The 52,914-nt window shown below is 66.1% G+C and carries 57 protein-coding genes; 19 read left to right on the forward strand and 38 right to left on the reverse strand.

The features are described from left to right. The 4 genes from SPR01S_RS09890 to SPR01S_RS09905 form a co-directional block, all read right to left on the reverse strand. The coding region (locus tag SPR01S_RS09890) for a hypothetical protein (protein ID WP_218016739.1) at window positions 1–834 on the reverse strand (834 nt) is incomplete at its 3' end. Window positions 835–1,341: 507 nt separating this feature from the next. After that, the gene (locus tag SPR01S_RS09895) at window positions 1,342–2,406 is read right to left on the reverse strand and encodes a S1C family serine protease (RefSeq protein ID WP_066588752.1); all 1,065 of its coding nucleotides are present in this window, start codon (window positions 2,404–2,406) and stop codon (window positions 1,342–1,344) included. After that, a complete protein-coding gene (locus tag SPR01S_RS09900; protein ID WP_066588756.1) occupies window positions 2,403–4,151 on the reverse strand; it encodes a chloride channel protein in 1,749 nt (582 codons plus the stop codon). Before SPR01S_RS09900 ends, SPR01S_RS09895 begins: the two co-directional genes overlap by 4 nt. 56 nt (window positions 4,152–4,207) lie before the next feature. Beyond that, window positions 4,208–5,326 carry a CaiB/BaiF CoA transferase family protein gene (locus tag SPR01S_RS09905; RefSeq protein ID WP_066588757.1) on the reverse strand — a complete coding sequence of 373 codons (1,119 nt, stop codon included), beginning with the start codon at window positions 5,324–5,326 and terminating at the stop codon, window positions 4,208–4,210. Between the two features lie 146 nt (window positions 5,327–5,472). Here SPR01S_RS09905 and SPR01S_RS09910 point away from each other — a divergent pair, with 146 nt between their 5' ends. Continuing rightward, window positions 5,473–6,216, forward strand: coding sequence for a potassium channel family protein (locus tag SPR01S_RS09910; protein WP_066588759.1), 744 nt, complete (start codon window positions 5,473–5,475; stop codon window positions 6,214–6,216). Between the two features lie 30 nt (window positions 6,217–6,246). Here SPR01S_RS09910 and SPR01S_RS09915 read toward each other — a convergent pair whose 3' ends face one another. Next, entirely contained in the window at window positions 6,247–8,514 is a 2,268-nt protein-coding gene (locus SPR01S_RS09915) for a transferrin receptor-like dimerization domain-containing protein (protein ID WP_245661938.1), read from the reverse strand. Between the two features lie 254 nt (window positions 8,515–8,768). Continuing rightward, window positions 8,769–9,818 carry a LacI family DNA-binding transcriptional regulator gene (locus tag SPR01S_RS09920; protein ID WP_066588764.1) on the reverse strand — a complete coding sequence of 350 codons (1,050 nt, stop codon included), beginning with the start codon at window positions 9,816–9,818 and terminating at the stop codon, window positions 8,769–8,771. A 231-nt stretch (window positions 9,819–10,049) separates the two neighbouring features. Here SPR01S_RS09920 and SPR01S_RS09925 point away from each other — a divergent pair, with 231 nt between their 5' ends. The 8 genes from SPR01S_RS09925 (at window position 10,050) to SPR01S_RS09960 (ending at window position 18,107) form a co-directional block, all read left to right on the forward strand. Further along, window positions 10,050–11,291 carry an MFS transporter gene (locus tag SPR01S_RS09925; RefSeq protein ID WP_084251087.1) on the forward strand — a complete coding sequence of 414 codons (1,242 nt, stop codon included), beginning with the start codon at window positions 10,050–10,052 and terminating at the stop codon, window positions 11,289–11,291. Window positions 11,292–11,449: 158 nt separating this feature from the next. Continuing rightward, window positions 11,450–12,160: a DUF4129 domain-containing protein gene (locus tag SPR01S_RS09930; RefSeq protein WP_066588767.1), complete on the forward strand. Its 711-nt coding sequence runs from the start codon at window positions 11,450–11,452 to the stop codon at window positions 12,158–12,160. After that, window positions 12,157–13,377, forward strand: coding sequence for a DUF4350 domain-containing protein (locus SPR01S_RS09935; protein ID WP_066588771.1), 1,221 nt, complete (start codon window positions 12,157–12,159; stop codon window positions 13,375–13,377). Before SPR01S_RS09930 ends, SPR01S_RS09935 begins: the two co-directional genes overlap by 4 nt. Continuing rightward, complete coding sequence (locus tag SPR01S_RS09940; RefSeq protein ID WP_066588775.1) at window positions 13,374–14,330, forward strand: AAA family ATPase; 957 nt, start codon at window positions 13,374–13,376, stop codon at window positions 14,328–14,330. Before SPR01S_RS09935 ends, SPR01S_RS09940 begins: the two co-directional genes overlap by 4 nt. A gap of 151 nt (window positions 14,331–14,481) precedes the next feature. Next, window positions 14,482–15,798, forward strand: a complete 1,317-nt coding sequence (locus SPR01S_RS09945) for a DUF58 domain-containing protein (RefSeq protein ID WP_066588785.1) — start codon at window positions 14,482–14,484, stop codon at window positions 15,796–15,798. After that, window positions 15,795–16,826 (forward strand): stage II sporulation protein M, encoded by a 1,032-nt coding sequence (locus tag SPR01S_RS09950; RefSeq protein ID WP_066588787.1) that lies wholly within the window; start codon window positions 15,795–15,797, stop codon window positions 16,824–16,826. Before SPR01S_RS09945 ends, SPR01S_RS09950 begins: the two co-directional genes overlap by 4 nt. Beyond that, window positions 16,810–17,694 (forward strand): RDD family protein, encoded by an 885-nt coding sequence (locus tag SPR01S_RS09955; RefSeq protein ID WP_066588790.1) that lies wholly within the window; start codon window positions 16,810–16,812, stop codon window positions 17,692–17,694. Before SPR01S_RS09950 ends, SPR01S_RS09955 begins: the two co-directional genes overlap by 17 nt. 101 nt (window positions 17,695–17,795) lie before the next feature. Then, complete coding sequence (locus SPR01S_RS09960) at window positions 17,796–18,107, forward strand: hypothetical protein (RefSeq protein ID WP_066588793.1); 312 nt, start codon at window positions 17,796–17,798, stop codon at window positions 18,105–18,107. Between the two features lie 75 nt (window positions 18,108–18,182). Here SPR01S_RS09960 and SPR01S_RS09965 read toward each other — a convergent pair whose 3' ends face one another. Next, entirely contained in the window at window positions 18,183–18,863 is a 681-nt protein-coding gene (locus SPR01S_RS09965; protein WP_066588796.1) for a PilZ domain-containing protein, read from the reverse strand. Window positions 18,864–19,020: 157 nt separating this feature from the next. After that, entirely contained in the window at window positions 19,021–19,623 is a 603-nt protein-coding gene (locus SPR01S_RS09970) for a TlpA family protein disulfide reductase (RefSeq protein ID WP_245661939.1), read from the reverse strand. Between the two features lie 16 nt (window positions 19,624–19,639). On the opposite strand from SPR01S_RS09970, the gene argH reads away from it, so the two are divergent. From argH to SPR01S_RS09995, 5 genes are read left to right on the forward strand one after another with little or no spacing between them, the layout of a single operon-like run. After that, window positions 19,640–21,052, forward strand: a complete 1,413-nt coding sequence (gene argH / locus SPR01S_RS09975; protein WP_066588798.1) for an argininosuccinate lyase — start codon at window positions 19,640–19,642, stop codon at window positions 21,050–21,052. After that, on the forward strand, window positions 21,049–21,288 hold the full coding sequence (locus SPR01S_RS09980; protein ID WP_066588800.1) for a hypothetical protein: 240 nt from the start codon (window positions 21,049–21,051) through the stop codon (window positions 21,286–21,288). Before argH ends, SPR01S_RS09980 begins: the two co-directional genes overlap by 4 nt. Before the next feature lie 6 nt (window positions 21,289–21,294). Next, window positions 21,295–22,566, forward strand: coding sequence for a diaminopimelate decarboxylase (gene lysA, locus SPR01S_RS09985; RefSeq protein WP_066588802.1), 1,272 nt, complete (start codon window positions 21,295–21,297; stop codon window positions 22,564–22,566). Continuing rightward, window positions 22,563–23,348, forward strand: coding sequence for a precorrin-2 dehydrogenase/sirohydrochlorin ferrochelatase family protein (locus SPR01S_RS09990; RefSeq protein ID WP_174531884.1), 786 nt, complete (start codon window positions 22,563–22,565; stop codon window positions 23,346–23,348). The genes lysA and SPR01S_RS09990 overlap by 4 nt, the downstream gene beginning before the upstream one ends. Then, complete coding sequence (locus tag SPR01S_RS09995) at window positions 23,345–24,301, forward strand: zinc transporter ZntB (RefSeq protein ID WP_066588804.1); 957 nt, start codon at window positions 23,345–23,347, stop codon at window positions 24,299–24,301. The genes SPR01S_RS09990 and SPR01S_RS09995 overlap by 4 nt, the downstream gene beginning before the upstream one ends. A 23-nt stretch (window positions 24,302–24,324) precedes the next feature. On the opposite strand, the gene SPR01S_RS10000 is transcribed toward SPR01S_RS09995, so the two are convergent. The 22 genes from SPR01S_RS10000 to SPR01S_RS10105 form a co-directional block, all read right to left on the reverse strand. After that, window positions 24,325–24,726, reverse strand: a complete 402-nt coding sequence (locus SPR01S_RS10000) for a DUF6481 family protein (RefSeq protein ID WP_066588807.1) — start codon at window positions 24,724–24,726, stop codon at window positions 24,325–24,327. A gap of 151 nt (window positions 24,727–24,877) precedes the next feature. Beyond that, window positions 24,878–25,171: a hypothetical protein gene (locus SPR01S_RS10005; protein WP_157082137.1), complete on the reverse strand. Its 294-nt coding sequence runs from the start codon at window positions 25,169–25,171 to the stop codon at window positions 24,878–24,880. A 143-nt stretch (window positions 25,172–25,314) separates the two neighbouring features. Next, window positions 25,315–25,521, reverse strand: coding sequence for a cold-shock protein (locus tag SPR01S_RS10010; protein WP_066588810.1), 207 nt, complete (start codon window positions 25,519–25,521; stop codon window positions 25,315–25,317). Between the two features lie 234 nt (window positions 25,522–25,755). Continuing rightward, window positions 25,756–26,316, reverse strand: a complete 561-nt coding sequence (locus SPR01S_RS10015) for a response regulator (protein WP_066588813.1) — start codon at window positions 26,314–26,316, stop codon at window positions 25,756–25,758. A 122-nt stretch (window positions 26,317–26,438) separates the two neighbouring features. Further along, window positions 26,439–26,840 carry a flagellar export chaperone FliS gene (locus SPR01S_RS10020; protein WP_066588816.1) on the reverse strand — a complete coding sequence of 134 codons (402 nt, stop codon included), beginning with the start codon at window positions 26,838–26,840 and terminating at the stop codon, window positions 26,439–26,441. Further along, entirely contained in the window at window positions 26,840–28,357 is a 1,518-nt protein-coding gene (fliD, locus tag SPR01S_RS10025; RefSeq protein WP_066588819.1) for a flagellar filament capping protein FliD, read from the reverse strand. Before fliD ends, SPR01S_RS10020 begins: the two co-directional genes overlap by 1 nt. A gap of 64 nt (window positions 28,358–28,421) precedes the next feature. Continuing rightward, window positions 28,422–29,549 carry an EscU/YscU/HrcU family type III secretion system export apparatus switch protein gene (locus SPR01S_RS10030; RefSeq protein WP_066588822.1) on the reverse strand — a complete coding sequence of 376 codons (1,128 nt, stop codon included), beginning with the start codon at window positions 29,547–29,549 and terminating at the stop codon, window positions 28,422–28,424. Next, window positions 29,549–30,322, reverse strand: coding sequence for a flagellar biosynthetic protein FliR (gene fliR, locus SPR01S_RS10035; RefSeq protein ID WP_066588828.1), 774 nt, complete (start codon window positions 30,320–30,322; stop codon window positions 29,549–29,551). The genes SPR01S_RS10030 and fliR overlap by 1 nt, the downstream gene beginning before the upstream one ends. 4 nt (window positions 30,323–30,326) lie before the next feature. After that, the gene (gene fliQ / locus SPR01S_RS10040) at window positions 30,327–30,596 is read right to left on the reverse strand and encodes a flagellar biosynthesis protein FliQ (protein WP_066588830.1); all 270 of its coding nucleotides are present in this window, start codon (window positions 30,594–30,596) and stop codon (window positions 30,327–30,329) included. A 190-nt stretch (window positions 30,597–30,786) separates the two neighbouring features. Continuing rightward, on the reverse strand, window positions 30,787–31,632 hold the full coding sequence (gene fliP / locus SPR01S_RS10045) for a flagellar type III secretion system pore protein FliP (RefSeq protein ID WP_084250271.1): 846 nt from the start codon (window positions 31,630–31,632) through the stop codon (window positions 30,787–30,789). A gap of 86 nt (window positions 31,633–31,718) precedes the next feature. Next, the gene (locus tag SPR01S_RS10050; RefSeq protein ID WP_066588835.1) at window positions 31,719–31,982 is read right to left on the reverse strand and encodes a flagellar biosynthetic protein FliO; all 264 of its coding nucleotides are present in this window, start codon (window positions 31,980–31,982) and stop codon (window positions 31,719–31,721) included. Beyond that, complete coding sequence (gene fliN, locus SPR01S_RS10055; RefSeq protein WP_066588837.1) at window positions 31,982–32,272, reverse strand: flagellar motor switch protein FliN; 291 nt, start codon at window positions 32,270–32,272, stop codon at window positions 31,982–31,984. Before fliN ends, SPR01S_RS10050 begins: the two co-directional genes overlap by 1 nt. Then, window positions 32,269–33,210, reverse strand: coding sequence for a flagellar motor switch protein FliM (locus SPR01S_RS10060; protein WP_066588840.1), 942 nt, complete (start codon window positions 33,208–33,210; stop codon window positions 32,269–32,271). Before SPR01S_RS10060 ends, fliN begins: the two co-directional genes overlap by 4 nt. Before the next feature lie 6 nt (window positions 33,211–33,216). Further along, window positions 33,217–33,807 (reverse strand): flagellar basal body-associated FliL family protein, encoded by a 591-nt coding sequence (locus tag SPR01S_RS10065; protein ID WP_066588842.1) that lies wholly within the window; start codon window positions 33,805–33,807, stop codon window positions 33,217–33,219. 15 nt (window positions 33,808–33,822) lie between these two features. Beyond that, window positions 33,823–35,097, reverse strand: a complete 1,275-nt coding sequence (locus tag SPR01S_RS10070) for a flagellar hook-length control protein FliK (protein ID WP_084251086.1) — start codon at window positions 35,095–35,097, stop codon at window positions 33,823–33,825. A gap of 42 nt (window positions 35,098–35,139) precedes the next feature. After that, window positions 35,140–35,568, reverse strand: coding sequence for a hypothetical protein (locus SPR01S_RS10075; protein ID WP_066588845.1), 429 nt, complete (start codon window positions 35,566–35,568; stop codon window positions 35,140–35,142). Window positions 35,569–35,571: 3 nt separating this feature from the next. Beyond that, the gene (locus tag SPR01S_RS10080; protein ID WP_066588847.1) at window positions 35,572–36,909 is read right to left on the reverse strand and encodes a FliI/YscN family ATPase; all 1,338 of its coding nucleotides are present in this window, start codon (window positions 36,907–36,909) and stop codon (window positions 35,572–35,574) included. 175 nt (window positions 36,910–37,084) lie between these two features. Beyond that, window positions 37,085–37,807 (reverse strand): FliH/SctL family protein, encoded by a 723-nt coding sequence (locus tag SPR01S_RS10085; protein WP_245661940.1) that lies wholly within the window; start codon window positions 37,805–37,807, stop codon window positions 37,085–37,087. Next, window positions 37,800–38,810, reverse strand: coding sequence for a flagellar motor switch protein FliG (gene fliG, locus SPR01S_RS10090; RefSeq protein WP_066588852.1), 1,011 nt, complete (start codon window positions 38,808–38,810; stop codon window positions 37,800–37,802). The genes SPR01S_RS10085 and fliG overlap by 8 nt, the downstream gene beginning before the upstream one ends. Then, window positions 38,810–40,534, reverse strand: coding sequence for a flagellar basal-body MS-ring/collar protein FliF (gene fliF / locus SPR01S_RS10095; protein WP_066588854.1), 1,725 nt, complete (start codon window positions 40,532–40,534; stop codon window positions 38,810–38,812). Before fliF ends, fliG begins: the two co-directional genes overlap by 1 nt. 8 nt (window positions 40,535–40,542) lie before the next feature. After that, a complete protein-coding gene (gene fliE, locus SPR01S_RS10100) occupies window positions 40,543–40,911 on the reverse strand; it encodes a flagellar hook-basal body complex protein FliE (protein WP_066588857.1) in 369 nt (122 codons plus the stop codon). Further along, a complete protein-coding gene (locus SPR01S_RS10105) occupies window positions 40,908–42,161 on the reverse strand; it encodes a sigma-54 interaction domain-containing protein (RefSeq protein WP_066588866.1) in 1,254 nt (417 codons plus the stop codon). The genes fliE and SPR01S_RS10105 overlap by 4 nt, the downstream gene beginning before the upstream one ends. 240 nt (window positions 42,162–42,401) lie before the next feature. On the opposite strand from SPR01S_RS10105, the gene SPR01S_RS10110 reads away from it, so the two are divergent. Both SPR01S_RS10110 and SPR01S_RS10115 read left to right on the forward strand, forming a co-directional pair. Then, complete coding sequence (locus tag SPR01S_RS10110) at window positions 42,402–43,223, forward strand: flagellin N-terminal helical domain-containing protein (protein WP_066588868.1); 822 nt, start codon at window positions 42,402–42,404, stop codon at window positions 43,221–43,223. Between the two features lie 214 nt (window positions 43,224–43,437). Next, entirely contained in the window at window positions 43,438–44,262 is an 825-nt protein-coding gene (locus tag SPR01S_RS10115; RefSeq protein WP_066588870.1) for a flagellin N-terminal helical domain-containing protein, read from the forward strand. A 151-nt stretch (window positions 44,263–44,413) separates the two neighbouring features. On the opposite strand, the gene SPR01S_RS10120 is transcribed toward SPR01S_RS10115, so the two are convergent. The 3 genes from SPR01S_RS10120 to SPR01S_RS10130 form a co-directional block, all read right to left on the reverse strand. Further along, window positions 44,414–45,064 (reverse strand): hypothetical protein, encoded by a 651-nt coding sequence (locus tag SPR01S_RS10120; RefSeq protein ID WP_066588877.1) that lies wholly within the window; start codon window positions 45,062–45,064, stop codon window positions 44,414–44,416. Between the two features lie 239 nt (window positions 45,065–45,303). After that, window positions 45,304–45,492: a DUF6471 domain-containing protein gene (locus tag SPR01S_RS22190; protein WP_066588879.1), complete on the reverse strand. Its 189-nt coding sequence runs from the start codon at window positions 45,490–45,492 to the stop codon at window positions 45,304–45,306. 48 nt (window positions 45,493–45,540) lie between these two features. Beyond that, entirely contained in the window at window positions 45,541–46,509 is a 969-nt protein-coding gene (locus SPR01S_RS10130; protein WP_066588882.1) for an NADPH:quinone oxidoreductase family protein, read from the reverse strand. A gap of 94 nt (window positions 46,510–46,603) precedes the next feature. Here SPR01S_RS10130 and SPR01S_RS10135 point away from each other — a divergent pair, with 94 nt between their 5' ends. Together SPR01S_RS10135 and SPR01S_RS10140 are read left to right on the forward strand one after the other, a co-directional pair. Next, window positions 46,604–47,626, forward strand: a complete 1,023-nt coding sequence (locus SPR01S_RS10135; RefSeq protein ID WP_066588884.1) for an NAD-dependent epimerase/dehydratase family protein — start codon at window positions 46,604–46,606, stop codon at window positions 47,624–47,626. Window positions 47,627–47,682: 56 nt separating this feature from the next. Beyond that, entirely contained in the window at window positions 47,683–47,964 is a 282-nt protein-coding gene (locus SPR01S_RS10140) for a hypothetical protein (protein WP_066588893.1), read from the forward strand. A 19-nt stretch (window positions 47,965–47,983) separates the two neighbouring features. Here the strand turns inward: SPR01S_RS10140 and SPR01S_RS10145 are convergent, their stop codons facing one another. From SPR01S_RS10145 to SPR01S_RS10165, 5 genes are all read right to left on the reverse strand, one after another. Further along, window positions 47,984–48,673, reverse strand: a complete 690-nt coding sequence (locus SPR01S_RS10145; protein ID WP_066588931.1) for a glutathione S-transferase family protein — start codon at window positions 48,671–48,673, stop codon at window positions 47,984–47,986. Next, window positions 48,673–49,131, reverse strand: coding sequence for an SRPBCC family protein (locus SPR01S_RS10150; protein ID WP_066588903.1), 459 nt, complete (start codon window positions 49,129–49,131; stop codon window positions 48,673–48,675). Before SPR01S_RS10150 ends, SPR01S_RS10145 begins: the two co-directional genes overlap by 1 nt. After that, entirely contained in the window at window positions 49,128–49,445 is a 318-nt protein-coding gene (locus tag SPR01S_RS10155) for an ArsR/SmtB family transcription factor (RefSeq protein WP_066588909.1), read from the reverse strand. Before SPR01S_RS10155 ends, SPR01S_RS10150 begins: the two co-directional genes overlap by 4 nt. Window positions 49,446–49,501: 56 nt before the next feature. Beyond that, window positions 49,502–50,059: a sugar O-acetyltransferase gene (locus SPR01S_RS10160; RefSeq protein ID WP_066588911.1), complete on the reverse strand. Its 558-nt coding sequence runs from the start codon at window positions 50,057–50,059 to the stop codon at window positions 49,502–49,504. 98 nt (window positions 50,060–50,157) lie between these two features. Further along, complete coding sequence (locus SPR01S_RS10165; RefSeq protein ID WP_066588914.1) at window positions 50,158–52,197, reverse strand: M13 family metallopeptidase; 2,040 nt, start codon at window positions 52,195–52,197, stop codon at window positions 50,158–50,160. Between the two features lie 100 nt (window positions 52,198–52,297). Between SPR01S_RS10165 and SPR01S_RS10170 the strand changes: the two genes are divergently transcribed. Further along, a complete protein-coding gene (locus tag SPR01S_RS10170) occupies window positions 52,298–52,768 on the forward strand; it encodes a lasso peptide biosynthesis B2 protein (protein ID WP_169803416.1) in 471 nt (156 codons plus the stop codon). Window positions 52,769–52,914: the final 146 nt, after the last annotated feature.

The raw sequence follows: 52,914 nt of genomic DNA on the forward strand, positions 1-52,914 counted from the left end.
GTTGCCGCCGGTGGTCAGTGCGAAAATGCCGTTGCCCGTGGTCACGTTGACCGGGCCGACAGTCGTGACAGAGGTGTTGCCCGTGCCGAAATTTTCGGCATCGACCCCGAACCGCGCATTGATCGCGCCATTGGCAGTGACATCGATATTGCCCGAGCCGCCCGCGTTGAGGATCGCCCCGACGATACCGGCATTGCCCGCATTGACGTCGCCATTGGCTACGATCGCGACATTGCCAGTCAGCGACTGGCTCTGCGCGTCGATGCCGTCCTTGCCCGCCGTCAGCGCGGTGACCGTGCCGTTGGTCGTGACGCTGATGCCGGTGCTGGTGGCGACATCACGGACGGTAATGCCCTCGCCAGTCGCGGCGAAGATGTTGCCCGCAGTGATGCTGACCGAGCCGACTCCGCCAGTCTGGACGGCATCGAACGCATTGCCATTGCCGTTGTTGATGATGTCGCCACCGGTATAGACGATGGGGCCGCCGGTTGCCGAGAGAGACAGCGCAGCCGTACCGCCAGCGGTCGGGGTATTGCCCGCATCGACGCTGATCGTGCCGTTATTGGTGACGGTGATACCGCCATTGCCGGCGTTGGACGTCGCGATGCCGTTTCCGCTGATCGTCGCTCCCGAATTGATCGTGACCACCACGGGGACTGGCAAGTTACCCTGGTAATTGCGGTCGACCGGGGTATTCGCCGGGAAAGTCGTGTCGGTCGTCGAGGTCGTGTCGCACGTTACCGTGGTCCCACCGACGACGCACTGCGCCCATGCCTCCGTCGGCAGGAGCAGGCCGATGCCCGCGACGGTCGCAGCCGCAACGGTCGAACGCAATGTCAGGCGACTCGCTTGTGCATACAAACCGCGCCGCCGCGCGGCCATTGGGGATGACACCTTAGAGTCGAAAGGAAGACGGCCTGACGAATACGGCGTGCGTGTCATGTTATTCCCCTCTGTTGCGCGGACTTAGCGCACGACTCGAAAGCCGCCCGACTTACTTAAATCGTCCGTCAATTAGGGGTTGATACTTGAGTGTTGACCGCAACTATTGGTTAAATGCGACATTTTGCGCACTTATCCAACACAGCGACTCTCAAGCCACTGTCGCAGCGATTTCCCAGTAAGATATTGTTTTTGCGAAAAAGCTCGGCCGTTTCGGGCAGATTGGTCCCAACCCATCGGACAGGTTGCGCGACGGCCATTGCGACGCCGTCCTGAAATTGCGGAAACCTGGGACAGGGACATCGAATGAACAGGCCGCGACGGGCATCAAACGCCACGCAGATCAGCCGTTTTTTGCTACCCTTGATGAAGCAGTGGCTGCCTTGAGCGACTGCCCGATCAGGACTTCAAGGTCAGTTCCTGGTGCTCGCCGCGCCTGACGATCTCGAGGTCGATCGACGTCGCAGTTGGGTCGAGCGCGCGCCCGAGTTCGGAGGCCCCCGAGATCGGCGACTCATCCGCGGTCAGCACGACGTCGCCCGCCTTCAGGCCGGCGGTATCGGCAGGCGATCCGGGCTTGACCATCACCACCACCGCGCCGCGCTGACGATCGGCGCCGAGCCGCTTCGCCAGCACAGGTCCCAAATCCTCGGCGAGGATCCCGAACGGTGCCGCTGGCGGCGCGCCGCTGCGCAACATCTCGCTGACGATTCGCGCGGCGACATCGCCGGGAACCAGCAACCCCAGATCGCCGGCGCTCTCGTCATCGGGGAAAGCCGACAGACCAAGCACCCGGCCATCGCTGCCGATAAAGGGTACACCTTCGACATTTTCGGTAAGCGCGGGGCCGATCGATACCGACGATCGCTGCGCTTCGCCGCCGGCGGCGAAATCGCGGGCGATCACTCCGGTCTGTACCGCGCATCCGCTTCCCTCGGGCGACGTCAGGCTGAATCCCCACTGGCCGGTCCGCGGTAAGTCCGTGTCGGCGAATTGCAGCGCCGCTAAATTCCGCCCGTCGACCTTGAGCAGCGCGAGCCCCGACAACGGGTCGCTCGCCACCATCTTGGCGTCGAGCTCGCGGCCGTCATTGAACTGGACCGGCAGCGTGTCGCGGCCGGCCAGCATCCGGCCGCTGGTGACGATATAGCCATCGGACGAAACGACGATGCCGGCGAGTCCGCGCGATGCCAGCAGGTCCGGCTTGGCGGTCGAGGCGGGCGGTACGCCAAGCCCGATCCTGACCACTGCCGGGCACGCGGTATCGACCAGATCAGGCAACATTTCGGAGGGAGATGCGCGATTGGTCACGCGCTGGATCGGCGCCACCACATGGCGCTCGACTGTCGCCATGGGGCGCCACAGCTGCGACCCGGTCACCACACCAATGACGATCAGCAGCAGAACGACGGCTGCCGTGATCGCCAGTTTCCTGAGCGGCATTGCGGGCGGAGTCGCGCTCATTCGCCGAACAACTCGCGCTGCGCTTTTTCGATTTCCTCGGTGTAGCGCCGCCGGACGTAGCGCTCGCTGACCACGCCCAGCACCGTACCATCGACTTCGGTGACGACGAATTCGTTGACCTCGCGCTCCTCGAACGCGCGCATGATCGCTGCGGCATCCTGATCGGGCGACAAGGTGAAATCGGTCAGGATCGCCACCTCGGTCACCGGCGCATCCTCGGCCAGCCCAGGCGCATGCGCGGCGACGGTGGGGATCAATCCCGCATAGGCGCCGGTCGGGCCGAGGGCCACGACCTGTGTGATCGAGCCGAGCGGGAAGCGCCGGCGGAATTCGCCGATCGAGGTACTACCCTCTATTTCGGGAATGCCGCGCCGCATCATCCGGCCCGCCGTTAGAGACTTGATCCAGCCCACATCGCGCGCGCTGCGGATCGTCTCGCCGCGCGTGTGCAGGCGCCAGGTCGAGAAGGAGAAGCCGAACGTCTCGCGCACCAGGGTACTGGCGCAAAGCGAGGCGGTGATCGTGACCGCGGTGAGCGCGAAATCGTGAGTCGATTCGAGTACCAGCAACGACATGGTCATCGGACCGCCGACCACGGCAACCGCCATCGCCGCCATTCCGACCAATGCAGCGTCGTTCGCGCTGACATGCGCCGCGCCGGGGATCAGATTGACCAGCCCCGCGAACAGCTGACCGACCAGCGACCCGAGAAATAATGACGCGAAGAACAAACCCCCGCGAAACCCGAACCCCAGGGAGATCGCCGACGCCGCGACCTTGAGCACGAAGATGGTCGCCAGGAACGCAAGGCCGACCTTCATCGTCAGATCGAGATGCAAGGCGCCATGCCCGGCCGACAGAGCCTGGGGCGACAAGGCGGCGATCGGGATCAGCAACAATCCGCCGAACACCGGCCGATAGATGTCGGGGATCGGCAGGCGCCGCGTTCCGATCTCGACCAGGGTCACCGCGCGCATCAACACGATCCCGACGACCGCGCAGACCAGCCCGAGCGAGGCGAACAGGAAATAGTCCCAGGTGCCGATCGCCTCCGCGGCGGGCAGGACGATCAGATAGGCCGGGACGCCGGAGATCCGCATCGTCACCACCGCCGCCAGCGCAGCCACAGCGACCGGGGCGATCGCGGCGGGCGTATAGGCGCCGAGCACGATCTCGAAAGCGTAAAAAGCCCCGGTCAGCGGCGCTCCGAACGCCGCGCCCACCGCCGCGCCGGCCCCTGCCCCGACCAGGACGCGAAGATCGGCGCGGCGCAACCGGAGCCATTGCCCGACGACCGACGCGACTCCGCCGCCCATCTGGGCATAAGCCGCCTCGAGTCCGACCGACGCGCCCATGCCGTTCGACAGCAAGGTCTGGGCAGCCACGGTCAGGCTGTCTCGCATCGGGATCACGCCGCCATGCAGCGCATTGGCCTCGACCACGTCGACCGGGGCACGGCCCCGACGCAACAGGCGGCCGAGCCCCGCCAGCAGCAATCCGCCGAACGGCAGTGCGAGCAATCGAAGCGGCTCGATCGCCGTTTGCGCGCTCAACCGCTCGTCGCCCGAAACGCCATAGAAGAGCGACTGCATGAAATGCGCGATCCCGCTCTGGACCAGGGTCAGCAAACCCGCCGACAGACCGATGCCGAGCGCGAGCACGATCAGCGCCGCTTCGCTGGTACGGAAGCGACGGCGCAATCCGATCAGCAGACCCGCGGGTCGAAAAGCGGGAAGAGACGCCATCGCGATCCGCCTAGTCGCCCAAGCCAGAGATGTCACCCGCCACGCCGGGGGCAAGTTCAGTCCGAGCGCCGTTCGCCAAGCCGCGGTGCGGGCCGGCCGAGCGCGAGGTCTGCGTCGGAGAAGCGAATCGGGGTGCGAAGCCCATCGATCCGCTCGCCCGGGACCACCATTCCGCGCGCCCGGACCTGGGGATCGTTGAGTGCCTGTTCGACCGTGTTGATGGGCCCGACCGGCACGCCGACGGCTTCCAGCTTGGCCAGCAGATCGTCCCGTGTGAAACGACGCGTCGCCGCCTCGATCGCCGCGAACAAGGGGGCGCGATGCTCGATCCGCCCGGCATTGGTCGCCCAGCGCTCTTCGGGCTCGATCCCGACTACGCCGCAAAACCGTTGAAACTGGCCGTCATTTCCGACCGCCAGGATGAACCAGCCGTCGCTGGTCGGGAAAACCGCATAGGGCGAGACGTTGAGGTGCGCGTTGCCGACGCGCGGCGGCGTGACGCCGCTGGCGAAGTAATTCGCCGCCTGGTTGGCGAGGACGCCGGTCATCGTGTCGAGCAGCGCCATGTCGATATGCTGGCCGCGTCCGGTCTTTTCGCGCTGGATCAGCGCCGCCTGGATGCCGATCACCGAATAGAGGCCGGTGGCGATATCGGCCATCGCCACGCCGATCTTCTGCGGCGCGCCATCGGGATCGCCGGTCAGGTCCATCATCCCGCTCATCCCCTGGATGATGAAATCATAGCCGGGCCGCGGCGCATATGGCCCGTCCTGCCCGAAGCCGGTGATCGAGCAATAGATCAGCCGCGGGTTGACCGCCGACAGGCTGGCATAATCGAGCCCGTATTTGACGAGGCCGCCGACCTTGAAATTCTCGATCAGGACGTCGCTGTCCGCCGCCAGCCGCCGCACTTCGGCCTGTCCTTCGGGCGTAGTGAAGTCGATCACCACCGACGACTTTCCGCGATTGCACGAATGGTAGTAGGCCGCGTCGCGCGTCCCATCGGGGTTGGTGATGAATGGCGGACCCCAGGTCCGCGTGTCGTCGCCCGCCGGGCTCTCGACCTTGATCACCTCGGCACCGAGATCGGCAAGGACTTGCCCCGCCCAAGGCCCCGCCAGGATACGCGCGAGTTCGAGCACCTTGAGGCCGGCGAGTGGAGCGGGTTTGGTCATGCGGCCTCCTTGCCGCCTGATCGCGGCGATGTCACTTGTATCCCGCCGGCCGACGTCTGCATGATGACGAGCCCGTAGCGCCGACGCTGCGATACATCGCTCGACGCCGCCATTGCGAATCGACCGCCGCCCTCCGAAGAAGCGGCATGCCGAGCACCGTTCAGTCCACCTTCAACAGCATACGCCAGAATCGAGTCGACACCGCCCTGACCGCGTTGCTCGTCCTTCAGGGCGTGACCTTGTTCGCCGTCATCCCGTTCGGCGCGCGGTCGACGGGCGGGCGGATCCTGCTCGATCTCTGCCATTTCTCGTTCGCGGCCATCAGCGTCGCCGCGCTGACACGGCACCGAATCGTCCAGAGCGTGGTGATCGCGGCATTGGCGCTTCTGGCGATGGGGCCCTCCGTGTCGCAGCGGCTGGGCACGGACCTGCATCTCGACGTCGCGGTACAGCACGAACTCGTCGCGCTGATCGCGTTCGCGTTCAACGCCGCCATCACCGCGCTGGTCGCCCGCCACGTCTTTTCCTCGGTTCGCGTGACCGTCCACCGCGTCCGCGGCGCGATCCTGCTCTACCTCAACGTCGCCGCCTTGTTCGGCATAGCCTATACGGCAATCGAGCAACTCGTGCCCGGCGCGTTTCACATCGTGATCCAGCCGGGCGAGGCGCCCACCGCCGCCTTCACCTATTTCAGCCTGACCACGATCACGACGGTCGGCTACGGCGACATTACCCCGCTCCACCCGTTGGCGCGCAGCCTTGCGACGCTCGAAGCGGTGTTCGGCCAGCTGTTCCCCGCGACCCTGCTCGCTCGCCTGGTCGCGCTGCATCTGGCGCACGAACGGCAGCCACCGAGCCGGCCGGTCGACACGGACGCCGGCCGGCCCTGACGATGGTCCGACGGTCGAAACGGCGGAAGATCAGCTTTTCAACAGCTTGACCGCCGCGTCGAGCCGATCGGCATAGCGATTGAGCGCCGCTGCGGTCTTCGCGACATAGGCCTTGGCGTCGTCGAAATGGCGCTGCTCGATCCCTTCTCGAATGCCCGGCAGCGTCTTGGCGCCGTAGCCGGTCAGCGTGCCGGGCGCGTAGATCAGATTGCGATACCAGGGCCGGCCGGGCAGGCCGTCCTTGTCGAGCAGCAATTGATCCACGTCCTTGAGCACCACCATCGCCTTGGCCACCTTGTCGGGCGAGGCGCGCTCGAACGCAGCATCGGCAGCGCGCGACGCGCGGGTCAGATGGTCCGACGCATCCTCCAGCGCGAGCATGTCAATTAGCGGCGTTACGCCTTTCTCTTCCGGCACAGCGGTCGGATCGACCGGGTTGGAGGTCAGCTTGAACACGTCGTCGCGGTTGAGATCCTTGAGCGCGCGGTCCTGGTCCCGCTGGTCGGCGGCGAGCTTCTTTACTTCGCCGACATAGCGCGCGACGGTCGCGGCCATGTCGCCATAGCGCACCGGCACGCGCGGCGCGGCGGCGGCGCGCAGCACCATCCGCCCGACGAACTTGGACAGGGTCGCGCCATAAACCAGCCCGGGATCGTCGAAATTGGTGACGTGGTAATAGGTGTCGTACGCCGAATGATACGAGCCACCGCCCGCGCCCTCTCCGCCGAAGCCGAGATTGACCGACGGGATGCCGAGATGGGCGATAAAGGCGCTATAGTCCGAGCCCGAGCCGAGCGCGCCGATCGGAATGTCGCCGCCCGCCTTGGCCGCCTCGAGCGCGCCGGACCCGGCGTCGCGGCCGCTGCCCGAATAGGCGCCGGCGCGGATGCTCGCGCGGAGGCGATCATACACGCTGACCCCGGTCTGCGGATCGGGCACGTCGCGCGCGATCGAATTCACGAAATGCTGGAGCGTATGGCTGCCCTCGGCTCCCAGGAAGCCGCGCGAGGTGTCGTCGGTGTTGATGTAGAGCACAGCCTTGGCCTGCAGCTCGTCGGCATGCGTCTCGGCCCATTCGGTCGAGCCGAGCAGGCCGGGCTCCTCGCCGTCCCAGCTGGCGTACACGAGCGTGCGGTCGGGCCGCCATCCGGTCTTCGCCAGCACGCCCAGCGCCTTGGCCTCGGACATCAAGGCGACCTGGCCCGACAGCGGATCGTCGGCGCCGAACACCCAGCCGTCGCGATGATTGCCGCGGACGATCCATTCGTCGGGGCGCGTGCTGCCCTTCATCACCGCGATGACGTCGTAGAGCGTCTTGAGCGACCAGTCCGACTTGACCGCCAGATGCACCTTGACCGCATCCGAGCCGCCCCAATGATAGGAGATCGGCAAGCCGCCGCGATCCCTGCCGGTTACCACCGGGCCGTCGAGCCCGGCGAGGATCTTGACCGCGTCGCCATAAGAGATCGGCAGCGCCGGGATCTTGAGGATCGTCTTGGCTTCGGCGCGAGTCAGGCGCTTGGCGTTATCGGTCGCGCCGACGCCGGGCGTCAGCGGATCGCCCGGATAGGTGGTCATGTCCATCACCGACCCGCGCTGCACGCCGCCTTCCGGCCGCGCGCCGCCCTTGGGATAGGCGTCGCCCTTGGCATAGCCATCGTCGCCCGGGTCCGAATAGATCAGGCAGCCGACCGCGCCATGCTCCTGCGCCAGCTTCGGCTTCAGCCCGCGCCAGCCGCCGCCATAGCGCGCAATGACGATCTTGCCCTTCACGCTGATCCCACGCCGCGCGAGCGAGTCATAGTCGTCGGGCATGCCGTAATTGACGTAGACGACGGGCGCGGTGACGTCCCCGTCACCCTGATAGGCGACATAAGGCGGCAGCGCGCCGTCGAGTTTGTCGGGACCGAGCTGCGGCTCCTGGCCGCCCAAAGTTACCCGTTCCGGACCGACCAGTTCGAGCGTGGTCGAGATCGGCGTCGGATAGAGGACCTTGAAGGTCTCGATATGCGCGTCCCAGCCCCATTGCTTGAACAGCGCCAGTTCCATCTCGGCATTGGCCTTGTCGTGCGGGCTGCCGACATGGTTGGGCGCCGACGCCATCTCCTTGAGCCAGGCAAGCTGATCGGCGCTGCTGATCTGGGCGTCGAACGCCTTTTCGGTCGCGGCGGTGCCGACGGTCTGCGCGCCGAGCGGTTGAGTGGCTACCAGTGCGATCGCCATCGCGGCCAATGCCGACATGCCGCTCATCCGGACGCGACGCGCCCCCGACCGACCCCGATACTGGTCCTTCGCCATCGCGCGCCCCTTTGCTGCTGGTTACCCATCCGAATCCACGGCACCGTAACGATGTCGTTGGAGCAAACCAGTCTTTCCGCACGAAAAAGCGCCACTTATCCTGCGAACGGCGCGTTGCGCTGGGCGCCATTCCCCTCCCATTCATGGGAGGGGCTAGGGGAGGGCATGTCCAAAAAGGGTGCCCGCATTTCGACACGCCCTCCCCCAGCCCCTCCCGCAAGCGGGAGGGGAGAAGGCCGCGCCACACGCAATGCCTAGCCCGGCGCGGCGGTGGATCCGCGAATGACGAGTTCGGCCGGCACCACGACAGGCTCCGCGGACACGTGCTTGCCCGTACGGTCGGCGATGATCAATTCGACCGCGCGCGACGTCACCTCGGCGATGCGCTGGACCACCGCGGTCAGCGGCGGATGGGTGAAGCGGACGATCGGCGTGTCGTCGAAACTGATCAGCGAGAGGTCGCGCGGCACTGCCAAGCCGCGGTCGCGGCCGACTTCCAGGGCCGCCAGCGCCATCTGGTCGTTGCTCGCGATGATCGCGGTCGGCGCCTGCCGCCGGTCGAGCAATTGCGCCGCGGCGGCCTTGCCCGACGCATAAGTGAAGTCTCCGGCGGCAAGCAGGCCGTCCGTGGACAGGCCCGCCGCCGCCATCGCGGCGCGCCAGCCGTCGACGCGCCAGCCGCTCACTTCATAGTCCGGCGGACCGGCGATGAAGCCGATCTGGCGATGCCCCAGATCGATCAGATGCGCGGTCGCGAGCCGCGCTGCGCGCTCATCGTCCAATGTAAGCGCGAATCCCGGCCCCGGCCGCAGCGACCCGATTCGCGCAAAACTGATCCCGTGCGCGACCAGCAAGTCCGTGATCAGCGGATTTTCCGAATGCGGCGGGGTCAGGATGACGCCGTCGGGCTGCAGCGCCGCGATCGCCGCGAGCAACTCGCGCTCGATATGGTCGCTATGCGTATCGATCAGTTCGACGATCAGGCGATAACCTTGCTGCGCGCAGGTCAGCATGCCGCCGAGCAGCATCTGGTCGACCCAGTCGCTGCCCTCGCGCGCGCGCCAACCCTCGATCGTACGCTCGCGATCGTTGAGCGCCAGGATCAGATAGGATCGCGTCCCGGCCAGCCGCTGCGCGGCGATCGACGGGACATAGCCCAGCTTGTCGATCGACCGTTGGACGCGCTCGATCATCTCGTGCCGGACATTGGGTTCCTTGTTGATGACCCGGCTGACGGTCTGCATCGACACCCCGGCATCAAGTGCGACGTGCTTGATCGTAACGCTCTGCCTGCGCCGTGCCATCGAACGCTCAGCGCCTGGCCATCGCGGACGCCGGCGGGCCCGGCGTCGGTTTGCGCGACGGCTCGGCGGTCGGGAGTGGGCTTTGCGGCATGAACCTTGGGTAGCTCTATATCGAAGGAGCAGGAAGTCCGGAATCAGACCCCATACGGACCCATTCACAAAGCCTCAGTCCGACCCGCCGATCTCCCGTTGCCGAGCCTTGCCCGCGCGTACATGATGGCGGCCCAGCGCATGCCCGACATCCTTGCCCCGCCAGTCGACCAGCGACGCGACACGACCGGCGGCGGGGCGGCCGAGCGGCGCTCGACCGCATTTCTGCTGATCTATGCGCTGGCCAATGCCGGTGGAGTGATCGGCTATCTGCCGCTCTTGACCTTGTTGCTGGCGATCAAGGTCGAGGCGCTGGCGGGGGAGGCGCGAGTCGACTTACTGACCGCGACCGTGATTGCCGGGTCGATCGCGGCGAGCGCGTCCAACATCCTGTTCGGCTGGTTGAGCGACCGATCGGTCGCACGCGGCGGCGGTCGGCGGGGCTGGATGGTGGGAGGGCTGATCGCGACGATCGCTGCTTATGCGGCAATCGCGGTCGCGCACAGTGCCGCCACGATCATCGCTGCGATCGTGCTCTTTCAGGTCGCGCTCAACGCAGTGCTGGCGCCGCTGGTCGCGGTGATGGCGGACGAGATCCCCGATTCGCAGAAAGGCACTACCGGTGGACTGTTGTCGCTCGGCTATCCGGTGGCGTCGGGCGTGCTCGCCTTGGTCGTCGGCATCCCCGCGCTGAATGAAACCGGCCGGTTGATGATCGTCATCGCCATTGCCGCTCTCTGCCTGACGCCCCTGATCCTGAGCCGCGCGCGGCCGCTGCCGATCGTCGATCCACCGCGCGCCGCTGTCGCGATACGCCGCCATGACCTGGCAGCGGCGTGGCTCGCGCGATTGCTCTTCCAGGTCGCGGGGTGCGTGCTTCAGCTCTATCTGCTCTATTATTTCGAGAGCATCGTCCCCGATGTCCCGCGGGACGAACTGGCGGCGCGCGTCGGAAACCTGCTCACTCTCTCCTTCATCGCGCCCTTGCCGATCGCCTTGTTGTTCGGGCGGCTGTCCGACTGGCTCGACCGCCGCAAGCCGTTCCTGATCGCCGCGGTCGGCGTCGCCGCGGTCGGTCTCGCCGGCATGGCGGCGGCGCATAGCTGGACCGCGGGAGCGCTCGGTTTCGCCTGCTACACGATCGGCTATAGCGTGTTCCTACCGCTGCAGACGGCCTTTTCGATGCAGTTGCTGCCGGACCCGCGGCATCGCGGGCGCGACCTCGGCCTGTTCAACCTGACCAACACCCTGCCCTCGCTGCTCGGCCCGTTGCTGACCTGGTGGCTGGCATCGCCGCGCGATTTCGCCGCTGTGATGGCAATGCTGGCGATGCTGGTCCTCTGCGCGGGGCTGACGATGCTCGGGGTGCGGGGGAGGCGCTAGAGCCTGTTTCAGCAAGCCGTAACAGTAGGGGCGTCCGATTGCTTCCCGACCCACACTCGTCGCGGCCCGGAACGACTTGGTTCGAAACGAAGTTTTTAGCGGTTGCGCGCTTACCTGCATGGGGTAAGCAATATGGGTTGTTAGCGCAGGGGTGGCGTTTGGCCGGGGGGAATACGCATGGAGCCGCCGCCGACCGCTTCACCGCGGCGCATGACGCGTTGCGGGCGGATCCGTCCGTCCAGTTCACGCTTGCCCCGCCGCCGCCACCCCCCGCACCGCCCGCCTGGCTCAAGGGACTGGCGCATTTCTTCGAATGGCTGGGGCATGTGCTCGCCCCGATCGGCCGCTTCTTCGCCTGGCTGACCAGCTTCATGCCCGCCGCGCCTTATGCCCGCATCCTGCTATGGGGCGTGATCGGCATCGCCGCGCTCGCGCTGATCTGGTTGATCGTCGAACGGCTGCGTTACGGCCAATGGCGCCTGCCTCGCCGCCGCTCGCGCGCCGCCAGCCCGATCGCGATCGAGGCCGAGGAAGAATGGCAGCCCGATGTCGCGCAGGGCCATGCCTGGCTGGAGGAAGCCGATGCGCTCGCCGCCAAGGGCCTATTCGCCGAAGCCGTCCACCATCTGCTGTTCCGGTCGATCGAGGACATCGGCAAACGGCGTCCGCAGCTGGTCCGCCCGGCCCTGACGAGTCGCGAAATCGCCACCGCCAACGCCATTCCGTCGCGTGCGCGCGACCTGTTCGCCGCCATCGCCCGCCAGGTCGAGCGCAGCCTGTTCGGCGGACGGCCGGTCGGTGCCGATGACTGGCAGGCGGCGCGTGCCGCATATGCCGATTTTGCCGTGCCCGGGGTGTGGAAGGCATGAGCGACCTAACCATCGGCCGCAGGCAGGAGGATGGCGGCGCGTTTCGCCTGCGCACGGTGATCCTGCTGCTCGCGGTCGGCATCATTGGCTTCGTCGCGTTGATGCTCGGCAATGCCTATGAGGCGCCGTCCGATTCGACCAATGGCGCGTCGGCGCATGCGCTATCGAATGGCGCGACCGGATATAGCGGGATCGTCCGGCTCGCGCGTGCCATGGGTAAGGACACGCGCATCATCCGCGACCCGTCGCAACTGGGCGCGAACGGCCTGTTGGTCCTGACGCCGCCGCTCGGATCGACGCCGCTGGGCGACGTGCTGCTGCGGCGCGACGATTTGCCGACCTTGGTTGTGCTGCCCAAATGGTCGACCATGCGGCTGCTCCCCGCGGGCCGTCCCGGCTGGGTCATGCGCCTGGGCCTGATCGACAAGAAGGAGCCAGAAGGCGTGCTGGCGCCCGACCGCAAGTTCACGGTCTCGCGGCTGACCAGCGGCGGGCGTCCGTTGCGCTCGGCCGGCTGGATGTCGGAGGATTTCGGGTTCGAGGCGCCGCGCCCACTGCAGACGATCAGCGGCGCCGACCTCAAGCCGCTGCTGACCGACGAGCAGGGCAATATCGTATTGGGCGAAGTCGGCGGCAAATCGCTCTACGTGCTTGCCGACCCCGACCTCCTGTCGAACATGGGCATGCGCAAGGAAAGCCAGGCGCGCGCCGCGCTCGCCCTGCTCGACGCGCTCAACCAGGATGGCGATCGCGATTTCGACTTCGACGTGACGGTGGCGGGGCTCGGCAAGGCCAAGAACCCGCTGCGCCTCGCCTTCGATCCGCCGTTCCTGGCGATGACGCTGGCGATCGTCGCGGCGATGCTGCTCGCCGGATGGCAGGCGTTCGCGCGGTTTGGCCCTGCCGTGCATCGCGAACGCGCGATCGCGTTCGGCAAGACCGCGCTGGTCGACAACGCGGCCGCGTTGATCCGCAAGGCAGGGCGTCAGGCGCGGCTCGGCGGACGCTATGTCGAGGCGATCCGCGAACGCGCGATCGTCGCATTCGGCGTGCCGTCGCGGCTGCGCGGGCCGGCGATCGACGCCTATCTCGACAAGATTTCCGGGCGGTCGCGATTCACCGACCTCGCCCAGGCCGTGGACGATGCGGACGACAAGGCCAGCCTGGTCGCCGCGGCGCGCGCGCTACACGATTGGCAGAAGGAGAAGGGCAAGTGACGGTCGAGGAAGTCCGCAATCTGGCGATGGCGATCCGCCAGGAAGTCGGCAAGGCCGTGGTCGGCCAGGAAGCGACCGTCGAGCTGATGCTCGTGGCGCTGTTCGCCGGCGGCCATATCCTGCTCGAAGGCCCGCCTGGCACCGCCAAAACGCTGCTCGCACACAGTTTCGCGCGCGCGGTCGGGATCAAGTTCGGGCGCATCCAGTTCACCCCGGACCTGATGCCCGGCGACATTATCGGTGCCAATCTGTTCAACTTCCAGACCTCGACCTTCACGCTGACGCGCGGGCCGATCTTCACCGACATGCTGCTCGCCGACGAGATCAACCGCACGCCGCCCAAGACCCAGGCGGCGTTGCTCGAGGCGATGCAGGAACGGACCGTGACGATCGATGGCGAAAGCCTGCCGCTCGGCGACCGCTTCATGGTGGTGGCGACGCAGAACCCGATCGAGCAGCAGGGCGTCTATCCGCTACCCGAGGCGCAGCTCGACCGCTTCCTGTTCAAGCAGACGGTCGATTATCCGTCGGCGGCCGAGGAGCGCAAGATCATCGCCACCCACGGCTCGCGGTCGACAGCGATGGAACCAGAAGACTGGGGCGTCGAGCCCCGCACCGATGCCACCAAGATCGGCGAGGCGATCGCCGCGGTCGGCACGGTACGGCTGGTCGACGAGGTGATCGATTATATCGCCGCATTGATCCGCGGCACGCGCGATGTCGCCGATCTCGAAAGCGGTGCCTCACCGCGTGCCGGCGCGATGCTGGCGGGGGCGGCGCGCGCGCGGGCTGCACTCGACGGGCGCGATTTCGTCATTCCGGACGACGTCAAGCAGCTCGCGCCCGCGTTGCTCCGCCACCGCCTGATCCTGTCGCCCGCCGCCGAGATCGACGGCCGGATGGTCGAGGAAGTCGTGCATTCGATCATCGAAACGATCGAGGCGCCGCGTTGAATCTTCGCGTCGCCTTCGGCGCCGCTGGTCCGGCACCAGCCCGCTCCCCCACCCGGCCTCCCAATCAGGATATTCTATGGGAGGCCGGGTGGGGGAGCGGGCTGGTGCGGCACTGGTTCAGCCTCGCTGAAACACACAAAAGGAGCCCGAATTGATCTACCCGACGCGCTTCGCGGTGATGGCGGCGGCGGCGGGGGCTCCCGTCGCGCTGTTGATTGCCGTGCTGGCGCCGGACCATTGGTATGCCGGGCTCGCCTGGCCGGTAGCGATCCTGATCGGCGCGGTGATCGATGCGATGCTGGCGTTGCCCGCCGGCCGGATCGCCGCCGGGCTGACCCTGCCGCGCACCGCCAGTGTCGGCGAAACGGTCGAGGCGGTGATCAGCGTCGAAGGGCCGGCGCTTGGCGGGCCGGGCAGTGTCCAGATCGCGATCGCCGCCGATCCGCTGGTGACGCTGGAGGATGACGGACGCGCCAGCGTGCGGCTCGACCAGGGCAAGGGCGCAGTGGCGCTGCCCGTCGCGACGGTTCGCCGCGGCACCGCGCATTTCGCGACCTTCTGGGTGCGCTGGCGCGGACCGCTCGGCCTGGTATGGCGGCAGAAGCGGATGGCGAGCGAGGCGGCGCTCAAGATTCTGCCCGACATTCGCCCCGTCCGCGAGCGCGGCTCGCGAATCTTCCAGCGCCACGCGCTGCAAGGGCTGATGACTCAGCTCGACCGCGGCGACGGCACCGATTTCGACGCGCTGGTCGAGTTCCGGTCGGGCATGGACCGGCGCGCGATCGACTGGAAGCAATCGGCCCGCCACCTCAAGCTCCACGCCAAGGAATATCGCACCGAGCGCAACAATCAGATCGTCTTCGCGATCGATTCGGGGCGCCAGATGTCCGAGCCGGTCGCCGGCATTCCGCGCGTCGACCGCGCGGTCGGTGCGATGCTGCTGACCGGTTGGGTCGCGCTCAAGCTCGGCGACCGCGTCGCGCTCCATTCGTTCGATTCGCGCCCGCGCATCGCCAGCGGCCTGATCTCGGGTGCCTCGGCCTTTCCCGAGCTCCAGCACCTTGCCGCCGGGATCGATTATTCGGGCGAGGAGACCAATTACACCTACGCCCTGACCACGCTCGCCGCGCGGCTGACGCGGCGGTCGATGATCGTGATGTTCACCGAATTCACCGACCTGACCAGCGCCGATTTCATGATCCGCGCCGCGGCGCGACTGGTCGAAAAGCATCTGCTGCTGATCGTGGTCTTGCGCGACGAAGAGCTCGAATCCCTGGTCGATCACGCGCCCGACACCGCCGACGACATCACCCGCGCGGTGACCGCCGCGGGGCTGCTGAAGGACCGGCTGCTCGCGCTGACCCGGCTGCGCCATCTCGGCGCGCATGTCATCGAGAGCGAATATGACCGCGTCGCCGATCGCCTGGTCGAGGGCTATGTCGACCTCAAGCGGAGGAACCTCTTGTGACGGCCTATGTCGAAGCCCGCACGCCGCTGGTCAACGCGACGCGTTTCCGTGCCGCGCACGAGGCCGATTGGGACCAGCTCGACAAGATCTTGACCCTGATCGAGAAACGCGGCGTCAGCGCGGTGCCCGATCAGCAATTGCTGGTCCTGCCTTTGCTCTATCGCGCTGCCTTGTCGTCGTTGTCGGTAGCGCGCGAAACCTCGCTCGACCGCGCGCTGATCACCTATCTCGAGCAGCTCTGCACGCGCGCCTATTTCCAGATTTATGGCGTTCCCACCTCGCCAATGAAGCAGCTCGCGCATTTCTTCGCGCGCGGCTGGCCCGAAGCGGTGCAGGCATTGTGGAAGGAGACCCTGGTATCCTTCCTGCTGACCGTCGCCGGCGCCCTGGTCGCCTATCTGATGATCGCGCACGATCCGTCCTGGTATTATGCGATGATCCCCGATGGCATGGCCCAGGGACGTGACCCCGGCGCGAGCACCGAATTGCTGCGCCAGACCCTCTATGACGGCGGCAAGGATGCGCAGCAGAGCGCACTCGCCTTGTTCGCTTCGTTCCTGTTCACCCACAATGCGCAGATCGCGATCTTCTCGTTCGCGCTGGGGTTCATGTTCTGCGTCCCGACCGCCGGGCTGATCGTCTATAACGGCCTGATGCTGGGAGCGATGATCGAGGTCTTCGCGTCGAAGGGGCTGGGCTATAATTTCGTCGGCTGGCTGATGATCCACGGCACGACCGAATTGTTCGCCATCATGATCTCGGGCGCGGCGGGATTCCGCATCGGGCTCGCCATCGCCTTTCCGGGCAGGCTATCGCGCACCGATGCGGCGGTGGCGGCGGGACGGTCGGCGGCGACCGCGATGGGCGGCACGGTGGTCATGCTGGCGGTTGCCGGGCTGCTCGAAGGGATCGGGCGCCAGACGATCACCAATGACGAATTGCGCTACGCGATCGGGCTGGTGATGCTCGCCGGCTGGCTGCTCTATTTCTACATGCCGAGGGGAAAACGCGATGGCACGCCCGCCTAGCCGCTCCTCGATCGCCGGGCTCCGGCGCCGTTTCATCACGCCCGAGGGCGTCGACCTCAATATCGAATTGGGCACGGCGGGTGCGCGCGCGGGCGCGTTTCTGCTCGACGGTGTATTGATGCTGGGCGTGCTGATCCTGGCGTCGATCGCGATCGGCCTGATGGCGTTCGCGTCGCAATCGATCCTGATGGTCGGGCTGTGGATCGTCGGTTTCTTCACCCTCCGGAACGGATGGTTCACCTTGTTCGAAATGGGTGCGCGCGGTGCGACGCCCGGCAAAAGGATCGTCGGGCTGCGCGTGGTGGCGCGCGACGGCGCACGGCTGACGGGTGGTGCGGTGATCGCGCGCAATGCGATGCGCGAGATCGAGATATTCCTGCCTTTATCCTATTTCTTCGCCTCGCTCGGCGCGATGTTCACCGGCGGCGACGTGCTGCTGCCGCTGCTCGCGCTCGCCTGGAGCATGATCTTTCTGCTCTTCCCATTGTTCAACCGCGACCGGCTGCGGGTCGGCGATCTGCTCGCCGGAACCTGGGTGGTGCACCGCGCCCGCGCCCAGCTCGGCCACGACCTCGCCGCGTCCGCCGCGCAAAGCACCCGCCCGCGCCGCGTGTTCAGCGACGCCCAGCTCGACCTGTACGGCATTTACGAGCTGCAGACGCTCGAAGAGGTGCTGCGCGGCGGCCAGACCGACGCGATCGTCACCGTCGCCGCGGCGATCCGGCGCAAGGGCGACATCCCCGACGATGGCGACGATTATGGCTTCTTGTCGGATTATTACGCGGCTTTGTGCGGCCGGCTCGAGCGGGGAATGATGGTCGGGCTCAGGCGCGAGGATAAATATTCGAAGGCGACGCGGGCGGCTTAGGCGCTCGCCCACTATCAATCGCCGTACCGGTACATGAGAAACGAACTGATCGCCTTATCCAAAGGATTGTCGAACGTGTCGCGGATGCCTAGCGAACGGCGATGAAGAGCTATTTCCTGATAGGCTTTGAAAATCCGGCGCGCGCTCAAGCTGCCCTCTCGGACTCCTTCGCTGGCCAAAGCGGAAAAACCTGGGTGCTGTTCGCCAACGCGGGCGATCCTATGGCTTACTTTTATCTCGGCACAAACGAATACGGAGAATTCGAAGAGTTCGCGAAAGACGCAAACCTCATCCAAGCCGACATCAGTGGGCGGCATTTCAACGAGGACGATAAGATCATCGCTGTCCTTGCCGGGTTACAGGACCGGATCGGCGGACACATCTTCAACGACGATGACGTGAAGTTAAGGTAGTGGCGGGTCACTCACGTATATAGGCTTTCCCCTGAAGGGGAGGGCTGGGCGTCCAATCAATGGCGCAAGACGAGATCACGCATCTGGCTTGTGCAACAGTCTATCCCGCAACGCTTCCAGATTGACCCCGGCGATCGCGGCCGCTCGGTCCTTCGCCTTCAGGATGGCGGAGAGCTGGTTCAATATCTGGCAAGCATTGTCGAACCGCTGCAGCGCCTCGCCATGGCGTTGCAGCAGCGCCATGTCGCCGATCAGATCCCCGGCCACGTCGTCCAGCATCTGCTGGACATGATCGAGTTCCTCGGCGACTCGCGCCTCGACGTCGGTGATGAGTTCGGCAGGGCTGGCGGGCCGCGCCTGCTCTTCGATGATATCGCGGCCGCCGCGGATCGCGGCCTGGATCTGGTCGACCCGCGATTGGCCCTGGCCGAAGATCGCGGCCGGCGCGCGGCGGCCGGCAACCCATTCGTCGACCGAGGCCGCGCCCTCGAACTGGATTCCGCAGCGGCCGTCGGCTCGCCACGCCACGACGCCGCGCATTTCGACCTCGAGCCGCTGCAGGATCAGCGAGGCGCCCGGCTCGGGCAACGCCTGACCATCGACCATCGCGCCCCTTTCGGACAGATTGCGGATCCTGACCGGCGCGACCACGCCCCCCGAACGGATCGTCGCGGTCAGCAACAGGTTCTTGCGCGGCGCGCGAGCGCGCGGTGTCCCGGGATCGCCGGGCGAACCGCTCTGACCCTGCTCACTCATGCCGACGGATTCCGTCGCGACCAGCCGCAATCGCAACCAGGCGGTTCAACATTCGCCATTTCCACCATAACCGAGCGTGTTACAGCAAAGCATGGCGTGCGGCGATAGCGCGCGCCACACCCGAATGGACAAGCCGCGTGACGCCCATGCGAACCCGCTATTTCGCTTCGGCCAACAGGCCCTTCGCGGTCGGGCTGGTCCAGTCCATGCCGCCGATCATCCGCCACACTTCCTTGCCCGACGAATCGTAGAGGATCGTCGTCGGCAGGCTGGGATTGCCGAACGCCGCCGACATGTGCAGATCCGTGTCGGTATAGGCCTTGACCGCCTTCAGCCCCGCTTTGGCGAAATAGGGATCGACCGCGGCCTTGCCGTCGAGGTCCTGGCTGACCGTCACGACCTGAACCTTGCCCTGGCCGGCAATCTTGTCGAGCGTCGGCATCTCCGCCTTGCACGGCCCACACCAGGTCGCCCACAGGTTGAGCAGTACCGGCTTGCCGGCGAAACTGGCCAGGGTCAGCGGCTTGCCATCGGGGCCGGTGAAACCGGCAGTCGGCGCCGCCTCTCCCTTATGGTCGCGGACCAGCTTGCCGATCACGTCGACCCCGGTGTCAGACGCGGACGGCGCCGGCGCCATGTTGGCCGCCTCGTCCAGCGTCGGCAGCGCCGCCGTTTCGTTCGCTTGCCCCTTGGGGGCGGACGGCCTATCGCAGCCGCCGATCAGCGCGGTAGCCGCCAGGAGAAGTACGATAGAGCGCAAGCAAACCTCGAACGCGATGTGGGGCGGTCGGTTCGCTGAGGGACCGGCGGCGGTGATGCGCGAGATAAATGCCTCGATACCGTTCGACAAGCGTTTGTGGCGGCAGGACATCGCCGGGTCGAAGGCACATGTCGCGATGCTCGGCGCACAAGGCATATTGAAGGCCGAGGATGTCACGGCGATCGCCCAGGGGCTCGACGCGGTCGCCGAGGATTATGCCCGCGACGGCGTGCCCGACGATCTGAGCCTCGAGGACATCCACATGCTGACCGAGGCGCGGCTGGCCGAGAAGGTCGGGCCGGTCGCCGGGCGGCTGCACACCGCACGCTCTCGTAACGATCAGGTCGCGACCGATTTCCGGCTTTGGGTGCGCGATGCGATCGATCAGGTCGCGGCCGCCCTGGGTGAGCTCCAGGACGCGCTGATCGCCCGCGCCGAGGAGCATGCCGATGCCGTGATGCCCGGCTTCACCCATCTCCAGTCCGCGCAGCCGGTGACGCTCGGCCATCATCTGATGGCCTATCACGACATGATCGCGCGCGACCGCAGCCGTTTCGCCGACAATCGCGCGCGGATGAACCGGTCTCCGCTCGGCGCCGCCGCGCTCGCCGGCACCAGCTTCCCGCTCGATCGCGACGCCACGGCAAAGGCGCTCGGGTTCGACGGGCCGACGACCAATTCGCTCGATTCGGTCAGCGACCGCGACTTCGCGCTCGATTATCTGATGGCGGCGACGCAATGCTCCCTGCACCTCAGCCGCCTCGCCGAGGAATTCGTGATCTGGGCGTCGCAGCCGTTCGGTTTCGTTGCCATGTCCGATCAATGGTCGACCGGCAGCTCGATCATGCCGCAAAAGCGCAATCCCGACGCCGCCGAACTGGTGCGCGGCCATGCCGGGCGGATCATGGGTTGCATGACCGCCTTGTGCGTGACGATGAAGGGCCTGCCGCTCGCTTATTCGAAGGACATGCAGGACGACAAGCCGCCGGTGTTCGAGGCGCATGACCTGCTCGCTTTGTCGATCGCGGCGATGACCGGCATGGTCGAAACCGCGACGTTCCGCACCGACCGCATGCGCGCGCTGGCCGAATCGGGCTTCGCCACCGCGACCGACCTGGCCGACTGGCTGGTGCGCGAGGCCGGCTTGCCGTTCCGCGAGGCGCATCACGTCACCGGCCGCGCGGTCAAGGCGGCGGAAGAGACGCAAGTCGCGCTCGACCAGGTGCCGATCGAAACGTTGCAAGCGATCGATGCGCGAATCGACGAACGCGTCTATGACGTGCTGAGCGTCGATGCATCGGTCGCGAGCCGCACCAGTGCTGGCGGCACCGCGCCGATACGGGTACGGGAAGCGATCGCGGCCGCGAAAGCGGCACGCGCAAACGAAGCGCCGGCGGCGAAGGCCGCGCGAGCGGGAGAAAAGACGTGAAACGGTTTGCCATCCTCGGCCTGGTTCTCGCATTGTCGGCATGCGGTGCCGCGCGCGATTTGAAACCGGCCGCGGGCAAACCGTTGCCGGTCGCGCCTTATGGCGCCACCGCAACTCCGACGCCGAACCAGCTTCTCTCCGCCTCGATCCAGGCGCGCCCCGCACGCAGCGACGATCTGCTGACCAGTTCGGAAGAGCGCCAAGGGAACGAATTCGACCTCCCCCCCGCAAACTGAGTTTTCATGGACGATTTCAACCTGAGGAACGGCGAGCTCTACGCCGAAGACGTCCCCATGACGCGCATCGCCGCCGAAGTGGGGACCCCCGTCTATATCTATTCGCGCGGCACCTTCGAGCGACACGCCCACGCCTTTCGCGACGGCCTGAAAAACGTGCCGCGCGTCCATCTCGCTTATGCGATCAAGGCCAACCCCAACCTCGCGGTGCTGCGGGTGATGGCCAATGCCGGCTATGGCGCCGACGTCGTGTCCGGGGGCGAGTTGGAACGCGCGCTCGCCGCCGGGGTGCCGGCGAAGGACGTGGTGTTTTCGGGCGTCGGCAAGACCCGCGCCGAACTGGCGCAGGGGCTCGACCGGGGTATCGGCCAGTTCAACCTCGAGCTCGAAGCCGAGGGGGTCGCCTTGTCGGAGATCGCCGCCGCGCGCGGGATCAAGGCGCCGTGCGTGCTGCGGGTCAATCCCGATATCGATGCCGGCACCCACGCCAAGATCTCGACCGGCAAGGCGGATAACAAGTTCGGCGTCGCGATCGCCGACGCGCCTGCAATCTATGACCGCCTGGCGAAGCTTCCCGGCCTGAACTTGCGCGGCGTCGCCTCGCACATCGGCAGCCAGTTGCTCAGCGTCGCACCGATGGAGGCGACCTATCGCCGGATCGGCCAGCTCGTCGCCGATCTCCGCGCCGACGGTCATCGCATCGACCGCGTCGATCTCGGCGGCGGGTTGGGGGTCGCCTATCGCGCCGAGGACAAGCCCGAAAGCCCCGCCGCTTATGGCGAGATGGTCGCGCGCGTCACGCGCGACTGGGATGTCGAGCTGATGTTCGAGCCCGGCCGTGTCATCGCCGGCAATGCCGGGGTGCTGCTGACCCAGGTGATCTGGGTCAAGCCATCCCCGACCAATCCCTGGGTGATCGTCGACGCCGCGATGAACGACCTCGCGCGGCCCGCGCTCTACGAAGCGTGGCACGATTTTGTCGCGGTGAAGCCGACCGGCGAGCGGTTCGTCGCCAATATCGCCGGTCCGGTATGCGAAAGCGGCGATACCTTCGCCAAGGCGCGCGAGATCGACAAGGTGAAGGAGGGCGACCTCGCCATCTTCCGCACTGCCGGCGCCTATGGCGCGACCATGGCCTCGACCTATAACAGCCGGGCGCTGGTGCCCGAAGTGATGGTCGATGGCGATCGCTATGCCGTCGTCGCCGAACGCATCCCGGCCTATCGCGTGATGTCGGAGGAACACGTCCCCGATTGGCTAGCCAAGGTTCCGGCGTGACCCTGCACAGCCTGCCGGTATTCCTCCGGCTGGCGGGACGGCCGGTGATCCTGATCGGCAAGGGTGACAGCGCGGACGCGAAACGCCGCCTGCTGGAGCGTGCGGGAGCGACCGTCGTAGGCGAGTATGACGAAGCAGCGCTGGCGATCGTCGCACTCGAGGCGCCCGACGAGACGGTCGCACGGCTCAAGGCGCGGGGAGTGCTGGTCAACGCGGTCGACCGACCCGATCTGTGCGATTTCACGTTGCCGGCGATCATCGACCGGTCGCCGGTGATTGTCGCGATCGGCACGGGCGGGGCGTCGGCCGGATTAGCCGCAGCGCTGCGCCAGCGGCTAGAGGCGATCCTGCCGGCATCGCTCGGCGACCTGGCTCGGGCGCTTCAGGCGGCACGCACGAGATTGCGTGAGCGCTTCCCGAAAGCGGACGAGCGCCGCCGCGCGCTCGGCCGGGCGCTGAGCGACGGCGGCCCCCTCGACCCTCTTCGCGCGAGCGCCGCGCAGGTCGAGGACTGGCTGGAAACACCCGTTCGACTTGAGCGGGCCGAAGGCCCTGCCCCTTCCCTCGAGGCCGTCAGGCTTACCTTGTCGTCCCTGAACCCCGACGACCTCACCTTGCGCCAGGCGCGCTTGCTCGCCCAGGCCGATCGGGTGGTGCACACGTCCGACGTCCCGACCGCGATCCTCGACCGTGCGCGCGCCGACGCGCCGCGGATCGTTTCGGTTGCGCCGCCCGTTGATCCGGCAGAAGGACTGACCGTGTTTGTGGAGATCGCGCGATGAGCGGCTTTGCCTATCATGTCGATGAAAGTGGCAAGGCGACGCGCTGCGAGATCAAGCAGGCGCTCGATATCGATCACGGCTTCGTCTGGGTCCATCTGACGACCAATAACGAACACGCCCAGACCTGGCTGTCGGACGTCGCCAAACTCGACGATTATCTGGTCGACGCGCTGACCGCGACCGAGACGCGGCCGCGCTGCGAGCAGTTCGGCGAGGGTGCGCTGCTCAATATGCGCGGGCGGTCCGACGACGAAATGGTCTCCTCCGATCCGCTCGCCTCGGTCCGCATATGGGCGATCGCGGGGCGCGTGATCTCGGTCACCCGCAAGACGCTCAAGGCGATCAAGCTGGTCGAAGAATGCGTCGAGGCCGGCCAGGTCCGCGACCCCGGCGACCTGATCACCGAATTCGCCACCGCGATCACCAGCGATCTCGACCCCGATGTCGCGCAATTGGGCGACGATCTCGACGAATGCGAGACCTCGCTCGACAATGAGAAGATCTTCGAACTGCGCCGCACCGTCACGCGCGTGCGTGTCCAGTCGATCGGCTATCGCCGCTTCCTGGCGCCGCAGCGCACCGCGCTCGAAAAGCTCAGCACACTGCAGGTCGGCTGGCTGGGCGACGACGACCGCCTGCATCTGTCGGCCGCCGCCGACCGCGCCGCGCGCATGGCGGAGGAATTGGAGAGCATCCGCGAACGCTCGGCGCTCACCCATGAGGCACTGACCGATCTGCGCGCCGAACAGATCGATCAGCGCGCGTTGATCATCTCGATCGTCGCGATGATCTTCCTGCCGCTGACCTTTTTGACCGGGCTGTATGGCATGAACGTGCGCGGCCTATGGCTCGCCGACCAGCCCTGGGCATTCGACGCGATCGTCGGCATCTGCGTACTCACCGCGGTCAGCGTGACGACCTATTTCGTACGACGGCACTGGTTGCGGGGGTGATATACTGATCGCGCGCTGAAGGTTCAGCGTCGACCCGCGCGCATTTTACGCGCGGCATAGCGCGCGTCGCGTGCCGTCTTGCGATCTTCTTCCGTCCACTGCTTCCTCTGCGCTCTTTTTTCGTCGGCCGCCGCTGCTCTCGCCTGGGCAGCGGCCTCCATTTGCGCCTTCGCCGCGGCCTCGACCGCCGCAGCCGCCTCGCGCTCTTCCCTGAGTTTGGCCTCGACAGCCTCTTCCTTCGCCCGACGAACGGCGGCCTTCTTTTCCTCCGCAGCAGCTTCGCGCGCGGCACGGCGAGCAATCCGTTCCGCGGTCACCGCTTCGTCGACCCGCGGTTTGGCGCGATAAATTGCAAGCAATGCGCTCTTCGCGCGCGCCGCGGCCTCTTGTCGTTGCTGAAAGCCGGGGGGCGTAAATGCTGGCATCTGGTTCGATATCCTATTTCATGAACTGACCGTGGCGGTCGGCGTGCGCCGCACGAGGTTGGTAGGTAAGATGTACCTGATCGGCGATCTTTGTGCCGGCACAGGGCGAGGAATATGTGGGCCAGAGCCATCGGGCGCGGCCCGCGGGAATTCAGGCGACCGTGAGCAGCCCGGAAAACAGCAAATCCAGATTGTGATGCGCGTCCTGAACCGCTGGATTGGCCGCATTCTGCGGCAAAGACAGTGGCTTCGTCATCGTTTCGTGCAGGTCCTGAATCTCGCCCGCCGCCAGTAAGCTCCGCTTCTTCAGCGTCTCCGCGAGGAAGACGATGCCATTGAGGGCGGCGATGTCGAGCGCCTGCTGAGCTTCAGCGAATTGCTGTTTCGTCAGCGCGAACTTTTCCTCGCTCGCCTCGGTGGACGGGACAACGGGTGTTGTGGGCATGGTCGATCCCGGGAGCTGGAGTGGGGCGCGCATGCCCGTCCGTCGATCAGCGGTAGCCGCTCCAATCGAGACTCGCGGTGCGCTCCCTTTCAGGCAGACAATCGGGCGGCGGCCTGCTGGCGCGCCGCCCGATCCGTTTGCGATCAGGCCGCCTGAAGATTGACAGCCGACGTCTTGCCGCGGCGGTCCGTTTCAAGCTCGTAAGAGATGCGCTGGTCCTTATCGAGCGTATGCATGCCGGCGCGCTCGACGGCCGAGATATGGACGAACGCGTCGCCGCCGCCGGTTTCCGGCGCGATGAAGCCATAGCCCTTATCGATATTGAAGAATTTCACGGTTCCGGTGATCATATGGGTATCCTTTTATCCCATGTATGACGGGCATGCGCCAACTGCGACGCATCCCGGCTTCGAAGACTAGTAAGGGACAAAGGGGGGAGCCGAGGCGGCCCAATATCCGTCGCATGCGACGTTAGCCCGTTCGATATAGGGCGCTTCGCGCATATTTGAAAGGGGATCGTGGGTTCGCGTGGTGATTGCGATGTGCGGGACGAGCTATTTCATCTGCCGGCACTGGATCAGAACCTAGGCCCTCAGCCGCTCGACCTCGTCGTGCAGGGCCTGGATGGACAGGATCAGCCGTTGGCGGTCGGCACGGATGTCGGCGAGCTCGGCGCGGGCTTCGCCCAATTCCATCGCGCGGGCAGCAATGCGGGCATCGAGTGCGGCGTTCGATCTCTTGAGGTCGCTGACGCGGCGTGCGCGGGCGAGCGTGCGTTCGATACGGGCACGCAGCACGTCGAAATCGAATGGCTTGGCAACGTGGTCGTCGGCGCCGGCGGCGAGCGCCTGGACGGCCGTTTCGGGATCGCTGCGTCCGGTGACCACGATGACCGGCAAGTCGACGGTTTCCAGGCGCGACCGCAGTTCGGCCAACACCTGAAGCCCGCTCATTCCCGGCATAATCAGGTCGAGCAGGACGAGATCGAAGCCCCGCGCGGCGATCAGGTCGAGCGCTTCGGCGCCATTATCGGCAAGCGCGGTCAGATAGCCGAAATGCGTCAGCCGCTTGCCGATGACGTTCAAATTGGTGCGGCTGTCGTCGACTACCAGGATCGTGCGGACGGGTCGGTGCAGTTCGGCCATTGGGTCCTTCCTTTTGAAGGGACCCTAAGCCGGAGCCGGTCACAAAAGGGTTAATGGCGTGGCAAGCATGTTTCGTTGTCACGGTGCCGGCCCGCAGCCGTTTCAGCTCCGCTGAAACCAAATCAGCCGCGGCGCGCCTGGGCCCAGGCCTGCGCGATTTCCTCGAGATTGGACGCGACTTCGAGGAACGGCTGCGCTTCCTGTCCGACACTGGCGTCGATGATCGCGTTGCGCGCGCCGCGATAGAGCCGCGCAAGCGTGTGCGAAACTTCGCCGCCCTTGTCAAAATCCAGCCCCGCCTCGAGCGCGAACAGGATCGCGGTGGCGCGCGTGATCTTCTCGCTTTTCAGCGCGTAATTCTGGTTTTCGGTAGCGTGCGCCGCGACGCGCAACGCGCGAACCAGTTCCTCGTAGAGCAACTGGACCAGCGCCGGACCGTCGGCCTCGCCGGTGCGGCCGACCAGGTCGATCTGGCGATAGGTCGCTTCGGGATCGCCGCGCAGCGCGGTCGCATAGCCGGCCATCAGTTGCTGCCCTTCGCCCAGGCGTCGATCTGCGACTTGAGGAAGGCCTGGGTCGATTTATAGGCGGCGACCTTGGCGTTCATGCTGGCAAATTGCTGGGTCAGCCGGGTCTTCATCTGGTCCGATTGGTCGGACAGATCGCTCTTCGCCTTCGACACGTCCGACTGCTGCTGGTTGTAGCGGGTCAGCGAGGCGCCGAGACCGTAAAGCGTGCTGGTCGACGTCAGCGAAATACCGTTCATCGCCGCGGTGATGCCATCCGAACTCGAGGTCGAGAAAGAGAACATCGCCTCGACCGAGGCCGGATAGTTGTTGAGCGCGTTGGTCACCGACGCGTCGTCGACCGACAAGGTGCCGTCGCGATTGGTCTTGATGCCGATCTCGCCCAACGTCGTCGGCGTTCCCGCCGCCGCGCCGGACAGCAATGTCCGCGTCGTCAGCGTGCGCAGCGAATTGAGCATCGCGCGCGCCGCGGTGTCGTTCTTGAGTGGCCCGTTCTGCGGGTCGATCTGGGTGTTGATGGTATTCAACACCTCATTATAGCTGTCGACGAAGTCGGTGATCGCCTGTTTCAAGGCGTCAGTCGGCGAGCTTGCGGTCAGCGACACGGCGACCGGGCTGGTGCCAGTCAGTTGCAGCTTCACCCCGGTGATCAGGTCGGTGACCGTGTTCGACGCGCGCTCGACCGACACGCCGTCGACGGTCAGCTTGGCATTCTGCGCGACCGACGACATCTTGGTCCCGGTCGCGCCAACGCCGACGTTGAACTGGGCCAGGTTGCCGGTCGGGTCGGTCGTCGCGGCGAGCGTGAAGGCTTGCGCCTGACCCGTCGTTCCCTTGAGCGAGAGATAGGCCTTGCCGTCGACATCGGTGACGACCGAAGCGGTGACCCCGGCCTTCTTGGCGTTGATCGCGGCGGCGATGCCGTCGAGGCTAGAGTTGGTGAGATCGATCGTCACCGGCGTGCCGGCGCCGGCGGTGAAGCCGGTCATCTGGCTGCCGTCGGCCGAATAAGTCGCGCTGCCCAAGGTCAGCGTCAGCTGGCCCGAACCGATCACTGCCGTGCGGTCGGCGACCGCGACCTGAGTCGTCGCGACCTGCGCACCGGCCAGCTGACTGACGGTGATCGAGGCGGTGAGGCCGTTCAGCGCCGCGCCGGTCTGCGCGCTCGCGGTCAGCACGTTATTGTTCGAGCTTTGCGGCTGCGACTGCAGGGTACCGTTAGTGGTCAGCGTCTTCAGCGCGGTGGCGAATTGCTGGATCGTGCTCTTGAGTGTCGACACGCCGGAAATCTGCGCAGTCAGCGCGTCGGACTGGGCGGTCAGGGCATCGGTCTTGGTGGCGAATTGCGCCTGGACCAAAGACGTGACCAGCGAGGCGGTATCGACCCCGGACCCGGTCGACAGCGAGTTGAACAGCGCCTGCGCGGCCGAACCCATCACGCTCGAGGCCGACGGACTTGGCGTCGGGCTGGGTGTCGGGGTCGGGGTGCTCGTCGTCGAGCTGGTCGTCACCATGATCGTTACTCCGCGCGCGTCAAATCATGGAACGACCGGAGCGAAACGAATTTTAGGACTTTCCTCACAATTTGACGCCGTTTTCGTCGAACCGCGCGGTGGTCGGGACGTCGATCGCCGGCGGCACCTTCCCGGCCTGCTGGTTCAGGCCGAAGACGAAGGCCAGAACGGTGGCGACCGCCGGGTAGAGATCGTCGCGGATCTCCTGCCCTTCGCGGCTGGTATAATAGACCGCGCGGGCAAGCGCCGGATATTCGAGGATCGGAATCATCTCGTCCCCGGCGACGTCGCGGATCGCGAGCGCAGTGATGCCGCGGCCCTTGGCCACCACCACCGGCGCATTGTCGTTGACGCGGTCGTAACGCAACGCGACCGAGAAGTGGGTCGGGTTGGTAAGGATGACGTCGGCGGTGGCAACCGCTTTCCTGACCGACCGCCGGCTCATCTCGCGCTGACGCTGGCGGAGATGCTGCTTCGCCTCGGGCGAGCCCTCGGTCTCCTTGTTCTCGTCGCGCACTTCCTGCTTGCTCATCCTGAGCTTGCCGAGCAGCCGGACGATCTGGATCGGCAGGTCGATGCCGGCGATCAGCACCAGTCCGCCCGCCATCGTGAACAGGATCCACACGAATGTCCCGCCGAGATGGCCGACCACTCCGGCGACGTCGGACGAGGTCGACAGGCCCAAGGTCGGCTGCGCGGTCTTCCACATCAGCCAGGCGCCGATCGATCCGAGCAAGGCTACCTTGAGCAGCGACTTGCCGAGCTCGATCCAGCCGGTCGGACCGAAAATACGCTTCAACCCCGACGCCGGATTGATCCGCGAGAATTTGGGCTGGAGCAGCGATCCGTTGAAGCGAAACGAGCCGAGCCCCGCCTGGCTGAGCACGGCGGCGATCATCGCGATCAGAAACAATCCGCCGACCGTCGGCGCGAAGCCCAAGCCGGCCTGGATCAGCGGCCGCATCGGCGACCAATCCTCGATATCGGCGCGGCCGAAGCGGAAGCTCGCGGTCATCAACCCTTCGCACGCCTTGACCATTTGCGGCCCGAGCATCGCGATCCAGCCGCAACCGGCGAGCACGATCAGCGCGGTTGCGAATTCGCGCGACTTGAGGACGTCGCCGCGCTCGATCGCGTCCTTGCGACGCTTGGCTGTTGGCGCTTCTGTCTTGTCGCCCTCATACTCAGCCATCAGCCGAACACCAGGCTTTGCGCGGCATCGAGTCCTGCCTGAACGATGACGAGCATGTAATCACCCATGGCGGGCATCGCGAGCGCGAGCGCGACCACGCCGACCGCCAGGCTGGCGGGCAGCCCGATCGCGAACAGGTTGAGGCTGGGCGCCGCGCGGCTGACCATGCCGACGATCATGTTGAGGCAGAGCAGCAGGAAGCCGACCGGCAGCGCGAGCAGCAAGCCGGCGGCGAAGGTATAGCCGCCGAAGAATGCGATGTCCTTGAGCCGGTCCGGCGACAGCCAAGCGCCGCCCGGGGGCAGCACGGCGTAGCTGCGCACCAGCATGTCGACCAGCACGAGGTGCCCGTTCACCGACAGGAACAGGAGCGTCATCAGCACGGACAGGAAATTGCCCAAAGCGGGCGTCGAGCGGCCATTCTGCGGGTCGATCGCCGAGGCGAAACCGATCCCCATCGAGGTGCCAATCACTTCGCTGGCGACCGCGGGGGCGGCGAACGCGATCTGCAGGATGAAACCGATAGCGAGGCCGATCAGGGCTTCGGCAACCGCGCTCAGGATCGTGGCGATGGAAAAGATATCGGCGGGCGGGACGATCGGATGCACCGCCAGCACCAGCACGCCGATCGCGCCCGACAGCGCGACGCGCACCGGCAACGGCACCGCGACCGCACCGAACACCGGCGCCGCGACGAAGGCCGCACCGATCCGGATCATCACGAAGAGCAGCGCCCAGAGCTGCGCCTCGATATTCAGGCCGAGGCCGAGCATCCCTTTAGCGCACCAGATCCGGGATGCGCTGGAAGATGTCGATCGTGAAGTCGGTCAGCAGGCCCATGATCAGGCCGCCGAAGATCAGCAGCGACAGTCCGACTACCGCCAGCTTGGGGACGAAGGTCAGCGTCTGCTCGTTGATCGACGTCGCCGCCTGGACCATGCCGAGGATCAGACCGGCGAGAAGCGCCGGGATCAGCACGGGAGCGGCGGCGAGCGCCAGCACCCACATGGTCTGGTCGGCCACGCCGATGAAATAGTCCGCATCCATCGTCAGTTGATCCAGTTAGAAACATCGTCACCCCAGCGGAAGCTGGGGTCTTCTGCCGTATTTCCTTCCACGAGATGCCAGCGTGCGCTGGCATGACGGCGGGAGGCGAGCCAGAGCGCCGGCTTGCGGCCCGGCAAAGCGGGCGGCGGCGCACGGAACGGGTTCGGCGCGGGCGGTGGGCAGGCGGGCATCATGTCGCGAAACTCGAGGCGAGACTGCCCATCATCATCGCCCAGCCATCGACCAGCACGAACAGCAGCAATTTGAACGGCATCGAGATGATCGTCGGCGACATCATCATCATGCCGAGCGACATGAGCACGGTCGCGACCACCAGGTCGATCACGATGAACGGCAGGAAGATCAGGAAGCCGATCTGGAACGCAGTCTTCAATTCGCTGGTGACGAAGGCCGGCAGCAGCACCGTATATGGAATATCGGTCGAGGCCTTGTACGGGCCCGAATGCGCCATGTCGGCGAACATCTTGAGGTCCTTCATCCGGGTCTGCTTGACCATGAAGGCGTGGAGCGGCTGGCCGGCGCGCTGGATCATGTCGGTCCCGCCGATCTGGCCGGCGGAATAGGGCTGGATCGCCTGGGTGTTCATCTGGTTGATCGTCGGCGCCATCACGAACAGCGACAGGAACAGCGACAGGCCGATCAGCACCTGGTTGGGCGGCGTCTGCTGCAATCCCAGCGCCTGGCGCAGGATCGACAGCACGATGATGATCCGCGTGAAGCTGGTCATCATCAGCAGGATCCCGGGCAGGATCGTGAGCAGGCCCATGATGATGAGGACCTGCAGGCTGAGCGACAGCGGCGCCTTGCCCGCGCCATTGGTGGCGGCAGCGGCGCCCGGTCCGCCAAGCTGGCCGAGCGCGCGATCGACCGCGTCGCCGATGCCCGGTTTGGCCGCGGCAGCCGGTGCCGAAGAGGCCGTGGTCGTCGTCGGCGCGGCGGGCGCGCTCTGGGCGAAGGACGGCATCGCGACGCTCAGCAGGGCGATAAACGCGAGCAGGATCAGCACCAGCTTCATCAGCTGGACATTCTTCGGACGCGGCGCGGCAGAAACCGGCGCGCGGAACAGCGAAGGGCCGTCTTCCTTTAGGCGGCGGATCGTCGTCACTTGGGCAGCCCCCCGGCCTTGTCGATCAGCTGGACCCCGCCGCGACCGACCGACACGAGCAATTTCTGCCCTTCGAACTCGATCACCGCGAGGCGCAGGCCCGGCGACAGCATCATCGTTTCCTGAACCTTGATCGTGCGATTGGCCGGCTGGCCCGGCATCCGGCTCTCGAGCCGGCGCCACAGCCACAGACAGCCGACCATCAGGCCGCAGACCAGCGGCAGCAGCACGAACAGCTTGAGGATATACGTCCAGAGCATCAGCCGCGCTTCTCTGGGCTGACCAGCTCGGTCAGGCGGACGCCGAAGCGCTCGCCGACGGTGACGACCTCGCCACGCCCGATCAGCGTGCCGTTGACGAACACGTCGAGCAGTTCGTTGGCCTGGCGGTCGAGCTCGATCACCGAGCTTTCGCCCAAGGCGAGCAATTCGCGGAGCGTCAGCCGGGTCTGGCCGATCTCCACCGTGAGCTTGACGTCGACATCCTGCAGCAGCCGGTAATTGGCCGCCATATTGGCGTCGACCGGGAAGGTCCCGGACAAATCGGTCATGCGAGTTCCTCGACATTGAGAGAGAGCGAATTGAGCTTGATCGCGGCGCGTCCGTTGGACGTGCCGACGGTGCCCGTGCCGAGGCGGCCATTGGCCACCATCACCGGCACGTCGGCGGCGACGCTGATCGGGATCACGTCGCCTTCCTTGAGTTCCATCAGCTTGGCGAGGCTGATCACCGGCTCGGCCAGCACCGAGCGGACCGGGAAGGTCACGGTCATCACGGCCTTGGCGAGCCCGTTCTGCCACGCCGGATCGGGCGCGGCGCCGAGCACCTTGCCGGTGAGCGACGGGGTGTAGGGCTTGAGCGACTGCACCGGATAGACGATGTCGATGAAGATCGGCTTGCCGTGATGCTTGCCGATGCCGAAACGGGTGACGACCATCGGATCGTCACCGTCGAGCCCGGCGACCATCGACGGATTGGCCTCGACCCGGCCCGGCGAGAAGCTCACCTTGGCGAGCGGCTCCCAGGAGGTCGTCATCGGCTCGGCGACGATCGCGGCAAGGTGCCCGATCATCGCTTCCGCGGCGGGCGAGAATTCGCTCGGCATGTCGTGCGGCGCGGCGCCGGTGCCGCCAAAGAACAGGTCGAGCAGTTCGAGCACGAACTTGCCGTCGACCACCAACAGCGCCTGGCCGGTGCCCGGCGTCATCGCCAGCGGCACCCAGGCGGTCAGGCCTTCCGGGCGTTCAGCGCGGTAATCGGTGAAACGCTGCACTACCAGCGGCTCGGCCCACAAGCGGACTTCCTGGCGCAGCAACGGCTCGAACACGCCGCGCAGGCTCCGCGCCAGACGGGCGGAGAGATGCTGCAGCGTGTGCAGATCCCCGAACGGATTCAGGTTGGCGCCGCCCAGCGCGGGGGCGTGTGCCGCCGCCGCGCGAGGGCGTTCGCGCCGGTCCGTGTCGGATATGGATGACGAGCCGTTAACCATGCCCAGTCACTGAACAACAAAATTGGTAAAGTAGACGTTACTAATCCCGCCAAATCCCTCTTTTTGTTTGAGCGTGGCGTTGATCGCCTGGACCAACCGTTGCGCCAGGCGCTTCTTGCCGTCGCCGGTCGTGACCTCGTCTTCGGTCGCGTCGCCCAACGCCATCAGCACCGCCGAGCGCACGGCGATCTCGTTGGTCTTCAGATTCTCGATCACCGAATCGTCGTACGGCGTCGACACCGCGATCCCGATCTGGACGTAATGCGGGCTGTCCTGCAGGTTCGAGGTGAAGTCCTTGTCGATCGCGTAATAATTGGACGCATATTTGTCGCCGCCGCTGCCCGACGGCGGCTTGGTGCCGCTCGACGCCGTGGCGCCCTCGCCTTCCTTGCCGTCGCCGCTGGCGCGCTTCTGTTCGCTCTTGGGCACCAATTTGGGGCCTTCCGGCCCGGCCGCCTTGGCCCCGCCCAGCATGCCCGCCGCCCACAGGCCGCCCGCCGTACCGCCGCCCACCAGGATCACGCCCAGGAGCATCAGGATGATCAATTTGCCTTTGCCCTTCTTCTTGGGCGTGTCGGTCTTGGCTTCGTCACTCATCGTTCATTCCCCCAATCAAGCCACACGGCCGTCATCGACGGCCCGAATTTCGTCATCCCCGCCGGTCGCGAGGCGATTTTTGCTGTCCTGCCTAACGTCGGCCTGCGGCCGTGGACGGTCGCCCCCGGCCATGCCCGATCCGCTCAGGTCGACACTGGTCCCGGTCAGCCGGATGCCGCGCGCCTCGGCCGCGGCGCTGAGCTGCGGCGCGGCGTCGGCGAGCAGGGCGCGCGTGGTCGGCTGTTCGGCCGCGAAGCGGACGGTGACCGCGCCATCGGCATGGGTGCGCAGCGACACGTCGATCCGCCCGAGCGCCTCGGGCTTGAGCCGGATCGAGGTGTCGTTGGCATTGGCGTCGTCGCGCAGCGCCTCGATCCGGTCGATCATCTTTTGCGGCCAGTCCTGGCGGCCCATGTCGAGCGCCTGGCGCTCGGCCTGACCGGGCTTCGCGACCAGCTGCGCGGCGTCGGCCGGGGTCAACAGCGTCGCGGCGGCGGTAAGGCCGCCGGGCTGACTATTCTCGCCTTCGCCGGCGGGCTTGCGTTCGGGCGCCATGGCCAGCGCGAACAATGCCGGCATCGGCGCATTGGCCGAGGCCAGTGACGCCAAAGTCACGGGCGCCGCTTGCGGCACCGTGATTCGGATCGGCTGTGCCGCGGGCTGGTGCGTGATCGGGCGATCGGCGGCAACGATCGGTTGCTTGGCGGCAGGAGTTGGCTTCGGTAGGTCGGCGGCAGCGGCAAGAGCGGCGTCGATCGTGATCGGCGCGGCGGTAGCGGGCTGGGGCGCTGCCGGAGCCGGCGCCGTCGCCGGCAGGGGTTGCGTCTCCTGCAAGCCTAGCGGCGTCGCCGGCGGAGCGACGCCTTCGGGCCGAACCGGGCCGGTATCGCTCGCGGCCGGCAACGGCAGCATGGGCAAGCTGGGCTGTGGGTTCGCGGCGTTCGGCGTGAGCGGCGCGGTGACCGCCCCGGCGGCAGCAGGTTTCAAGACGTCAGCGGCAGGCAAGGCGATCGGCGCGACGGACAGCAACCAGGCGAGCGCGGGGTCGCCTTTGTCATCGTCCTTTTCCGGCAAGGGATTGCCGGTCGCGGCATCATCCTGCCGCTCACCGCCAGGCTGGTCTTGCTTGGCCGTCACCACGGCCTTGCCGATCATCAGGTCGAGAAAGGCGGCAAGGTTGGGCACTCCCGGCGCCCCGTCGGCGGCAATGCCAGGAGCAAGCAAGGAGGGCACGGCGACCTTTCCGGGCAGCGCGGCAGTAAGAGTAGCGGATAGAGTCAAACCGGTCATGAACCCCTCATGCAGGAGGCGTGCACTGCCTCTGCGGGGGTATCAGCAAGGATCGTGCCGAATCTTCCGAACGGCCGGTGCGGCCTCGAGCGCGCGGATCGCCTTGAGCGCCGCGTCGCGGTCGGCGCGCGCCATCAATTTCTCGACCGCCGACTGGTCGCGCTTCGCCTCGCGCGTCGCTTCCGCGGCGCGTTCGGCGGCGGCTTCGGCGGCGCGCAGGCGATGCTCGGCATGCTCGGCCGATTGGTGGAGACGCGAGCGAAAATGCGCAGCGGCGACCAGCGAAAAACCGCTTCCCGCTTCGGTCGGCGCAGGAGCTACGCTGTCGGCCAGCTTGGCGATACGATTGGCGAGATCGGCCTCGCTCGCGATCTTGGCATGCGCACGGACTTCCTCGGCGCGAGTCATCCCAAGTTGAAGCGTACGCACCCGCAAGATGCGGTCGAGCTGGCCCTTTCGGTCGCGCGCCATGCCTTACCCTTGGGGCTGACCGAAAACGCCGATCAGTTCGGCAACGGCCTCTTCGAGCGAAACCTTGGTGTCGGCATCCTGGCGGATATATTCCATCACCGCCGGGTGATAGGCGATCGCCGCGTCGATCTCGGGATCCGCGCCACCGCGATAGGCGCCCATCAGCACCAGGTCGCGATTCTCCTCATAGGTAGCGAGGTGGCGTCGCAATATACGCGCGGCGGCGATATGGTCATGCGGCACGATATCGGTCATCACGCGGCTGACAGACGGGCCCAGATCGATCGCCGGATAGACGCCGCGTTCGGCCAGCGCCCGGCTCAGTACGATATGGCCGTCGAGGATCGAGCGTGCACTATCGACCACCGGATCGTTGCCGTCGTCGCCGTCGGCCAGCACCGTATAGATGGCGGTGATCGATCCGCCGGTATTGACGTCGGTACCGGCGCGCTCGATCAGATTGGGCAGCATCGCGATCGCCGACGGCGGATAGCCGCGCGCCGAGGCGGGCTCACCCAGGGCAAGGCCGATCTCGCGCCCGGCATGCGCCACGCGGGTCAGCGAATCCATGATCAGCAGGACCTTCTTGCCCTCGGCGCGGAAGCCTTCGGCAATCGCGGTAGCGCGGAGCGCGCCGCGGATGCGCAGCACCGGCGAATGATTGGCGGGTACCGCGACCACGACCGAACGCGCGCGCGCCTCCCCGGCGACCTTGGTCTCCAGGAAGTCGGCGACCTCGCGGCTGCGCTCGCCGATCAGGCCGATTACCACGACGTCGGCTTGCGCGGCCCGGACCATCATGCCGAGCAGCACCGATTTGCCGACGCCCGAACCGGCCATGATGCCGACGCGCTGGCCCTGGCCGATGGTGAGCAGCCCGTTGATCGCGCGGACGCCGACGTCCATCGGCTGGAGCACGCGCCCGCGATCGAGCGGTCCCTGCAGCTTGCCGGCGAGCGGCCAATGCTGTGCGCCGCGGATCGGCCCGAGACCGTCGATCGGCTTGCCCGCGCCGTCGACCACGCGGCCGAGCAAGGCGGCGCCGACTTCGGCGGCGCCGGGCGCGCCGACCGGACGTACCGGGGATTGCGGGAGCAAAGCGGCGGGCCCGCCGAGATTCATCAGCAAGGTGCGGCCGTTGCGGAAACCGATCACCTCGGCCTCGACCTTAGCACCGCCCGCGGCGCCAACCTGGCAAACCGTGCCGACCGGCAAATTGAGCCCGACCGCCTCCATCAGCAGCCCGTCGAACGAGGCAAGCCGCCCCGATATCTTGGGCTGCGGCACGAAGCCGGCGGTGCCGAGGCTTTCGAGATAGTCCTGAGCGAAACGATTCAGCATTAAAAATCCTCCCCGGAACGGGGAGGGGGACCAAGACGCGCAGCGGCTTGGTGGAGGGGGGCCAACCCCAAACGAGCAAAAAGCGAGAAGGTGGCCGCAGGATGGGCCCCCTCCACCACGCGACTACGTCGCGCGGTCCCCCTCCCCGTTCCGGGGAGGATTGAAAGAGCCACACTCATTCCGGCAACGCCGCGCGGTCGATCGCCTGGGCGAGTTGCTCGATCCACAGGTCCGGGCCGTCCTCGACGATGGTCGCGGCGGATTCGAGCACGAAATGGCCGCGCTCGACCTTGATATCGCCGGCAGCGAAGATGTTGCTGGGCAGATGCCCGTCGACCAGCGGCATGTCCTCGGGGTTGAGCCGCAGCACCGCCGATTCGGCGTCGTCGGCGAGCATGCCGGCGGCGAGCACGACGCGGCGGTTGAGCAGGCCGGCGTCGATCCCTGCCTCGGCCACCAACTGGCGAACCAATTCCATTACGGTCTGCCGAAGATGCCCGGCCAGCCGGTCGCGATCGATGCGGCGATCGTCGTTGATCGCGGCGGTCAGGCCGTCGATCAAGGCGCGGTCGCGCGCCGTATTGGCGGCGATCTGGGCCATCGCCGCGGCAACGCCTTCCTCATAACCGAGCGCCTTGGCGGTGGCGATCGGATCGACGAACCCCGACGGCTGTTGCGTCGTATCGAACGGATCCCAGCCCTCTGTCGGATCCTCCTGGCGATCCGCCGGTTCGAAATGGCGCGGCCGCGCATCGGGTGCCGGCGGCGGTTCGGGAGTCATGTCGCGCGGCGAGAAAGCGACGCCCTTGGCGGCGAAGGCGCGGCGCAAGGCGGCCCCCGCCTGGTCGTGGCGGCTGGCGAAGCCGGCGACGAAATCGGGCATCTGGCGGTCAGACATAATCGTCGTCGCCGCCCATCATGATCGTGCCGTCCTTGGCCAACGCGCGGGCGAGCTGGATGATCGCCTTTTGCGCGTCGAGCACTTCGCTGAGCTTCATCGGGCCGCGTGCTTCCATCTCGTCGCGGATGCCGTCGGCGGCGCGCGACGACATACAGCCGAGGAAGCGGTTGCGGGTTGCCTCGTCGACGCCCTTGAGCGCACGGGTAAGCAGGTCGCTGTCGACATTGCGGATCAGCGTGCCCAGATTCTTGTCGTCCATATCGAGCAGGTTCTCGAACACGAACAACGCTTCCTCGATCGCCTTGGCGACTTCGCGATCGATCTTGAACAGCTTGGGCATCACGCGCTGCTCGGTGGTCTTGCGCGCACCCGACAGGATGCGGGCGGCTTCCTTGGTACCACCGAGCATCACGCCAGCCGGCTGCCCGCCGGCGCCGCTGCGATTGGCGAGCATCGTGCGGAGCGTATCGACCGCCTCGGGCGTGATCGGTCCCAGCCGCGCGACGCGGTGCAGGATTTCGGGTTGCGCTGCATCGGGCAGCAATTCGAGCACTTGCCCCGCGACGTCCTGATCGAGATTGGCGATCACCACCGCGGCGATTTGCGGATGTTCCTTCTCGATCATCGCCGCGATCTCGGCGGCATCCATCCAGTCGAGCAGGTCGATCTGGCATTGCGCGTCGGGCGGGGTGATCCGCGCCAGCACGCTGTCGGCCTTTTCGGGACCGAGCGCGCGCGTCATCATCGTCTCGATGATCGGCTTGGGATCGAACCCGATCGCGGTGCGGTCGCGCGCTTTGCCGACGAAATCGTCGAGCACCATCTGCACCTCGGGTTCGCCGACATCGGCGACCGCGAACATCGCCTTGCCGAGCTGGCGAACTTCCTCGGGATCGAGCTTCTGGAGGATGGCCGCGGCCTCCTCCTCGCCGACCAGCATCATCAGCACGGCGGCGCGTTCGACACCCGAATAGGCGCGGAAAGAGGCGGGAGCGTTCATCAGCGGGCGTCCGATTTGATCATGTCACGCACCGCGAGCGCGGCGCGCGTCGGGTTGTCGCGGGTGAAGCCGCGGACCATCCCGATCCGGTCGTCGAAATTCTGCGCACTTTCGAGCGCGTCGATGCTGACCGGCTGCCCGTTGGGGCCACTGCCGGTGCCGGGTGCCATCGGCGAGCCGATCCCGAAGGTCGCGTTGAGGTCACGTCCGGCCGCACCGCGCCCGGTATCCTCGCGCTTCTTCATCAGCGCCTTCGACAGCGGGCGGACGCCGAGCATCAGCACCAGCAAGGCGATGACGATCGCGGTGACGTTGCGCAGCACCATCGCCAGCCAGCCGCTCTCGTACCAGGGCTGTCCACCGCCGAGATCGGGGGCGGCGGCGAAGCGGCGGCTGATCACGGTGACCTGATCGCCGCGCGCCGCGTTGGCGCCGACTGCTGAGTTCACCAATTGCGTGATCTGCTGCATCTCGACCGGCGAGCGCGGCTTCGACCCTTCGACATCGCGCAGGACGACCGCCACCGACAGACGCCGGAGCGCGCCGGGGGCGTTGCGGGTGACCGAGACTTCGCGGCCGAGATCATAGGCACGGGCATAGCTGTCGCTCGCCTTGGCGGTGTCGGGCATCACCGGCGAGGCGGCAGCACCGGCTGCGGCGGCAGGCGCGCCCGCCGCTGGCGCCGCACCGGGAGCGGGAGCGGGAGTCGGGGTGGGCGTCGGCGTCGCCACCGTGGTCGGCGGCGGCGGGGTGTTGGACAATGCGCCCGGGATTCCGCCCGGCGCCTGCGCGCTTGGCGCATCCTTGTTGGTCCAATTGCCCTGCTCGGCACGCAGCGCGCCGGACTTGTCATAGCTTTCGCGGGTCGAGCTGGTGTCGTCGAGATTGACGTCGGCCGTCACCTCGGCGGTGAAATTGCCGGCGCCGACCAAGGGCGTCAGCAGCTGGGTCAGCTGCTCGCGATATTTCTGTTCGACCTGGCGCTGATAGCGCACCGCGGCGTCGTTGCTGTCGCTGCCGGCGCTACCGGGCTTGGACAACAAAGCGCCCATCTGGTCGACGATGGTGACGTCGTCGGGCTTCATCCCCGGTACCGACGAGGCGACGAGATTGACGATCGACGAGACCTGGGCATCGCTCAGCGCACGCCCAGCCTGGAGCTTGACGATGACGCTGGCCGACGGGGCGGCGTTATCGCGCACGAACACGGTGTTTTCGGGTACGGCGAGATGGACGCGCGCCTCGGCGACGGCATCGATATCCTGGATCGAGCGGGCAAGCTCGGTCTCGCGCGCCTGGCGCAGGCGTTCGCCTTCCACCGCGCGGCTGACGCCCATCGGCAGGTTGTCGAGGATCGCGTAACCGCCCGGCGCCGCTTTGGGCAGGCCTTGCCCCGCCAGCAGCATCCGCGCCTTGGAATAATCGTCCTCGTTGACGGTCAGCGCGTCAGTCGCCTCGTCGATCCGGCCGGTGATCCCGCCGGTCTTGAGAGCGGCCATGACCTGTGCCTTGTCCGTATCGGGCAGCCCCGTGAACAGGGTCTTCTGCGTCGGCGTGGACAGCATGAACCAGGCGAGCGCGGCGGACGCGATCAGCCCGACCATCAGGATCATCGGCAGGCTGCGGCGGATCGCGGGTTGCCCCAGCATTCCCTGGACCTGCTTCAGCGGGTTGGCGAAACGCTCGGTGGCGAGCGGCGATGTCTGTGTAAGTTCGTTGCTCATGGCCTATCTCACACCGGCATGCTCATGATGTCCTTGTAGGCGGACAAGAGCTTGTTCCTGACTTGCAAGGTTGCTTCGAAGCTGACCGACGCCTCCTGGCGGGCCAACATCACCTTGGCGATGTCGATCGTCTCGCCGCGTTCATAGGCGGCGGAGATGTCGGACGCGCGGTTCTGGCTGTCGTTGACGCTGTTGAGCGCGCTGGTCAGCGAGTCCGCGAAACTGGCCGGTCCGGCCGGCTGGACCGCGGCTGGCGCGGCGGTCGGCCCCGCCGCCCCGGCCCGCGCCAGTGCGGTATTGCGTTCCAGGATCTGCGCGCGCAGCGCCATCACCCGGTCGACGCTCATCGCGCCGCCAATGCCGTTGATGCCGCTCATGCCCACATCCTCGTGATATCTTCACCCTGCTCGCGCGCTCGCGCGAGACGATAGCGAAGCGTGCGTTCGGAAATGCCGAGCCGGCGCGCGGTCTCGATCCGGCTGCCGCCGCAGGCGGCGAGCGTTTCGCGGATCGCCTGGAACTCGCTGAACTGGACGACATTGGCGAGCGTGTCGGCATTGCGCGCCGGAACCGGATCGGCCTTGGGCTCGGGACGACGGTCGAACACGATATGGCTCGCGCTGATCGTGTCGCCGGCGGCGAACAGCAAGGCGCGCTGGATCACGTTCTCGAGCTCACGGACATTGCCCGGCCAGTCATGCGCCATCAGCGTGTCGATGGCGCCCTGGTCGGGCCAGGGGATCGACTGGCGCGTGCCCGAATGGCGCAGGATCATCGCCGCGGCGAGCGCGGGAATATCCTGCGGGCGATCGGCCAGCGCGCGCGTGGTCAGCGGAAATACCGACAGGCGATAATAGAGGTCGGAGCGGAAGCGGCCGGCGGCGACTTCGTCCTGCAGGTCGCGGTTGGCGCAGGCGATGATGCGGACGTCGATCGGGATCGGGGTCGAGGCACCGATCGGGATGACCTCGCGCTCCTGCAGCACGCGGAGCAATTTGGCCTGCAGCTGAAGCGGCATCTCGGCGATCTCGTCGAGCAGCAAGGTGCCGCCCTCGGCCGCGCGGAAGAACCCTTCGCCCGCCGCGCTGGCGCCGGTGAAGGCGCCTTTCTGGTGGCCGAACAGCAGCGCTTCGAGCATGGTTTCCGGAAGCGCCGCGCAATTGATCGCAACGAACGGCTTGTCGCGGCGGCGCGATTTCAGGTGGATGGTGCGCGCGAGCACTTCCTTGCCGGTCCCGGTCGGGCCGTTGATCAGCACGGTGATGTCGGCATCGGCGACGCGCTCGGCCAGCGCGAACAGCGCCAGGCTTTCGGGGTCGGCCGCGGTCGGCGCTTCGGGGCCGGCGGCATAAGCATAAGCAAAGGCCGATCCGATCGCATTGTCGGCCGGGCCGAACGACAGCCGCGCCGGCGTCCCGCCCGATCCGCGGCGGAATCCCTGCCCTTCGCTGCCGATCACCAGCGTACGGTCCGCGATCGGCGGCGTCTCGCCTTCCATCACCAGGAACACGTCATTCGCCTGCGGCCGGGCATCGCCCTCTGCGACACCCAGGCCCTGCGCACGCAGCGACGAGACCAGGGCATATTTTTGCCGGACCACCGAGGCGGATGGAAAGATCGAACGCATGAATTCCCCCTTCGTTAAAAGGGGCAATGCCCGGCATATGGTAAACGAGGCGTAAACCATCCGGCAAAAGCGGCAAAAAATTACCGCGTGGCTACCCGGAATGGAATCGACCGGCAAAGCACCGGCAATTTTTTGCCTAAAGCCCGGCAAAAGGTTGCCGTTCTCTGCTTCAGACGGCTCGGCCCCTCGCACAGTTTCGGGGGAGAGGCGGGGATCGTCGTAGCAAGTGGAGACTCGGACATGACTGTTATCGGAAGCAACGTAGCGGCGCTCCGCGCCACCAACGCCTCTAACCAGGCCAACCTGGCCCTCTCGACGGCGATGAACCGCCTGTCGACCGGCATGCGCATCAACTCGGCCAAGGACGACGCCGCTGGCCTCGCCATCTCGGCCTCGATGACCGCCCAGATCAAGGGCATGAACCAGGGCGTCCGCAACGCCAATGACGGCATCTCGATGGCGCAGACCGGTGAAGGCGCGCTGGACGAGGTCAACAACATGCTGCAGCGTATGCGTGAGCTCGCGGTGCAGTCGGCCAACGGCACCTATTCGACCACCGACGCCGCCAACATCACCGCGGAGCAGGACGCTCTGTCGGCGCAGATCGGCTCGATCGTCACCAACACCGCGTTCAACGGCAAGAACCTGTTCGCCACGGCATCGAACACCGTGTCGGTCCAGGCCGGCGCCAACACGGCCGACGCGATCTCGGTCGACTTCACCCAGCTGAACGCCGGTACGACCAAGCTGTCGGCGGTTGTCGATTTCGCCGCCGGCAAGATGAAGACCGGTCTGGCGCTGAGCGCGTTCGACGACGCGATCAACGAAGTGTCGACGACCCGCGCGGGTCTCGGCGCCAGCCAGAACCGTCTGCAGTCGGCGGTCAACAACCTGACCAGCAACGCGACCAACCTGACCGACGCGCGCAGCCGCATCCAGGACGCCGACTTCTCGTCGGAATCGACCAACCTGGCGAAGGCGCAGATCCTGGCCCAGGCGTCGACCTCGATGCTGGCCCAGGCCAACCAGTCGCAGCAGGGCGTGCTCAAGCTGCTCGGCTAATGAAGAAATCCTGCCCGGTCCCATCCCCCCGAGGGCTGGGCAGGACAGGCTTCGAGTGAAGCGTACCAGAAGATCCCGGCGGCCGATCGCCGCCGGGATTTTCATGGTGACGAAAAAATTTACTTAAACGGTCGCGAAAGCGGTCGTTCGTTGCTGTCGACGGCTCGACCTACTGCCTTGGGGGTGGCGGGGAGCGTCAGCAACGGAGACCATTATGACCGTTATCGGTAGCAACATTTCCGCGCTTCGAGCGCAGAATGCTTCGACCAAAGCCAACGACGCCTTGTCGACGGCCATGAACCGCCTGTCCACGGGCATGCGCATCAACTCGGCCAAGGACGATGCCGCCGGCCTCGCCATCTCGGCGTCGATGACCGCGCAGATCCGCGGCATGAACCAGGGCGTACGCAACGCCAATGACGGCATCTCGATGGCGCAGACCGCCGAAGGTGCGCTCGACGAAGTCACCAACATGCTGCAGCGCATGCGCGAGCTCGCGGTGCAGGGCGCCAACGGCACCTATTCGGCCAGCGACGCCGCCAACATCACGGCGGAGCAGGACGCACTGGGCGCGCAGATCAGCTCGATCATCGCCAACACCAGCTATAACGGCAAGAACCTGTTCGCGACCGCGACCAACAACGTCACGATCCAGGCGGGCGCCAATTCGACCGACACCGTCACGATGTCGTTCACCCAGCTCAACGCCGCGACGACCAAGCTGTCGGCGGTGGTCGATTTCACCGCCAACAAGATGAAGACCGGCCTCACTTTGTCGGCGTTCGACGATGCGATCGCCGAAGTGTCGACCACGCGCGCCGGCCTCGGCGCGGGTCAGAACCGCCTGCAGTCGGCGGTCAACAACCTGACCAACAACGCGACCAACCTGACCGACGCGCGCAGCCGCATCCAGGACGCCGACTTCTCGGCCGAATCGACCAACCTCGCCAAGGCGCAGATCCTGAGCCAGGCGTCGACGGCGATGCTGGCGCAGGCGAACCAGAGCTCGCAGGGCGTGCTCAAACTGCTGGGCGGCTGAGGCGCGTAAGCGCCAAAGGCGTACGGCCTCGGCACCAACCCCCCTTCACAGGGTGTCGGGGCCGACCACGAACCCCGGCGGTCTTCGCGACCGCCGGGGTTTCTTGTTTTTGCGGGGTTGGACTCGGTTGCGGTACGGGGCCTGCAATACGCTAGGTGCGACGGTTCCAATCCCTGCAACCGGCCTGACTGATGAAGGCTCGGCGTTTTTCGGTTGCCGGATGGTACTGCCAACAGAACTCGGTTTCATACTGCTGACCGCTCGCGCTGGCATAATCGACACGACCAATGAAAAAGGCGAAGGCGCGCTCTTCTCCGACGCTCTCAAAAGCCTCAACGGAATAGGGCATGGACGAGACGCATTCGAAGGCGCGTTCATCCTGGGCTCCGATGACAAAGTCGGAGTCGAGAAACTGGTTTGGTGGGTACCGATAGTCCGGTGGAATCTTGGGCCAAATGGCGAACTCTGCGCTGATCGTGCTAACTATCGCCGGGGTCTTCCCAAAATTCTTGACGGCATAGGTCAAGAAGATGGGCCATCGTTTGCTGTCCGCTCCCGCTGCGCGTTCGGCCAAGCGCGGAAGCTGCTCGGCGACCCCCGCACTATCGATCTCCACCAATATGTACGGACGCTCAAGGGCGGTAAAAGCGTGCTCGGACAAAGCGAGTTGACGCTCCGCAGCGGCTGCGGCCTTGGCAGCCTCTGTGACGCCATTCCCGGTGTGGACTGCGGCCCGCTTAGCCCATCTGGCAGCAAGGAAGGCGGCGAAAAGGGTACCAAACCCTACGATGAGGCCCAACATGCCAAACCAAGTTTGCCAGTACGAATAGCGAGACTGATCGATGGTCGCTTGCGCGACGGCCCTATCGCAATTTTCTGTTTTGCTGTCGGCTGTTATGCATGTGCCTTGATCGCTTGTGCGACGATCGGGAGCGGGGGATCGGTCGGCGATCGGCGCGGCGGCTCTTGGCTTTTTGCCACTGGTCTCAGCTTGCGCGTTATTCCCCTGCTCACCTTCAGTTTGGGCCGCCCCGGTTAAGGCTAACCATCCGATAGCCGCAACGACGATACACCGGTAGCCTCTAGGCATTGGATCAAGAACACCGCTGTGAATTTACCCCGGCCGATCTTGTTCCTGATATTCAGCTCTGTGTCTATTACGCCGATGTCCCACAGCTCCCCGACCAGGTCGGCGCAGGTCATCCCCTTGCGGGGAAGCTCGGCTTTCAGCCACCGCTTGAACGGGCCGGCACCGTGACAGCGAAGCTGAAAAGAACTCTACGGCTCGATCACGATCTTGCCGATCATCCGGCTGTCGCGCATCGCCTCGAACGCCGCGCGCCAGTCGGCCAGCGCGTAGCGGCGATCGACGCGCGGGCGGATGCGGCCTTCCGCCGCGAGCGCCCAGATAGCGTCCTGATTCTCTCTGCCCTTGTCGGGAAAGCGGCGGCCATATTCGCCGGCGCGCACGCCGATCACCGAGAATCCCTTGATCAGCGGGATGTTGGTGGCGACGCTCGCGATCCGTCCCGAGGTGAAGCCGATCACCAGCAATCGCCCGCCGAACGCGATACACCGCGTGCTTTCGTCGAATATGTCGCCGCCGACCGGGTCGAAGATTACATCGGCACCGCCGCCAGTGATCTCCTTGACCGCCTCGCGAAAGCCCGGCGCCGGCAAGGTCGCGTCGACGCTATAGTCCGCCGCCACCGTCGCGAGCTTGTCCGGCGAACGCGACGTCGCGATGACCCGCGCGCCGAGCGCCTTGGCGAGATCGACCGCGGCCAGCCCGACCCCGCCGCTCGCACCGTGGACCAGCACCCACTCACCCGGCTGGACATTGGCGCAGCGCACCAGCGAAACATAAGCAGTGTTGTATGCCGCGCCGACGCTGGCGCCGGCGGCGAAATCGAGATTGGCCGGCAGCCGCCGCACGCTTCGCGCATCGGCCGCGACCAATTCGGCGAACCCGCCGAGCCGCGTTCCCGCGACCACCGCGTCGCCGGGCGCGAACCCGCTGTCGCGATCGGCTTCCACCACCTCTCCGGCGACTTCCATCCCGGGCACGAACGGCAGATCGGGCTTCAGCTGATATTTGCCCTCGGTCATCAACAGGTCGGGAAAATTGAGCGAGGCCGCGCGCACGCGGATCAGCACCTGGCCCGGCCCGCGCTCCGGATCGGGCAGGTCGGCCAGCGCGCAGCCGGCGAAATCGGGACCGAGTTGGGAAACCACCAGCGCTTTCATCGCCCTGCTGTCCCCCGCCCGCGCGTGCCGGTCAATCGCCAACGCGTTGCACTATGCAACCAATATGATAGCCATATAGCCGAGGGAGAGGGGTATGACGGGCGTCGTTCTGGTCACCGGGGGCAGCGGCTATATCGCCGGCTTCACCATCCGCCAGCTGATCGAGCAGGGCTGGACGGTCCGTGCCACGATCCGCAACCTCAACCGCGAAGCCGAGGTTCGCGACTGGCTCAAGGTGGACAATGACCGCCTGTCCTTTTTTGCCGCCGACCTGACCAGCGACGCCGGCTGGGCCGAGGCGATGGCCGGGTGCAGCCATGTCGTCCACATGGCCTCCCCCGTCCCCATGCACGCGGTGAAGGACGAAAACGAAGTGATCGTGCCGGCGCGCGACGGCGCGTTGCGCGCGCTCCGCTTCGCCCGCGATGCCGGGGTCACGCGGCTGGTGATGACCTCGTCGGTGGCCGCGAGCTTCTATGGCCGCGCCGCGGGCAAGGAGGTTTTCACCGAGGCCGACTGGACCGATGTCGCGGCGAGCGGCGTCTCGGCCTATGCCAAGTCGAAGACGATCGCCGAGCGCGCGGCGCGCGACTGGATCGCGGCCGAGGGCGGCAGCCTGGAATTCGTCACGGTCAATCCCGGGCTGGTATTGGGGCCGCTACTCGGCACCGATTTCTCGCCGTCGCTCGAAGTGGTGAAGCGCGTGCTCGAGGGCGCCTATCCGGCATTGCCCGATCTCGGTCTGAACCTGGTCGACGTCCGCGATGTCGCCGACCTCCATGTCCGCGCGCTGTCCGCGCCAGACATCAGCGGCGAGCGCTTCATGGCAGTGGCGCCGCACGGTTTCCTGCGCCTCATCGAGATCGCCGCGATCCTGCGCGAGCGGCTGCCCGACCACGCCGGCAAGGTGCCGACGCGGCGGATGCCCAATTGGGTGATGCGGATCGTGGCGCTGTTCGACCCCGCGGTGCGCCAGCTGATCGGCGAGCTCGGCAAGGTCCGCCACGCCGAGCCGACCCACGCGATGGACAAGCTCGGCTGGCGCCCGCGGCCTGCCGCCGACAGCGTGGTCGACACCGCCGAGAGCCTGATCGCGATGGGGGTGTCGAAGGTTTAGCACTGGACTCGTTATCGTCGGCACCCCATCTCCGAGTCACGAGATAGGGGATAGCGATGGTCAGCACATCGAACGACGGCATCATGACGGAATATCTCGTGAAATACGGGGTCATCATCGCCGGCGAACGCAATCGGCCCACCGAATTGCTCGAACTGCTCTACATCACCGACCGCTATCGCGCCGGCCAGGACCTCAAGAAAGCCAAGGCCGGCTACGATATTTCGGTCTGGCGCGGCGTCGATGCCGGCGAGATCGAGACGCGGCTGACAGATCTCGACGATTTCATGAAGTCGCTCGCGCGCGATCGCGCAACCCTGTGGGGCGCGTCGAACTGAACTTGCCCTGGCCCGCCTGCTAGGCGTGAGTCGCCATCGGTTGCGCCGCTTGTGGTATTGGGAATCGATCGAGCAGTACGCTCCAATCGGTCGCCGCCATGCTCGGCCGACCTTTCACGCGTTCGATCCAATCAGCAAGATTGGCGTGCGACGCGAGGAACGCCGCGCCCTCGGCGAAATCGGGCAGGAAGACGAAGTGCGGTATCAACATCAGATCGGCGAGGCTCAGCGCCGGCCCCGCCACATAGTTCTGATCGCCAAGCAGGCGCGCGAGCTCGTCGACCACTTCCTGCGCGGCCGGGATCGCGGCGACCACCGCCGCATCGTCGACCGGAATACCGAAATGCGGCGCGACGAGGCGAGGAAAGGTCACCGCGCCGCTGAGCCGCGGCGCGACATAGGAATCGACGATCCCGATCACCTGGTTCATCCGGGCCCGCAGCTTGCAATCGGTCGGCGTCAGCGCCGGCTCGGGCGCGATCTGATCGATATAATCGAGGATCGCCCGCGTTTCGTAGAGACGGAAATCGCCGTGATCGAGCACCGGAATCTTGGCGAAGGGATGCAGTCGCGCCTTGTATTCGGGCGTGCGATTGCCGCCCATCGGCAAAGGCTCGAGCCGCCACGGCAGACCCTTTTCCTCCAGCACGAGCAACGGCGCGCGGACATAGGGGCTGCCGGGAATGCCGTGGATCACGAAGTCGGTCATCATGCCTCCTTTTCGGTAAGTTCGGCGAACAATTGCAGCAGACCCGGCCAGCCGCCGCCAAGCTGCGCGGCGATTCGCTCGGCCGATTCGCCGAAGCGTTCGAGCCGGCTGTGGGTCAGCGTCACGCGCGTGCCGGTGCCGTCGGGTACGAACGTCACTTCGACTTCGGTGGTGAGATCGGGGTCGTATTTGAACGCGGCATCGATCTGCCAGCCGAGCAGCACGCGGCCGGGCGGTTCCCAGGCCAGCACCTTGCCCCATTCGGTCTCGGCGCCATCCTCGTCGCGCTCGAACCAGCGCCCGCCGGCGCGCGACTCGATCACGACCTCCTCATGCGGCTTGGCGCCGATCGTCATGCCGCGCTTCCACCACCGGCCGATCGACCCGGTGAACAATGTAAAGGCGCGATCGGGCGGCACCGCGACGGTCACCGACTGGACGATCGGGGCAATGCTCATTCGGAGCTCTCCTGCTGGTCGGCAAAATCCTTGAACGCGCCGAGCTGGTCGCCCCAGAAGCGGTCGAGCCAGTCGCGCAAGGCACCCAGCCCGCGGGGGTCGAGGCGATAGACGCGGCGCGTGCCGTCGGGCGTGTCAGTCACCAGCCCGGCCTCCTTCAGCACCTTGAGATGCTGCGACACCGCCGGCCGCGATACCGGCAACCCGGCGGCGATCTCGCCCACCGCGCCGGGAGCGGCGCCAACGCGCTCGAAGATCGTCCGACGCGTGGGATCGGCAAGCGCATTGAGCGCGACAGCGATTCGGTTAGCCATGGCTTACGGTAAGCCATCGCTAACATTATAGTCAAGCGCCGGATGGCGACGCTCGCTCAGCCCTCTAGCGAACGGATGACCTTGGCCGGCACGCCGGCGACCAGGCTGTTCGGAGGGACATCCCTGGTTACCACCGCTCCTGCCGCGACGACCGAATTCTCGCCGACCGTGACGCCGCCGATGATCGTCGCGCCGGCGGCGATCCACACATTGCGTTCGATCACGATCGGCGCCGCGGTCACACCGTCGCGCCGCCGCGAGGGCTCGAGCGGATGGCCGGTGGTGATGATGCTGACGTTCGGGCCGATCAGCACGTCGTCGCCGATATCGACGCCGCCGAGGTCGTAGATCGTGCAATTCTGGTTGATGAAGACGTTGCGCCCGACGCGGATGTCGCGGCCATTCGCGGTATAGAAAGGCGGGATCAGCATGAAGCTGTCGTCGACCGGGTTGCCGATCAGATCGCTGAACACGGCCCGGATTTCCTCGCCATCGGCATAGGTCAGGCGGTTGAGGACAGGTGTGATCGCCAGCGCACGCTGGGTATTCGCCACCATCGCCGCGGATTCGGGCGTGCGGCGGTGGATTCTGATCGTGCGATCCTTGTCCGGCATGCGAATCCTCTCATTGCGAACTGGCGGGCTTGTCTAACAACAAAGGGGCGCCCGCGATCATGTCGCGGACGCCCCTGCCGGTTCGATCTCTCGAACGATTACCAGATATGGACGCGCTTTTCGGGCGGCAGGTACAAAGCGTCGCCCGGCTTGATGTCGAACGCCTTGTACCAAGGGTCGAAGTTCCGGACGATGCCGTTGACGCGATACTTGGCCGGCGAATGCGGGTCGGTCAGCAGCAGCTGGCGCTGCAAGCCGTCACGCAATTTCGCCTGCCAGGCCTGGGCATAGGCAAGGAAGAAGCGCTGATCGCCGGTCAGGCCGCCGATCACCGGCGCCTTGCCGTGCTTCGCCTGATAGAGCTGATAGGCGGCATAGGCCGCTTCGACGCCGCTGAGGTCGCCGATATTCTCGCCCAGCGTCAGCTTGCCGTTGATCTTGGTCCCCGGGATCGCTTCGTAGCCGTCATATTGCGCAGCGAGCGCGGCGGTATGTTCGCCGTACGATTTCTTCGCCGCGTCGGTCCACCAATTCTCGAACTTGCCGGTGGGGCCGAACTGGCTGCCCTGATCGTCGAATCCATGGCCCATTTCATGGCCGATGATCGCTCCGATCGCCCCGTAATTGACGGCCGGATCGGCATTGGGATCGAAATAGGGCGGCTGCAGGATCGCCGCCGGGAAAGTGATCTGGTTGGCGAGCGGATTGTAATAGGCGTTCACCGTCTGCGGGGTCATCCCCCACAGGGTCCGGTCCACCGGCTTGGGGAAACGCTGCAGGTCGAGCTGATGATCGAACTCGGCGGAACGCATCGCATTGCCGAGCAGGTCGCCGCGTTCGACCTGAAGCGACGAATAATCGATATATTTGACCGGGTGCCCGATGCGCGGTTCGAACGCCGCCAGCTTGGCCAAGGCCGCCTTCTTGGTGGCGTCATCCATCCAGGTCGAGCCGGCGATCTTCTTGCCATAGGCCGCGCGCAGATTCTCGATCAGCTCGGCCATTTTGGCCTGACTCGAGGCAGGGAAATATTGCTCGACATAGAGCTTGCCCACCGCTTCTCCGAGCGCGCCGTTGGTCAACTGCACGCCCCGCTTCCAGCGGTCGCGCTTGACCTGCACGCCCGACAATGTCTTCGAATAGAAATCGAACCGCGCATCGTCGAACGCCTTGGGCAGGAAGGTCGCGTGGTCGCTGACGAAGTGGAAAGCGAGATAGTCCTTCCACGTCTGGAGCGGCGTCGCGGTCATGATCTTGCCCATCGCCGTCAGGGCGGTGTTGTTGGCCATCAGCACCTTGGGCGACGATTCGAGCCCGGCGGTCTTGAGCATCAGCGCCCAATCGAAGTCGGGCGCCTTGGCCTTCAGCCCGGCGACATCCTCGGGATCGTTGAGCTTGGCGATATCGCGGCTTTGTTCGGGCGACCATTGATCCTTGGCCATCGCGGTTTCGAGCGCGACGATCGCATCGGCCTTGGCGCCGGCGTCGGGGATGCCGGCGAGTTCCTGGATCTGCTGGACATAGGCACGATAGGCCTTGCGGAAAGCGTCATATTTCTCACCCTGCAGCAGGTAGAAATCGCGCGGCATGCCGAGGCCGCCCTGGCCCACGACAGCGGTATAGTGCTCGGGATCCGAAAGGCTCGGCATCGTGCCGAGTTCGACCGGCGAGGCATAGCCGGTGCTGGCGAACAAGGTCTGCAGCCCGGTCAAATCGTTCACCGCGGCGATCTTGGCGAGATACGGCTTGAGCGGCGCGGTGCCCTTGGCCTCGATCCCCGCTTCGTCCATCCAGCTCGCGTAGAAATCGCCGACCTGCTTGCCGGTCGCGCCATATTTGGTCGGGTTGGCGGCCATGTCGTCGAGGATCTTGCGAACGTTGGCCTCAGCCTCGTCGCTCAGGATATTGCCATAGCCGACCGATCCTTTGTCGGCGGGAATCTCGGTGCGCTTGGCCCAGGCGCCATTGGCATAGGTCCAGAAATCGTCGCCCGGCTTGACCGCCTTGTCCTGGGTGGTGAGGTCGATGCCGAACGCGCCGTAGCGCGGCGCCGTCGCCGCCATCTTCGCCACTGCCGGGATCGCAAGCGCCAATGCCGCGGCGCCGAGCGCCAGCCGCCCGATAACCTTCTTGTTCATTTCAGAAAAACTCCCGCCCTACGTGTATTATGAAACTATAGCGGCCAGCAAAAGCACACGCAATCGACTTCGCCAATAAACCCTGTCAGTGATGCGCATCATGGGGCGGAATATTCTGCACAAAGCGAAGACGCTGGCCGGGGTGGGGTGGCGACGCCAAGCATTGGTGGCGGAAGCCTGCGCCAGCATGTTCGCGGCGCGGATGATCCTGCTGATCCTGCCGTTCCCGAAGGTGGCGCGGCGACTGGGCGACTTCGTCGCCCCGGCCGACCCGCGCGTCGCCGAGCGGGCGGCGGCGACCACGCCTCATGAAGCAGCGACGGCGCGCACGATCGGCTGGGCGGTTCGCTCGGCCGCACCGTTCATGCCGTTCCGTTCGGTGTGCCTGCAACAGGCGATGGCGGCGCAGGCGATGCTGCGGCGGCGCGGGATCGGCAGCGTGATGCGTTTCGGCGCGAGCCCGAACGATAAACGCGCGATCGAGGCCCATGCGTGGCTCGACGCGGCGGGCGTCAAGGTGACCGGCTATCCGATCCCGAAGGAGATGGGCGAGATCGCGTGCTTCGTGTGAGGGGATAAGGTCGGCTTAATTCCCACCGTCATGCCGGACTTGTTCCGGCATCCAACGCGCAACAACAGCTGCATTCCGTCGTGGAACCTTGGACCCCGGAACAAGCAACCGTGTTTAGGCGCAGGCGAAGGCTGGGTCGTCGCGGG

This window comes from Sphingomonas pruni NBRC 15498 (assembly GCF_001598455.1).
In the GTDB taxonomy this organism is placed as follows: Bacteria; Pseudomonadota; Alphaproteobacteria; order Sphingomonadales; family Sphingomonadaceae; genus Sphingomonas; species Sphingomonas pruni.

Coding starts and splice junctions, on each gene's coding strand:
- SPR01S_RS09895 (WP_066588752.1), bottom strand. CDS start 2,406: ATGAGCGCGACTCCGCCCGCAATGCCGCTCAGGAAACTGGCGATCACG.
- SPR01S_RS09900 (WP_066588756.1), bottom strand. CDS start 4,151: ATGGCGTCTCTTCCCGCTTTTCGACCCGCGGGTCTGCTGATCGGATTG.
- SPR01S_RS09905 (WP_066588757.1), bottom strand. CDS start 5,326: ATGACCAAACCCGCTCCACTCGCCGGCCTCAAGGTGCTCGAACTCGCG.
- SPR01S_RS09910 (WP_066588759.1), top strand. CDS start 5,473: ATGCCGAGCACCGTTCAGTCCACCTTCAACAGCATACGCCAGAATCGA.
- SPR01S_RS09915 (WP_245661938.1), bottom strand. CDS start 8,514: ATGGCGAAGGACCAGTATCGGGGTCGGTCGGGGGCGCGTCGCGTCCGG.
- SPR01S_RS09920 (WP_066588764.1), bottom strand. CDS start 9,818: ATGGCACGGCGCAGGCAGAGCGTTACGATCAAGCACGTCGCACTTGAT.
- SPR01S_RS09925 (WP_084251087.1), top strand. CDS start 10,050: ATGCCCGACATCCTTGCCCCGCCAGTCGACCAGCGACGCGACACGACC.
- SPR01S_RS09935 (WP_066588771.1), top strand. CDS start 12,157: ATGAGCGACCTAACCATCGGCCGCAGGCAGGAGGATGGCGGCGCGTTT.
- SPR01S_RS09955 (WP_066588790.1), top strand. CDS start 16,810: ATGGCACGCCCGCCTAGCCGCTCCTCGATCGCCGGGCTCCGGCGCCGT.
- SPR01S_RS09960 (WP_066588793.1), top strand. CDS start 17,796: ATGAAGAGCTATTTCCTGATAGGCTTTGAAAATCCGGCGCGCGCTCAA.
- SPR01S_RS09965 (WP_066588796.1), bottom strand. CDS start 18,863: ATGAGTGAGCAGGGTCAGAGCGGTTCGCCCGGCGATCCCGGGACACCG.
- argH (WP_066588798.1), top strand. CDS start 19,640: ATGTGGGGCGGTCGGTTCGCTGAGGGACCGGCGGCGGTGATGCGCGAG.
- lysA (WP_066588802.1), top strand. CDS start 21,295: ATGGACGATTTCAACCTGAGGAACGGCGAGCTCTACGCCGAAGACGTC.
- SPR01S_RS09995 (WP_066588804.1), top strand. CDS start 23,345: ATGAGCGGCTTTGCCTATCATGTCGATGAAAGTGGCAAGGCGACGCGC.
- SPR01S_RS10000 (WP_066588807.1), bottom strand. CDS start 24,726: ATGCCAGCATTTACGCCCCCCGGCTTTCAGCAACGACAAGAGGCCGCG.
- SPR01S_RS10005 (WP_157082137.1), bottom strand. CDS start 25,171: ATGCCCACAACACCCGTTGTCCCGTCCACCGAGGCGAGCGAGGAAAAG.
- SPR01S_RS10010 (WP_066588810.1), bottom strand. CDS start 25,521: ATGATCACCGGAACCGTGAAATTCTTCAATATCGATAAGGGCTATGGC.
- SPR01S_RS10015 (WP_066588813.1), bottom strand. CDS start 26,316: ATGGCCGAACTGCACCGACCCGTCCGCACGATCCTGGTAGTCGACGAC.
- SPR01S_RS10020 (WP_066588816.1), bottom strand. CDS start 26,840: ATGGCCGGCTATGCGACCGCGCTGCGCGGCGATCCCGAAGCGACCTAT.
- fliD (WP_066588819.1), bottom strand. CDS start 28,357: ATGGTGACGACCAGCTCGACGACGAGCACCCCGACCCCGACACCCAGC.
- SPR01S_RS10030 (WP_066588822.1), bottom strand. CDS start 29,549: ATGGCTGAGTATGAGGGCGACAAGACAGAAGCGCCAACAGCCAAGCGT.
- fliR (WP_066588828.1), bottom strand. CDS start 30,322: ATGCTCGGCCTCGGCCTGAATATCGAGGCGCAGCTCTGGGCGCTGCTC.
- fliQ (WP_066588830.1), bottom strand. CDS start 30,596: ATGGATGCGGACTATTTCATCGGCGTGGCCGACCAGACCATGTGGGTG.
- fliP (WP_084250271.1), bottom strand. CDS start 31,632: ATGAAGCTGGTGCTGATCCTGCTCGCGTTTATCGCCCTGCTGAGCGTC.
- SPR01S_RS10050 (WP_066588835.1), bottom strand. CDS start 31,982: ATGCTCTGGACGTATATCCTCAAGCTGTTCGTGCTGCTGCCGCTGGTC.
- fliN (WP_066588837.1), bottom strand. CDS start 32,272: ATGACCGATTTGTCCGGGACCTTCCCGGTCGACGCCAATATGGCGGCC.
- SPR01S_RS10060 (WP_066588840.1), bottom strand. CDS start 33,210: ATGGTTAACGGCTCGTCATCCATATCCGACACGGACCGGCGCGAACGC.
- SPR01S_RS10065 (WP_066588842.1), bottom strand. CDS start 33,807: ATGAGTGACGAAGCCAAGACCGACACGCCCAAGAAGAAGGGCAAAGGC.
- SPR01S_RS10070 (WP_084251086.1), bottom strand. CDS start 35,097: ATGACCGGTTTGACTCTATCCGCTACTCTTACTGCCGCGCTGCCCGGA.
- SPR01S_RS10075 (WP_066588845.1), bottom strand. CDS start 35,568: ATGGCGCGCGACCGAAAGGGCCAGCTCGACCGCATCTTGCGGGTGCGT.
- SPR01S_RS10080 (WP_066588847.1), bottom strand. CDS start 36,909: ATGCTGAATCGTTTCGCTCAGGACTATCTCGAAAGCCTCGGCACCGCC.
- SPR01S_RS10085 (WP_245661940.1), bottom strand. CDS start 37,807: ATGTCTGACCGCCAGATGCCCGATTTCGTCGCCGGCTTCGCCAGCCGC.
- fliG (WP_066588852.1), bottom strand. CDS start 38,810: ATGAACGCTCCCGCCTCTTTCCGCGCCTATTCGGGTGTCGAACGCGCC.
- fliF (WP_066588854.1), bottom strand. CDS start 40,534: ATGAGCAACGAACTTACACAGACATCGCCGCTCGCCACCGAGCGTTTC.
- fliE (WP_066588857.1), bottom strand. CDS start 40,911: ATGAGCGGCATCAACGGCATTGGCGGCGCGATGAGCGTCGACCGGGTG.
- SPR01S_RS10105 (WP_066588866.1), bottom strand. CDS start 42,161: ATGCGTTCGATCTTTCCATCCGCCTCGGTGGTCCGGCAAAAATATGCC.
- SPR01S_RS10110 (WP_066588868.1), top strand. CDS start 42,402: ATGACTGTTATCGGAAGCAACGTAGCGGCGCTCCGCGCCACCAACGCC.
- SPR01S_RS10115 (WP_066588870.1), top strand. CDS start 43,438: ATGACCGTTATCGGTAGCAACATTTCCGCGCTTCGAGCGCAGAATGCT.
- SPR01S_RS10120 (WP_066588877.1), bottom strand. CDS start 45,064: ATGTTGGGCCTCATCGTAGGGTTTGGTACCCTTTTCGCCGCCTTCCTT.
- SPR01S_RS10130 (WP_066588882.1), bottom strand. CDS start 46,509: ATGAAAGCGCTGGTGGTTTCCCAACTCGGTCCCGATTTCGCCGGCTGC.
- SPR01S_RS10135 (WP_066588884.1), top strand. CDS start 46,604: ATGACGGGCGTCGTTCTGGTCACCGGGGGCAGCGGCTATATCGCCGGC.
- SPR01S_RS10140 (WP_066588893.1), top strand. CDS start 47,683: ATGGTCAGCACATCGAACGACGGCATCATGACGGAATATCTCGTGAAA.
- SPR01S_RS10145 (WP_066588931.1), bottom strand. CDS start 48,673: ATGACCGACTTCGTGATCCACGGCATTCCCGGCAGCCCCTATGTCCGC.
- SPR01S_RS10150 (WP_066588903.1), bottom strand. CDS start 49,131: ATGAGCATTGCCCCGATCGTCCAGTCGGTGACCGTCGCGGTGCCGCCC.
- SPR01S_RS10155 (WP_066588909.1), bottom strand. CDS start 49,445: ATGGCTAACCGAATCGCTGTCGCGCTCAATGCGCTTGCCGATCCCACG.
- SPR01S_RS10160 (WP_066588911.1), bottom strand. CDS start 50,059: ATGCCGGACAAGGATCGCACGATCAGAATCCACCGCCGCACGCCCGAA.
- SPR01S_RS10165 (WP_066588914.1), bottom strand. CDS start 52,197: ATGAACAAGAAGGTTATCGGGCGGCTGGCGCTCGGCGCCGCGGCATTG.
- SPR01S_RS10170 (WP_169803416.1), top strand. CDS start 52,298: ATGGGGCGGAATATTCTGCACAAAGCGAAGACGCTGGCCGGGGTGGGG.